Origin of the sequence: Bradyrhizobium sp. SZCCHNS3002 (genome assembly GCF_032377435.1) — a bacterium.
In the GTDB taxonomy this organism is placed as follows: domain Bacteria; phylum Pseudomonadota; class Alphaproteobacteria; order Rhizobiales; family Xanthobacteraceae; genus Bradyrhizobium.
Map to the genome: position 1 here is coordinate 230687 of NZ_JAUHHY010000004.1, position 57004 is coordinate 287690.

At 66.1% G+C, this 57004-nt stretch carries 51 protein-coding genes, 1 tRNA gene and 1 riboswitch (2 of these 53 cut by a window edge); of the genes, 22 read left to right on the forward strand and 30 right to left on the reverse strand.

Annotated features, from left to right (window positions below; genetic code table 11):
• The 3 genes from QW845_RS10760 to QW845_RS10770 form a co-directional block, all read left to right on the forward strand.
• A protein-coding gene (locus tag QW845_RS10760) for a hypothetical protein (RefSeq protein ID WP_315801556.1) crosses the window boundary here: on the forward strand, positions 1-799 show its 3' portion. The gene continues 35 nt to the left of window position 1, outside the view; the window shows 799 of its 834 coding nt (coding positions 36-834); the start codon falls outside the window, past its left edge; it ends in the stop codon at positions 797-799.
• Positions 800-952: 153 nt separating this feature from the next.
• Positions 953-1879, forward strand: a complete 927-nt coding sequence (locus QW845_RS10765; protein ID WP_315801557.1) for a sulfite exporter TauE/SafE family protein — start codon at positions 953-955, stop codon at positions 1877-1879.
• Entirely contained in the window at positions 1876-2655 is a 780-nt protein-coding gene (locus QW845_RS10770) for a TIGR02186 family protein (protein WP_315801558.1), read from the forward strand. The genes QW845_RS10765 and QW845_RS10770 overlap by 4 nt, the downstream gene beginning before the upstream one ends.
• Before the next feature lie 13 nt (positions 2656-2668).
• Here QW845_RS10770 and QW845_RS10775 read toward each other — a convergent pair whose 3' ends face one another.
• Both QW845_RS10775 and QW845_RS10780 read right to left on the reverse strand, forming a co-directional pair.
• The gene (locus QW845_RS10775) at positions 2669-3430 is read right to left on the reverse strand and encodes an MBL fold metallo-hydrolase (RefSeq protein ID WP_315801559.1); all 762 of its coding nucleotides are present in this window, start codon (positions 3428-3430) and stop codon (positions 2669-2671) included.
• Positions 3427-4347 (reverse strand): DMT family transporter, encoded by a 921-nt coding sequence (locus QW845_RS10780; protein ID WP_315801560.1) that lies wholly within the window; start codon positions 4345-4347, stop codon positions 3427-3429. The genes QW845_RS10775 and QW845_RS10780 overlap by 4 nt, the downstream gene beginning before the upstream one ends.
• 97 nt (positions 4348-4444) lie before the next feature.
• Between QW845_RS10780 and QW845_RS10785 the strand changes: the two genes are divergently transcribed.
• On the forward strand, positions 4445-5311 hold the full coding sequence (locus tag QW845_RS10785) for a LysR family transcriptional regulator (protein WP_315801561.1): 867 nt from the start codon (positions 4445-4447) through the stop codon (positions 5309-5311).
• A gap of 219 nt (positions 5312-5530) precedes the next feature.
• Here QW845_RS10785 and pdeM read toward each other — a convergent pair whose 3' ends face one another.
• From pdeM to QW845_RS10805, 4 genes are all read right to left on the reverse strand, one after another.
• The gene (pdeM, locus tag QW845_RS10790; protein ID WP_315801767.1) at positions 5531-6178 is read right to left on the reverse strand and encodes a ligase-associated DNA damage response endonuclease PdeM; all 648 of its coding nucleotides are present in this window, start codon (positions 6176-6178) and stop codon (positions 5531-5533) included.
• Between the two features lie 180 nt (positions 6179-6358).
• Positions 6359-9121, reverse strand: coding sequence for a ligase-associated DNA damage response DEXH box helicase (locus QW845_RS10795; protein ID WP_315801768.1), 2763 nt, complete (start codon positions 9119-9121; stop codon positions 6359-6361).
• 293 nt (positions 9122-9414) lie between these two features.
• Positions 9415-10644, reverse strand: a complete 1230-nt coding sequence (locus tag QW845_RS10800; RefSeq protein ID WP_315801562.1) for an ABC transporter substrate-binding protein — start codon at positions 10642-10644, stop codon at positions 9415-9417.
• Positions 10645-10752: 108 nt separating this feature from the next.
• Entirely contained in the window at positions 10753-11679 is a 927-nt protein-coding gene (locus QW845_RS10805; protein WP_315801563.1) for a class I SAM-dependent DNA methyltransferase, read from the reverse strand.
• Positions 11680-11800: 121 nt separating this feature from the next.
• Here QW845_RS10805 and QW845_RS10810 point away from each other — a divergent pair, with 121 nt between their 5' ends.
• The 5 genes from QW845_RS10810 to QW845_RS10830 all read left to right on the forward strand — a co-directional run bounded on the left by QW845_RS10810 (position 11801) and on the right by QW845_RS10830 (position 17490).
• Positions 11801-12838: a ligase-associated DNA damage response exonuclease gene (locus QW845_RS10810; protein WP_409997901.1), complete on the forward strand. Its 1038-nt coding sequence runs from the start codon at positions 11801-11803 to the stop codon at positions 12836-12838.
• On the forward strand, positions 12835-14721 hold the full coding sequence (locus QW845_RS10815) for an ATP-dependent DNA ligase (protein ID WP_315801565.1): 1887 nt from the start codon (positions 12835-12837) through the stop codon (positions 14719-14721). Before QW845_RS10810 ends, QW845_RS10815 begins: the two co-directional genes overlap by 4 nt.
• 318 nt (positions 14722-15039) lie before the next feature.
• Positions 15040-15348, forward strand: coding sequence for a DUF6460 domain-containing protein (locus QW845_RS10820; RefSeq protein ID WP_315801566.1), 309 nt, complete (start codon positions 15040-15042; stop codon positions 15346-15348).
• Between the two features lie 13 nt (positions 15349-15361).
• Positions 15362-16096, forward strand: coding sequence for an MBL fold metallo-hydrolase (locus QW845_RS10825; RefSeq protein WP_315801567.1), 735 nt, complete (start codon positions 15362-15364; stop codon positions 16094-16096).
• Between the two features lie 107 nt (positions 16097-16203).
• Positions 16204-17490 (forward strand): MATE family efflux transporter, encoded by a 1287-nt coding sequence (locus QW845_RS10830; protein WP_315801769.1) that lies wholly within the window; start codon positions 16204-16206, stop codon positions 17488-17490.
• A gap of 110 nt (positions 17491-17600) precedes the next feature.
• Here QW845_RS10830 and QW845_RS10835 read toward each other — a convergent pair whose 3' ends face one another.
• Positions 17601-18695 (reverse strand): quinone-dependent dihydroorotate dehydrogenase, encoded by a 1095-nt coding sequence (locus tag QW845_RS10835; protein WP_315801568.1) that lies wholly within the window; start codon positions 18693-18695, stop codon positions 17601-17603.
• Positions 18692-19036, reverse strand: coding sequence for a DUF952 domain-containing protein (locus QW845_RS10840; protein WP_315801569.1), 345 nt, complete (start codon positions 19034-19036; stop codon positions 18692-18694). Before QW845_RS10840 ends, QW845_RS10835 begins: the two co-directional genes overlap by 4 nt.
• A 254-nt stretch (positions 19037-19290) precedes the next feature.
• Here QW845_RS10840 and QW845_RS10845 point away from each other — a divergent pair, with 254 nt between their 5' ends.
• A complete protein-coding gene (locus QW845_RS10845) occupies positions 19291-20052 on the forward strand; it encodes a carbonic anhydrase family protein (protein WP_315801570.1) in 762 nt (253 codons plus the stop codon).
• A gap of 191 nt (positions 20053-20243) precedes the next feature.
• Here the strand turns inward: QW845_RS10845 and QW845_RS10850 are convergent, their stop codons facing one another.
• From QW845_RS10850 to QW845_RS10875, 6 genes are all read right to left on the reverse strand, one after another.
• A complete protein-coding gene (locus tag QW845_RS10850) occupies positions 20244-21890 on the reverse strand; it encodes a lysine--tRNA ligase (protein WP_315801571.1) in 1647 nt (548 codons plus the stop codon).
• A gap of 183 nt (positions 21891-22073) precedes the next feature.
• The gene (locus tag QW845_RS10855; RefSeq protein WP_315801572.1) at positions 22074-22973 is read right to left on the reverse strand and encodes a transporter substrate-binding domain-containing protein; all 900 of its coding nucleotides are present in this window, start codon (positions 22971-22973) and stop codon (positions 22074-22076) included.
• A 98-nt stretch (positions 22974-23071) separates the two neighbouring features.
• The gene (locus tag QW845_RS10860; RefSeq protein WP_315801573.1) at positions 23072-23665 is read right to left on the reverse strand and encodes an SCO family protein; all 594 of its coding nucleotides are present in this window, start codon (positions 23663-23665) and stop codon (positions 23072-23074) included.
• A 21-nt stretch (positions 23666-23686) separates the two neighbouring features.
• On the reverse strand, positions 23687-23839 hold the full coding sequence (locus QW845_RS10865; RefSeq protein ID WP_315801574.1) for a hypothetical protein: 153 nt from the start codon (positions 23837-23839) through the stop codon (positions 23687-23689).
• A 159-nt stretch (positions 23840-23998) separates the two neighbouring features.
• Positions 23999-24523 (reverse strand): hypothetical protein, encoded by a 525-nt coding sequence (locus QW845_RS10870; RefSeq protein WP_315801575.1) that lies wholly within the window; start codon positions 24521-24523, stop codon positions 23999-24001.
• Between the two features lie 703 nt (positions 24524-25226).
• On the reverse strand, positions 25227-25586 hold the full coding sequence (locus QW845_RS10875) for a hypothetical protein (RefSeq protein WP_315801576.1): 360 nt from the start codon (positions 25584-25586) through the stop codon (positions 25227-25229).
• Positions 25587-25751: 165 nt separating this feature from the next.
• On the opposite strand from QW845_RS10875, the gene QW845_RS10880 reads away from it, so the two are divergent.
• Both QW845_RS10880 and QW845_RS10885 read left to right on the forward strand, forming a co-directional pair.
• Entirely contained in the window at positions 25752-26117 is a 366-nt protein-coding gene (locus QW845_RS10880; RefSeq protein ID WP_315801577.1) for a nuclear transport factor 2 family protein, read from the forward strand.
• A 174-nt stretch (positions 26118-26291) separates the two neighbouring features.
• On the forward strand, positions 26292-28160 hold the full coding sequence (locus QW845_RS10885; protein WP_315801578.1) for an AMP-dependent synthetase/ligase: 1869 nt from the start codon (positions 26292-26294) through the stop codon (positions 28158-28160).
• Positions 28161-28271: 111 nt separating this feature from the next.
• Here QW845_RS10885 and QW845_RS10890 read toward each other — a convergent pair whose 3' ends face one another.
• Positions 28272-31652, reverse strand: coding sequence for a hypothetical protein (locus tag QW845_RS10890; RefSeq protein ID WP_315801579.1), 3381 nt, complete (start codon positions 31650-31652; stop codon positions 28272-28274).
• A 616-nt stretch (positions 31653-32268) separates the two neighbouring features.
• Positions 32269-32342, reverse strand: a tRNA-Gly gene (locus QW845_RS10895).
• 215 nt (positions 32343-32557) lie between these two features.
• Between QW845_RS10895 and QW845_RS10900 the strand changes: the two genes are divergently transcribed.
• The 5 genes from QW845_RS10900 (at position 32558) to QW845_RS10920 (ending at position 35469) form a co-directional block, all read left to right on the forward strand.
• Complete coding sequence (locus tag QW845_RS10900; RefSeq protein WP_315801580.1) at positions 32558-32986, forward strand: SPW repeat protein; 429 nt, start codon at positions 32558-32560, stop codon at positions 32984-32986.
• A 170-nt stretch (positions 32987-33156) separates the two neighbouring features.
• Positions 33157-33729, forward strand: a complete 573-nt coding sequence (locus QW845_RS10905) for a methylated-DNA--[protein]-cysteine S-methyltransferase (RefSeq protein ID WP_315801581.1) — start codon at positions 33157-33159, stop codon at positions 33727-33729.
• Positions 33730-33805: 76 nt separating this feature from the next.
• Positions 33806-34645: an AraC family transcriptional regulator gene (locus QW845_RS10910; protein WP_315801582.1), complete on the forward strand. Its 840-nt coding sequence runs from the start codon at positions 33806-33808 to the stop codon at positions 34643-34645.
• Between the two features lie 52 nt (positions 34646-34697).
• Complete coding sequence (locus QW845_RS10915) at positions 34698-35057, forward strand: VOC family protein (RefSeq protein WP_315801583.1); 360 nt, start codon at positions 34698-34700, stop codon at positions 35055-35057.
• 10 nt (positions 35058-35067) lie between these two features.
• Positions 35068-35469: an SRPBCC family protein gene (locus tag QW845_RS10920; RefSeq protein ID WP_315801584.1), complete on the forward strand. Its 402-nt coding sequence runs from the start codon at positions 35068-35070 to the stop codon at positions 35467-35469.
• 4 nt (positions 35470-35473) lie between these two features.
• Here QW845_RS10920 and QW845_RS10925 read toward each other — a convergent pair whose 3' ends face one another.
• Complete coding sequence (locus QW845_RS10925) at positions 35474-36952, reverse strand: MATE family efflux transporter (protein WP_315801585.1); 1479 nt, start codon at positions 36950-36952, stop codon at positions 35474-35476.
• 263 nt (positions 36953-37215) lie between these two features.
• On the opposite strand from QW845_RS10925, the gene dgt reads away from it, so the two are divergent.
• The gene (gene dgt / locus QW845_RS10930) at positions 37216-38664 is read left to right on the forward strand and encodes a dGTP triphosphohydrolase (RefSeq protein WP_315801586.1); all 1449 of its coding nucleotides are present in this window, start codon (positions 37216-37218) and stop codon (positions 38662-38664) included.
• A gap of 25 nt (positions 38665-38689) precedes the next feature.
• Here dgt and QW845_RS10935 read toward each other — a convergent pair whose 3' ends face one another.
• Complete coding sequence (locus QW845_RS10935) at positions 38690-39793, reverse strand: 2'-deoxycytidine 5'-triphosphate deaminase (protein ID WP_315801587.1); 1104 nt, start codon at positions 39791-39793, stop codon at positions 38690-38692.
• 112 nt (positions 39794-39905) lie between these two features.
• Positions 39906-39985, forward strand: a riboswitch (SAM riboswitch).
• 78 nt (positions 39986-40063) lie between these two features.
• Between QW845_RS10935 and QW845_RS10940 the strand changes: the two genes are divergently transcribed.
• Positions 40064-41272 carry an O-succinylhomoserine sulfhydrylase gene (locus tag QW845_RS10940; RefSeq protein WP_315801588.1) on the forward strand — a complete coding sequence of 403 codons (1209 nt, stop codon included), beginning with the start codon at positions 40064-40066 and terminating at the stop codon, positions 41270-41272.
• A 132-nt stretch (positions 41273-41404) separates the two neighbouring features.
• Here the strand turns inward: QW845_RS10940 and QW845_RS10945 are convergent, their stop codons facing one another.
• Genes QW845_RS10945 through QW845_RS10955 form a run of 3 tightly spaced genes read right to left on the reverse strand, consistent with a single transcriptional unit; the run spans position 41405 to position 44677 of the window.
• Entirely contained in the window at positions 41405-42565 is a 1161-nt protein-coding gene (locus QW845_RS10945) for a GDSL-type esterase/lipase family protein (RefSeq protein ID WP_315801589.1), read from the reverse strand.
• A gap of 13 nt (positions 42566-42578) precedes the next feature.
• Positions 42579-43337 carry an SGNH/GDSL hydrolase family protein gene (locus QW845_RS10950; protein WP_315801590.1) on the reverse strand — a complete coding sequence of 253 codons (759 nt, stop codon included), beginning with the start codon at positions 43335-43337 and terminating at the stop codon, positions 42579-42581.
• The gene (locus QW845_RS10955; RefSeq protein WP_315801591.1) at positions 43337-44677 is read right to left on the reverse strand and encodes an OpgC domain-containing protein; all 1341 of its coding nucleotides are present in this window, start codon (positions 44675-44677) and stop codon (positions 43337-43339) included. The genes QW845_RS10950 and QW845_RS10955 overlap by 1 nt, the downstream gene beginning before the upstream one ends.
• 323 nt (positions 44678-45000) lie before the next feature.
• Here QW845_RS10955 and apaG point away from each other — a divergent pair, with 323 nt between their 5' ends.
• A complete protein-coding gene (apaG, locus tag QW845_RS10960; RefSeq protein ID WP_315801592.1) occupies positions 45001-45396 on the forward strand; it encodes a Co2+/Mg2+ efflux protein ApaG in 396 nt (131 codons plus the stop codon).
• A 490-nt stretch (positions 45397-45886) separates the two neighbouring features.
• On the opposite strand, the gene QW845_RS10965 is transcribed toward apaG, so the two are convergent.
• On the reverse strand, positions 45887-46252 hold the full coding sequence (locus tag QW845_RS10965; RefSeq protein WP_315801593.1) for a hypothetical protein: 366 nt from the start codon (positions 46250-46252) through the stop codon (positions 45887-45889).
• A gap of 193 nt (positions 46253-46445) precedes the next feature.
• Positions 46446-47414 (reverse strand): NAD-dependent epimerase/dehydratase family protein, encoded by a 969-nt coding sequence (locus QW845_RS10970; protein ID WP_315801594.1) that lies wholly within the window; start codon positions 47412-47414, stop codon positions 46446-46448.
• Positions 47415-47489: 75 nt separating this feature from the next.
• On the opposite strand from QW845_RS10970, the gene QW845_RS10975 reads away from it, so the two are divergent.
• Positions 47490-48035, forward strand: coding sequence for a helix-turn-helix domain-containing protein (locus tag QW845_RS10975; protein ID WP_315801595.1), 546 nt, complete (start codon positions 47490-47492; stop codon positions 48033-48035).
• A 127-nt stretch (positions 48036-48162) separates the two neighbouring features.
• On the opposite strand, the gene QW845_RS10980 is transcribed toward QW845_RS10975, so the two are convergent.
• From QW845_RS10980 to QW845_RS10990, 3 genes are all read right to left on the reverse strand, one after another.
• The gene (locus QW845_RS10980; protein WP_315801596.1) at positions 48163-49158 is read right to left on the reverse strand and encodes an Hsp33 family molecular chaperone; all 996 of its coding nucleotides are present in this window, start codon (positions 49156-49158) and stop codon (positions 48163-48165) included.
• A gap of 264 nt (positions 49159-49422) precedes the next feature.
• Complete coding sequence (gene argF, locus QW845_RS10985; protein WP_315801770.1) at positions 49423-50349, reverse strand: ornithine carbamoyltransferase; 927 nt, start codon at positions 50347-50349, stop codon at positions 49423-49425.
• A gap of 8 nt (positions 50350-50357) precedes the next feature.
• A complete protein-coding gene (locus QW845_RS10990) occupies positions 50358-51569 on the reverse strand; it encodes an aspartate aminotransferase family protein (protein ID WP_315801597.1) in 1212 nt (403 codons plus the stop codon).
• A gap of 478 nt (positions 51570-52047) precedes the next feature.
• On the opposite strand from QW845_RS10990, the gene QW845_RS10995 reads away from it, so the two are divergent.
• A complete protein-coding gene (locus tag QW845_RS10995; protein WP_315717142.1) occupies positions 52048-52563 on the forward strand; it encodes a GcrA family cell cycle regulator in 516 nt (171 codons plus the stop codon).
• A gap of 122 nt (positions 52564-52685) precedes the next feature.
• Here QW845_RS10995 and QW845_RS11000 read toward each other — a convergent pair whose 3' ends face one another.
• The 4 genes from QW845_RS11000 to QW845_RS11015 form a co-directional block, all read right to left on the reverse strand.
• Entirely contained in the window at positions 52686-53993 is a 1308-nt protein-coding gene (locus QW845_RS11000; protein WP_315801598.1) for an ATP-binding protein, read from the reverse strand.
• A 28-nt stretch (positions 53994-54021) separates the two neighbouring features.
• Positions 54022-55077, reverse strand: a complete 1056-nt coding sequence (locus QW845_RS11005) for a lysylphosphatidylglycerol synthase domain-containing protein (RefSeq protein WP_315751236.1) — start codon at positions 55075-55077, stop codon at positions 54022-54024.
• A gap of 503 nt (positions 55078-55580) precedes the next feature.
• Positions 55581-55886 carry a hypothetical protein gene (locus QW845_RS11010; protein ID WP_315801599.1) on the reverse strand — a complete coding sequence of 102 codons (306 nt, stop codon included), beginning with the start codon at positions 55884-55886 and terminating at the stop codon, positions 55581-55583.
• Between the two features lie 4 nt (positions 55887-55890).
• Positions 55891-57004 carry the 3' portion of an OmpA family protein gene (locus QW845_RS11015; RefSeq protein WP_315801600.1) on the reverse strand. Its footprint extends 281 nt past the window's final position, so only the last 1114 of its 1395 coding nucleotides appear in the window; the start codon falls outside the window, past its right edge; the stop codon is at positions 55891-55893.

Here is a 57004-nt window from a genome sequence, read left to right on the forward strand (position 1 = left end):
CTTCCTGCAGTCGCCGACGGGGCCCCGCGTGCCGCCGCGGACCACGGCGAACGTCGCCGCTGCTCCGCCTCCTCGCCAACGAATGCAGCACGTGACCGACGGCTATCCTGCGGCGTTCCGATGGCGCCGGCTGGCTACCGTCATCTTCTTCGTTGCAATCGTGCTCGGCGGGGGCATTCGCGCCTACCGCGACCTGTCGCAGCCTGACGCCTGGTCGTTCTGGAAGGATCAGTACATTTCGCCAAGTCTGTCGGCGGCGCTGGTCGCCGACCCCGTCCTTGCCGGGCTGGGCGACAGGCGCGCCGTGCTCGCCGTCAGCGGCCCCATCGGACCAGCGGCGGCCGGCTGGCTGCGTGAGCGGATCAGCGAGGCCCGTCTCAAGCCGGGTGACGTGATCCTGCTGTCCTCGCCCGGCGGCAACCTCGACCAGGGGGTACTGATGGGCGAGATCATCCGCGCCCGCGGACTCGCGACCGCCGTCGGCGTGGCCGACAATGGCGGCCGCATCCGTCCGGGCTTCTGCGCCAGCGCCTGCGTGTTCGCCTTTGCCGGCGGGCAGACCCGCTACGGCCTCGATGGTTCGGCGCTCGGCGTGCACCGCTTCACGTCTGAGGCCCGCGGCGCTGACGCGGTCGCCGACACCCAGCGCGTCACCGGTGCCATCCTCGGCTACATGACGCGCATGGGCGTATCGTCGCAGGTCATCGAGGCGATGTCGCAGACCCGCGACATCCGCTGGCTCGATCCGAGCGATGCCGAGGCCATGAGGCTGGTGACCGCGCAGCTCAAGGCCCTTTGACCGAGCCCTCAGAACCCCACGCTCGGCGTCGGCGGATGTGACTTCGGGCGGGAATGACTGATCCCTTCGCTGCGATTTTCGGTTATGCAGGAGCTTGGCGTCCTGCATGGCATGCGCGGGATGCTCGCTCGAAGGATGGCAGAGGCCGCGCGGATGCAGATTTATCTTCCGATCGCCGACATCCCGGTCAACATCTTCCTGTTGCTGGCGATGGGCGCGGCCGTCGGCTTCGTCTCCGGCATGTTCGGCATCGGCGGCGGGTTCCTGATGACGCCGCTCCTGATCTTCGTCGGCATCACCCCAGCAGTTGCGGTCGCCTCGGTCTCCAGCCACATCGCCGCCTCGTCGTTCTCCGGCGCGCTGTCCTATTGGCGGCGGCGCGCCATCGATCCCTCGCTGGCCGCGGTATTGATGATCGGCGGCGCGCTCGGCACGGGGCTCGGCGTCGCCACCTTCACTCTGTTGCGGTCGCTCGGCCAACTCGATCTGATGATCGCGCTGTCCTATGTCGCGCTGCTGACGAGCGTCGGCGGCACGATGTTCTGGGAAGGACTGCGCGCGATGATGCGCGCGCGCCAGGGCGCGGTCGCGACCGTGCGGCGTCCGGGCAGCCATGTCTGGATCCATGGCCTGCCGCTGAAGATGCGCTTCAAGCGCTCGAAGATCTACGTCTCCGTCATTCCGGTGATCGGCATCGGCCTGATCATCGGCTTCCTCGGCGCCGTGATGGGCATCGGCGGCGGCTTCATTCTGGTGCCCCTGCTGATCTACCTGCTGCGTGTGCCGACCTCGACCGTCATCGGCACCTCGATGGTCCTGACGCTCGCGACCATGATGATCGCGACCATGCTGCACGCGATGAGCAATCATCTGGTCGACGCCGTTCTGGCGCTGATCCTGATGGTCGGCGGCGTCACGGGCGCGCAGTTCGGGGCCCGCGCCGGCCAGATGATCCGCGGCGAGCAGCTTAGGCTGCTGCTCGGCCTGCTGATCCTCGCCGTCGGCATCCGGTTCGCGATCGAGCTCGTGATCAAGCCCGACGACCTGTTCACGATCCGCGAGACCGAGATCAGCCAATGACGCCGCTCCGCCTCGCCAGCCTTATCGTCATGCTGCTGCTGGCCGGCGCCGCATCCGCACGCGCCGAGCGCCTGATCGTCTCGGTCTCCAACCATCGCGTGACGGTGACGCCGAACTATTCCGGCGAGGAGCTGGTGCTGTTCGGCTCGGTCGAGAAGGACATCCAGACGCCGCCGGGCCGCACCGCCTATGACCTCGTCGTCACCGTCCGCGGACCGCGGGCCGACATGGTGACGCGACGCAAGGAACGAAAGTTCGGCATCTGGATCAACACCGACTCCCGCCAGTTCCTGAAAGTGCCCGGCTATCTGGCGCTGTTCGCCAACCGCCCCTTCGATGCGATGGCCGCGCCCGAGGTGCTGCGCCGGCAGCAGCTCGGACTCAACAACGTGCTGCTCACGCAGCGCGTCGGTCCCGACTATGCCGATGTCGTCCCGAACGACGCGTTCCGCAGCGCCTTCGTGCGGCTGCAGTCGCAGCACGGCCTGTACCGCGAGGATACGTCCGCGGTGACCTTCCTCACGCCGACGCTGTTCCGCACCGGAATCCCGTTGCCCGCTGCGGTCCCGATCGGCACCTACGAGGTCGAGATCAAGCTGCTCGCCGACGGCGCACTGGTCACCAAGACCGAGACTGCGTTCGAGATCGTCAAGGTCGGCTTCGAGCAGTTCGTCGCGGCCTCCGCCAAGCAGAACGGCTTCGTCTATGGCCTGGTCACCGCCGCGATGGCGCTGATGACGGGATGGATGGCGTCGATCGTGTTCCGAAGGGACTAGTCGCTGTGCGAGGTCAGCGTTCGATCACCGTCCGCACACCTGGCTCCAGCAGCTTCAGCCGCGCCCCGAAGCCGAGTACGTCGAACGTGTTGCGCAGGTCCTGCGCGCTCTGCCGGAAATGTGCCCAGCCATCGGTGTGGACGGGAACGATCAGCGCGTCAGAAAACACCCGGGCCGTCTCGATCGTGTCGTTGGTGTCCATGGTCAGGTGGAACGGCCCGCGCGTCTGCGCCGCGCCAGCAAACGGCAGCACGATTCCCGCACGAAAGCGCCGCGCCACCTCGGCGACGCCGTCGTAGAACACGGTGTCGCCGCTGACATAGATCGGCGCAGACCCTTTCGACTGCAGCACGAATCCGATGACATCGCCCGCGACCGGCTCGATGCCGGCCGGACCGTGGCGCGCCGGGGTCGCCACAACCTTCAACGACCTGCCATTCTTCGTCAGCTCGGTTTCGCTCCAGGGCGCGAGCCCTTCGGCTGACGCACCGAGCCGTATTGCACCGATCTCGGTGGTCAGCACGCGCCGCGCACGGGACAGGAAGGCCCGTCCGCCATGATCGAGATTGTCGGAATGCTGATCATGGCTGAGCAGCACCGCGTCGACGTCGCCGACCGCATCTGCCGTTAGCGCCGGTCGCGAGAGCTTCTCCAGGGTGACGTGCGGCAGCTGATATGTGCCGGGATCGTCGAAGGTCGGATCGGTCAGCAGGCGGAAGCCGTCGATTTCGATCAGGGCGGTCGGGCCGCCGATCAGCGTGATCGCAACGCTCATGCTTGTGCTCCCACCGTGCGGGCCGGAGCCCGCGTGACCAGATAGATCCCGAGCGCGACGGGTATGACGCCGAGCAGATCCTGCAGCGCCACGTGCTCGCCGAGCACCACGAAGGCGAAGATCATCGCCAGCGGCGGCATCACGAAGTGATAGGCGCTGGCGGCGGTCGCACCGCAGACCTTCAGGAGGTGAAACCAGAGCACGTAGGCGAGGATCGAGCCGCCGAGCACCAGGAAGACGAACGCACCGATCAGTTGCGCATTCAGCACGATCTCGCCCACGTGCGACACGCCCAGCGCCACCGGCCAGAGCACCAGCCCGGCGGAGAGATTCTGGATTCCGTTGCCGACCCACAGGCTGCCCTTCGGCGCGAGCTGCTTGAAGAGGATGGTCCCGGTGACGATCGAGGCCAGCGCCGCCAGCGTATAGAGGATGCCTTCGAGGTGGTCGGTGCCGACGGACATGCGGTGCCAGACGATCATGGCGACGCCGATGGTGCCGAGCGCGAGGCCCGCGACCTTGCGCAGGGTCAGCGGCTCGCCGAGCAGCAGCGCGGCGAACACCGCGGTGAACACCGGATTGGCCGAGACGATCAGGCCGCCGAGCCCCGCCGACACCGTCTGCAAGCCGGTATAGCCGAGGCCGAGATAGAGTGCGTTGTTGGCGATGCCGATGATCGCGAACACCGCCGCATCGCGCCAGCTCATGCGCAGCTCGCCCCGGATAGCCGGCACCGCGAGAACGAGCACGCCGGCGAGCGAGAACCGCGCCGCGAGCAGCAGGAGCGGCGGACAATAGGTGACGCCGATCTTGCCGGCGACGAAAGCAAAGCTCCACAGCAGGCAGAACAGGCCGATCTCGAGCGGCAGCAGGTTCGACTTCACGGGGGTCACCGCAACGGAGGATACGGACGACATCGGGGATCTCCTTCGTCCTCGATGTAGGGCTGTTCTTTCCCATCTGGAAATTAAATGATAGACTGAAACTCAGTGGTTTTCCAAATGGAGGCCAGGAATGCTCGATCTGGACCTGTTGCGCAGCTTCGTCTCGGTGGTCGAGGCGGGCGGTTTCACCCGCGCGGGCGAGCGCGTCCACCGTACGCAGTCGACCATCAGTCAGCAGATCCGGCGGCTCGAGGACGACCTTGGCCAGACCTTGCTCAACCGCGACGGCCGCGCGGTCATACCGACCGAGGCCGGCGAGCGGCTGTTGTCCTACGCCCGCCGCCTGCTAGCGCTCGCCGAGGAGGCCCGCGACGTCGTCGCGCGGCCGGGTCCGGCCGGCGCGGTCAAGCTCGGCATCCCCGAAGACTTTGCCGCCTACCGCCTCGCAAAACTGCTCGCGGCGTTCTCGCGCGCCCATCCCGATCTGCGGCTCGACGTGCGTGCCGACCAGAGCCTCAACCTCAAGCGCGACATCGAGCGCGGCGACCTCGATCTGGCGCTGCTCAAGCGCGGCGCCGACGACTCACACGCGGCGATCGCGGCATGGCCGGAGCAGGTCTATTGGGTGACCAGCAAGAGCCATCCGGTCAGCCTCGATGCCCGCTCGCTGCCGCTGATCGGCTTCCCGCTCGGCTGCATCTATCGCACCCGCGCGATCCATGCGCTGGAGAGCGAGGGACGCGCCTGGCACATGGCCTACACATCGTCGAGCCTCGCCGGTATCCAGGCCGCGGTTGCCGCCGGGATGGGGCTGAGCATTCTCTCCGACATGTCGGTGCAGGCGGAGCACCGCGTGCTGACGGCCCGCGAAGGCTTTGCGCCGATCGACCGCACCGAGGTCGCGCTGGTCGCCTCGCCGGACGCCAGCCCGGCGACGCTGCGGCTCGCGGACCGGCTGGCCGAGTTCTGCGAGAAGGTGCAGGCGAAGGCGGCGTAGCTGCGTTCGCTCGCGACTTCTGCAACCGTTACGCCCCGCGGGCGGTGCGTCCCCTCTCCCGCTTGCGGGGGAGGGCTAGGGAGGGGGGCCGCTCCAACGGCGGTGCGCGTGGCGCCCCCTCTCCAACTCTCCCCCGCAAGCGGGGGAGAGAGCGCGGCGGAGTTCGTCGCCGGCATGGTCAGTCCAACTCCGAATTTCGACTCCCGACCATCCACTGAACTAATAGCACCTCGCCGCGGCGATGCTGTGCAGCCGGGTATCTCCCAGCACATGCGCGACGAAAGCACGCTTCGGGAACAGCCTGGCGAAGGCTGCGTCGCGCACGCTCAGGCCGCCGGCATAGGCGCCGAACGCCGGCATCACCGCGCGCTCGCCGTCGGAGACGAAGCAGCGGCGCTCCAAAGTGCGCGCCCGCGTCGCCACCCGCGCCTTGGGATGCAGATGGCCGGCGATCTCGCCGCGCGCGCCGGTCGGCTCGTGGCGGAACGTCACCGCGCCCAACGTGATCTCGTCCGCAACCTCGCCGCCGATACCGCGCGGCGCCGGATCGTGGTTGCCCGTGATCCAGACCCAGTCGCGGCCGACCTGGAGATTTGCGATCGCAGCGCGGTCGTCGCCGGTCAGGCGCGTATGCGCATCGCGATCATGAAAGCTGTCGCCGAGCGCGATCACGGTGCGCGGATTGTAGTGTGCGATCACCGAGGCAAGGCGCTGGAGCGTCGCGATGGTGTCGAACGGCGGCAGCAGCGTGCCGCGCGAGGCGTAGCTCGAGCCCTTCTCCAGATGCAGGTCGGAGACAACGAGCAACTGCTGCGCGTCCCATACCAGCGCGCCGGAGAGATCGACGCGCAGCGACAGGCCGGCGATCTCGAGCGCGGCGGAGCGGCCGCGCTGCGCACCACCGTGCTGATCGGGATGAGCCGAGGCGATGGCGATCGGAAGACTCACGACGGCCGCTCCTCGGGGCTGCCCCCCTCCCCGGCCCTCCTCCACAAGGGGAGAGGGAGTAGACCTGCTGCGCCGCGCATTGCGTGCCCCAACTATCAACTACCCCATCGCTTCCTTCACGAGTTCCTCGGCAGCCTCGGCCAGGAGCTCGTCGGCGGCCTCGCCATAGACGGATTCGCGGCCGATTTCCAGCATCACCGGCACCGCCAGCGGCGAGACGCGATCGAGTTCCCGATGGGTGATTCGTCCCTCGATGCGCTGGAGCATATCACCGAGCCGCTTCAGATCGAGCAGGCCGGTGGCGGCATCGGCGCGCGCCGCGCGCAACAGCATGTGATCGGGCTGATGCCGGCGCAGCACGTCGTAGACCAGATCGGTCGAGAACAGCACCTGGCGGCGGGTCTTCTCCTCGGTGGTCGACCGCCGCGCGATCAGGCCGGAGATGATGGCGCAGGAGCGGAACGTGCGCTTCATCAGCGCGGATTCGGCGAGCCATGCCTCGAGATCGTCGCCGAGCATATCCGGGTCGAACAAAGCGGCGAGGTCGAGCCGCCCCTGCTTGACCATCAGCGACATGTCGCCGAGCCCCCACACCGCAAGCGCATATTCATTGGCGACGAAGCCGAGCGGCCGGGCGCGCGCCCGCTCGAGCCGGCGCGTCAGCAGCATGCCGAGCGTCTGATGCGCGAGCCTGCCTTCGAACGGATAGCAGACGATGTAGTGCTTGTTGGAGCGCGGAAAGCTCTCGACGAGCAATTCGCGCCGGGCCGGGATGCGCGACACGTACTTCTGCAACGACAGCCAGTCGCGCACCTGCTCCGGCAACGCGCTCCAGGCCGTGCGGTCGTCGAGCAGGCCGCGCACGCGCTCGGCGAGATAGGTCGACAGCGGAAACTTGCCGCCCATATAGGACGGCACCTTCGGATCGGAGTCGTTGGCCCTGCTGACATAGACCTGGTCCTCGGCCAGCGCCTCGTAGCGCACGATCTCGCCGCTGAACACGAAAGTGTCGCCGAGCGTGAGGCCTTCGATGAACGCCTCCTCGATCTCGCCGAGCAGCCGGCCGCCGCGCGCGATCGCGCCGGTCGCTCCCGTGCCGCCGCCGCGCGCGCGCACCAGCCGCACCTTCAGCATCGCTTCTTCCACGATGGTGCCGACGTTCAAGCGATAGCTCTGCCGCACCTTGGGATTGGCGACGCGCCAGCGGCCCTTCGCATCCTGCTTGATGCGCGCGAACCGCTCATAGGTCTTCAGCGCGTAGCCGCCGGTGGCGACGAAGTCGACGACGTCGTCGAAATCGGCCCGCGACAGCGACGCATAGGGCGCGGTGGTGATCACCTCCGCATAGAGTTCGTCGCTGAGAAACGGCTCGGCGCAGGCGCAGCCGAGCACGTGCTGAGCCAGCACGTCGAGCGCGCCGATGCGCAGCGGCGGCGTGTCCTGCGCATTGTCGGCGATGGCGTCGATCGCCACCGAGCATTCCAGCACCTCGAAGCGGTTGGCCGGCACCAGCACCGCCCGCGAAGCCTCGTCGAGCCGGTGATTGGCACGGCCGATGCGCTGCATCAGCCGCGAGCAGCCCTTGGGCGCGCCGACATTGATGACGAGGTCGACGTCGCCCCAGTCGACGCCGAGATCGAGCGAGGAGGTGCAGACGACGCCGCGCAGCCGGCCGGCCGACATCGCGTCCTCGACCTTGCGGCGCTGCGCGACGTCGAGCGAGCCGTGATGCAGGGCGATGGCGAGGTTGTCGTCGTTGATGCGCCAGAATTCCTGGAACAGCATCTCGGCCTGGCTGCGGGTGTTGACGAACACCAGCGTGGTCTTGTTTTGCTTGATCAGCTCGTACATCTCGGCCAGCGCATGGCGCGCGCTGTGGCCGGCCCATGGCAGCCGCTCCTGCGTGTCGAGCATCTCGACCACCGGCGGCGCGGCGCCGCCGGCGACCACGACGTCGGCCGCAGCGATGCCGCCCCTCGGCTGCGGCACCAGGAAGCGCGCGAGCTGCTCGGGCTCAGCGACCGTCGCCGACAGGCCGATCATGCGCATGTCCGGCGCAAGCCGCCACAGCCGAGCCAGCGCGAGCGACAACAGATCGCCGCGCTTGGAGGTGACCAGCGCATGCAGCTCGTCGAGCACGACGCGCTTCAGCGAGGAAAACAGGAACGGCGCATCGTCCGACGACAGCAGCAGCGCCATCTGCTCGGGCGTCGTCAGCAGGATGTCCGGCGGATAACGGCGCTGCCGCTGCCGGCGCGACACCGGCGTGTCGCCGGTGCGGGTCTCGACCTTGATCGGCAGGCCCATCTCGGAGATCGGCGCCTCGAGATTGCGCGCGATGTCGACCGCGAGCGCCTTGAGCGGGGAGATGTAGAGCGTGTGCAGGCCGGCGGAGCGAACGACGGATCGCCCCGTTGAAATCACCTTTGCAGCTGCCCGGTTGGTTCCTGCTACCCGCGAAGACGAAGGATCGGGATCCGCGGCAGTGGACTCGCCGGATTCGTGCGAGGCGTACCGGCGGGAAGGCGCGGGACCCATCGATACTTCCGCCGGAGGCCCCCCTCCCGGCCCCTCCCCCACAAGGGGGGAGGGAGAGGAGAGAGCGGATTGTTTGGCGCGAGCAGATCGGTCATTCGACGCAGAGGCCGAGCCCAATTCCACCAAGGTTGGCAGGAACCCGGCGAGCGTCTTGCCGGCACCGGTCGGGGCGATCAGCAGTGCAGACCGGTTGGCCCGCGCCTTGTCGAGCAGCGCGAGCTGATGCGCGCGCGGCGCCCAGCCGCGCGCCGCGAACCATTTTGCGAAATGGTCAGGCAGCGCGGCGCTGTCGTCGGACGGGACTGGTGAGACGCGGGGCGGCACCGGGGGAAGGTAGGCAGTCACGCGCGGTTCGTCGAGGGTCGGGGCGATAACACTCGATTGCCTCGACCACCTCCGCCGTCGGCCCAGCCCATGCTGAAGCGCACCAGCGCCTCAGCAAACTCCTTTGTCGTTCCTGCGAACGCAGGGACCCATAGCCACCGGCTTTTATGGGACGATGACTTGCAGTGACGCCTCACCGATTGACCCCGCGGTATGGGTCCCTGCGCTCGCCGGCACGACACCGGAGAGTGCGGCCACAGCTCCGGTGCCATCATCCGATGGAGGGAAAATCCCTACTCTGTCATCGGCTTCTCGGAGATGCTCCAGTCCTTGCCGTCGAAGATCGAGATGTAGAGCGTCTTCATCGGCGTGTAGTCGTCCGGCGTGTAGGCGTAGTTGACGCCATCGAGGAAGAACGGCGAGTGGAAGCCGGCGAGCGTCGTGGCGTGCTTGAGCACGTTCTCGCGGGTCAGCATGTCGCCGCAGCGGCGCAGGATCTCGCCCATCGACACCGCCTGGCCGTAGCCGGCATAGGCGATGGTGTTGTCGGGATCGATGTTGGGCAGGTACTTGGCGCGCAGCGCCTCGAACCCCTTGACGTCCGGGTCGTCCTTCCATTGCGGCACGCCGGCATCCTTTGAGTAGCGGATGGCAACGATGTCCTTGGCGTTCTCGAGTCCGGCGGCCGAGAGAATCGAGCGGCCGGTCGAGCCGGCCGACAGCAGTTGCAGCGGCTTCCAGCCGAGCTCGGCCACCTTGCGGATCGACTGCGACGTCGCCTTGCCGGTGGTGATGTTGTAGAACACGTCGGCGCCGGACTTCGACAGGTTGATGAGCTGGGAGTCCACCGTCGGCTCGGTGAGATCATAGGTCTGCTCCATGATCACCTGCGCCTTGCCGCCGGCGTCGGCCAGCACCTTCTTGAACGGTCCCAGGAAATCGCGGCCGAAATCGTCGTTCTGATAGAGGATGCCGATCTTGGCTTCCGGCTTCACGCTCAGCACATGCTTGGCGAGGATGCGCGCCTCCGTCGGATACAGCGGCAGGCCGGCCATGGTCCATTTGTAGTTCTTGGGGTCGTTCCACTTCGAGGCGCCGGTGTTGAGCAGGAGCTGCGGCACGCCCTTGGAGTTGAGGTATTTGTGCACGGCGGTCTGCGGCGCGGTGCCGAGCGAGCCGTACAGCGCCAGCACCTCGTCCTGCTCGACCAGCCGCCGGGTCGCCTCGACGCATTTCGGCGCGCTATAGGCATCGTCCATCGTCAGGAACTTGACCTTGCGCCCATTGATGCCGCCCTGCTCGTTCAGCATCTGGAAATAGGCCTCGCCGACACGGCCGAGCACACCATACAGCGAGCCGGGGCCGGAATGCGGAATGGTCTGGCCGATCCTGATCTCGGTATCGCTGGCGCCGGCGTCATACTTCTTCTCGGCGGCCCAGACATAGGGCGACGCGATCGTCGAGGCGCCGATGGTCGCAAGCGCGGTGGCGCAGAAATCGCGCCGCGTCAGATGTTTTTTCATTTTTGTCTCTCCCTGGACTGCCGGCATTTTTTGGCATCGGGAGAGCTGCGGCAAGAGCGAAGTTGCCGCATTGGACGCCGCGTGCAGCGCATTCAATAGCGTGTAGACTCAAGTCCTGGTGGCGACCACGGCCAGGCCGCGCACCGGCAATTGCTCCTCGGTCCGCGGCGACGCCGGCGCGAGATGGGCCAGCTTCAATCCCGCGGCCGCAATCACGCCACGGACATATTCCGCGCCATGGGCATAGCGCAGCCCCTTGCCCATGATGACACCGTCGCCGTCATGGGTCTCGACGGTGAAGGTCAGCAGCCCCCCCGGCATCAGCACACGTTGCGCCTCGCGCAACACCGGGCCGAGGTCGCCGACATAGACCATCGCATCGGCAGCAAGAATGAGATCCGCAGACGCATCGTCCTGGCGCGCCAGCCCTGCCGTCATATCGTCGACCTCGAGCCCGGCATAGAGCCCGGTGGCGCGCGCTTCCGCGATCATGCCGGCCGACAGGTCGATCCCGATGATGCTGTCGACATTCTTGGCGAACGCCGCCGCGCCCAGCCCGGTGCCGCAGCCGAGATCGATCGCGCGCTTGAAGTAGGCCGGCTTGCGCTCAGCCGCGCGCACCGCGAGCACGGCCTTGAACAGGATGTTCGGCGCCCGGTAGTTGAGCCGCTCGATCAGCTCGGACTCGAAGCGCGGCGCGTATTGGTCGAACAGCGACTGCACATAGGCCTTCGGCATATCCGACAGCGGCGCGGCACCGAGCTGCATCAGCCGCACGCCGGCGCCATGGCGGTCATCCGGATCGGCGCCCCGGGCGTTCTGGAACGCGGCGACCGCCTTGTCGGTTTCGCCGAGCGCAATCCTGATCTGGCCGAGCTCGAACCACGCCGAGGCGAAGTTCGGCGCGACCTCGATGGCCTGCTCCATCACCTCCGCGGCCGCGGCCAGATCGCCCTTCAATTGCAGGTCGCGGGCGAACTCGTAGCGGCGGTCGGCGATCAGGTCGCCGGAGGAGAGGAAGAACCGGTGGGGCATGCTGGAACCGTGGTCTGGGCGGGCTGTCATTCCAGGAGATGCATGCGCGGGTCAAGCCCGCGCATCCCGGCCGGGAATGGGACAGACTGAAAATCCGGCTGACGAGACCTATATGAACTTGATGCGCCCGCAAGACATTCTGTTGCCCGTTCCGTCCGGCCTGTGCTGCAAGGCCGGCGGCTTTCACATCGATCCCGTGCGCCCGGTCGAGCGGGCGCTGATTACCCACGGCCATTCCGATCATGCCCGTGCCGGCCACGGCGCCGTGCTGGCGACGCAGGAGACGCTGGACATCATGCGGCTGCGCTATGGCGAGAATTTTGCCGGCAACACGCAGCCGATCCGCTATGGCGAGGAGATCAGGCTCGGCGACGTCACCGTGGGCTTCCACCCGGCGGGCCATGTGCTGGGCTCGGCGCAGATCAAGGTGTCCTGCGGCGGGACCTGCATCGTCGCCTCCGGCGACTACAAGGATGCGCGCGATCCGACCTGTGCGCCGTTCGAGCTCGTGCAATGCGACGTCTTCATCACCGAGGCCACGTTCGGCCTGCCCGTGTTCCGCCATGGCGACGCGGCGCTGGAGGTCAACAAGCTGCTGGCGTCGGTGGCGCTGTTTCCCGAGCGCGCGCATCTGGTCGGCGCGTATTCGCTCGGCAAGGCGCAGCGCGTGATCGCGCTGATCCGCGAGGCCGGCTATGATCGGCCGATCTACCTGCATGGCGCGATGGAGAAGATCACGCGCTACTATCAGGACAAGGGCATCGCGCTGGGCGAGTTGCGGCCTGTGAAGGGCGTCAAGAAGGCCGAGCTTGCCGGCACCATCACGCTTGCGCCACCGAGCGCGACCTCCGACCTGTGGACCCGGCGCTTTCCCGATCCCGTCACCGCCTTCGCCTCGGGCTGGATGCGGGTGCGCGCCAGGGCCCGGCAGCGCGGCATCGAGCTGCCGCTGGTGATCTCGGACCATGCCGACTGGGACGGGCTGACCGCGACGATCGCGGCGACCGGCGCAAGCGAAGTGTGGGTCACCCATGGGCAGGAGGACGCGCTGGTGCATTGGTGCCAGTCGCGCGGGCTTGCCGCGCGGCCGCTCGACCTGGTCGGCTACGGCGACGAGGAGGAGAGCGAAGTGGCGGCGACGGAGGACGCCGAGGCATGAACCGCTTCGCCGAGCTGCTCGACCGCCTCGCCTACGAGCCCGGCCGCAACAACAAGCTGCGGCTGCTGACGGCGTATTTCCGCGAGGTCGGGGATCCCGATCGCGGCTACGCGTTGGGCGCGCTGACCGGCGCGCTGTCGTTCAAGCACGCCAAGCCGGCGCTGATCCGCGATCTCATCGCCGCGCGCACCGATCCGGTGCTGTTCGCGCTATCGTATGACTATGTCGGCGATCTCTCGGAGACGGTCGCGCTGATGTGGCCGAAGGGCGCTCCTAATAAGCAGCTCGTTTCCGGGTACCCCCCTCCCCAGCCCTCCCCCACAAGGGGGGAGGGAGCCGAGTGGGACCCGGAGTTTGCATCTCATTCGATAGCGAACGGCAGCTCGAAAAGTGCTCTTGCCCCTCCGAGCTCCGCTCTCTCCGTTCCCTCCCCCCTTGTGGGGGAGGGTCAGGGAGGGGGGTGCCACACAGGCGGTTTCCCTGAAGCGCACACACCCGGATCGCACGCCGCAGGCCACAACAACCCGCCACCGCCGACGCTGACCGAGGTCGTCACCACCCTGCGCACGCTCGGCAAGACCGAGATGCCGCGGCAGCTCGCGCAATGGCTGGATGAACTCGACGAAACTGGGCGCTGGGCACTGCTGAAGCTCGTCACCGGCGCGTTGCGCATCGGCATCTCCGCGCGCCTCGCCAAGACCGCGGCCGCCGCCCTCGGCGACAAGGACCCGCACGAGGTCGAGCTGATCTGGCCGGGCCTCGCGCCGCCCTATCTCGACCTGTTCGCCTGGCTGGAAGGCCGCGGCGACAAGCCGGTCAATCGCGATCCCGCGCCGTTCCGGCCGGTGATGCTGGCGCATGCCGTCGACGACGACGACTTCGCCAACATGAAGGCAGCCGACTACATCGCGGAATGGAAATGGGACGGCATCCGCGTGCAGGCAGTGAGCGGCCGCGAGGCCGATGGCCGCGTCGTCACGCGGCTGTATTCGCGCAGCGGCGAGGACATCACGGCAAGCTTCCCGGACCTGCTGCCCTCGCTGCATCTGCCCGGCGCGCTCGACGGGGAGCTGCTGGTGGTGCGCGACCGTCGCGTGCAGAGCTTCAACGTGCTGCAGCAGCGGCTGAACCGCAAGACGGTATCGCCGAAGCTGATGAAGGAGTATCCGATCCACCTGCGCGCCTACGACCTGCTCGGCGATGAGGAGCACGATCTGCGCGAGCTGCCGTTCGAACAGCGGCGCGAGCGGCTCGAAGCGTTCATCCGGCGTCTGGATGACCCGCGCGTCGACCTGTCGCCGACGATTGCGTTCGCGACCTGGGACGAGCTGAAGGCTGCGCGTGCCAATCCCGCCTCGGCCGGTGCCGGCGACGATGCCGAGGCGGTCGAAGGCGTGATGCTGAAGCGGCGGGACGCGCTGTATCTGCCCGGCCGTCCCAAGGGGCAATGGTGGAAGTGGAAGCACGATCCGCACATCATCGATGCCGTGCTGATGTATGCGCAGCGCGGCCATGGCAAGCGCTCGTCCTATTACTCCGACTACACGTTCGGCGTCTGGACGGCAGGAGACGGCGGCGATCAGCTCGTCCCCGTCGGCAAGGCCTATTTCGGCTTCACCGACGAGGAGCTCCTGCAGATCGACCGCTTCGTCCGCCGCAACACCACCGAGAAGTTCGGTCCCGTGCGGCATGTCGTGCACGAGCCCGAGCAGGGCCTTGTGCTCGAAGTGGCGTTCGAGGGCCTGCAGCGCTCGCCGCGGCACAAATCCGGCATCGCGATGCGCTTTCCGCGCATCAGCCGGCTGCGCTGGGACAAGCCGCCGCGCGACGCCGACCGGCTGGAGACGCTGGAGCGCCTGCTGAAGAGCGAGGCGCTGGCGTGACAGCGTCTCGCGTGTCTAGACCCCAAAATGGCCTGACAATAGGGGACTCGTCATGCCCGGGCTTGACCCGCCTGCGCGGCCGTAGCCGCTTCGGCACGGCGAAGGCCCGGGCATCCATCCTCACTCGAAAGATGGATGGCCGGGTCAAGCCCGGCCATGACAGCATTGAAATGCGCGGCGATCCGCAAATGTCCGGCAGCGCGGAGGAACATTAAATGCCGGCAACCGGCTTGCGGCGCTGAGCCGGGTTCCCCACCTGCCCTGCCGTGCTTTATAATCGGGCTCGCGAATCCGACGAACCCGCCTGGAGACGATGCCATGTCGAACGACGTCAGGGACTATCCGGCCCGCGCCCGCAGCTCGGATGGCCTGTACCGTTTTCTCGGCGGCTCGCCGCTGTCGGTCGCGTTCCGGCTGGTGCTGCTGTCGATCCTGGTCGGCGTGGTGCTGTCGGCCATCGGCTTCGATCCGCTGAACATCCTGCACAGCATCCGGCTGCTGTTCATCCGGCTGTACGAGCTCGGTTTCGACGCCTTCAACTGGCTCTGGCGCTACTTCCTGCTCGGCGCCGTGATCGTGATCCCGATCTGGTTCCTGTCGCGGCTGTTCGCCCCGCGCGGCCGATAGAGAGCCGCAGCCGATGCAGCTCCGCTTCGTCGGCTGCGGCGACGCGTTCGGATCGGGCGGCAGGTCCAACACCTGCTTCCATCTGACCGGCCAGCGCACCAACCTGCTGATCGACTGCGGCGCCTCGTCGCTGCCGGCGCTGAAGCGGCTCGGCATCGCCTGCAACGCGATCGAACTGATTCTGATCACGCATTTCCATGGCGATCATTTCGCCGGCCTGCCGTTCCTGCTGCTCGATGCGCAGTTCTCACGGCGAACGACGCCGCTGGTGATCGCCGGCCCCGCCGGCATCGCGGCGCGGCTGACGCAGGTGATGGAAGCGCTGTTCGAGCATTCGTCGACGACGCCGCGCAATTTCGAGCTGTCGGTGATCGAGCTGGTGCCCGAGGAGACGATGCGCTTCGGTGACATCAGCGTGACGCCGTTTGCGGTGGTGCACGGCAACTCCGGAGGGCCGTTTCTCGGCTACCGCATCGAGGCGGAAGGCAAGGTCGTCGCCTATACCGCCGACACCGAATGGACCGACAGCCTGATCCCGCTCGGCCGCGACGCCGACCTGCTGATCGCCGAGGCCTATACCTACGACAAGGCGGTGAAGAACCATCTCAGCCTCGCGACGCTGGAGGCGCATCTCGATGCTATCAGGCCGAAGCGGCTGGTGCTCACCCATATGAGCGACGACATGCTGGGCCGGCTGGACCGCATCGACCACGTGGCCGCGCATGACGGCATGAGTATCGACCTCTAGCCGGGAGACGCGAAAGGTCGCTAAGAACGGCAGAGACGCGCGTGTCGCGCGTTTCGCCAATCAAAGAGCCGTTCTTGACCGCTTCAGCCAAAGTCACGACTGCGCAGGTGTTCGACATCGCGGGCCCCGCGATGATCGCCAATCTGACCACGCCGCTGATCGGCATCGTCTCGACCACAGCGATCGGCAGGCTCGGTGAAGCGGCCATGCTCGGCGGCGTCGCCATGGCCTCGGTGATCTTCGACTGCCTCTTCTGGCTGTTCGCGTTCCTCCGCGCCAGCACGCTCGCCTTCACTGCGCAATCGCTCGGCGCCGGCGAGACCGACGAGATCCTGATGGTCCTGGTCCGCGGCCTCGTGCTGGCCGCGCTGATCGGCGTCAGCCTGATCGCGCTGCAACTGCCGCTGGGCGCGATCATCTTCGACATCATGGGCGGCAGCGACGCCGTGCTGAGCGCGGCCCACAGCTATTTCATCGTCCGGATCTGGTCGGCGCCCCTGGCGCTCGCCAACTACGTGCTGCTCGGCTGGCTGGTCGGACTGGCGCGTGCGCGGCTGGCCTTGGGCGTTCAGGTCGCGATCAACCTGATCAACATGGCCGCGACCATCCTGTTCGTCCAGGTGCTGCAGGCCGGCATCGCCGGCGCGGCGATCGCCGCCGTGATCGCGGAAACGGTCGGTGTCGCGATCGGCCTCGTGCTGGCGCGCCGATTGGTCAAGGCCGACGCCCGGATGTCGCGTGCGGCGCTGCTCGACCGCGCCAAGCTGATGCACATGATGGCCGTCAACCGCGACATCATGATCCGCACCGCGGCGATGATCGTGGCCTTCCTGTTCTTCACCTCGCAAGGCGCGCGCGCCGGCGACACGACGCTCGCCGCAAACGCGGTGCTGAACAATTTCCTGCTGGTGGCCGCCTTCTTCCTCGACGGGCTCGCCAATGCCGCCGAGCAGCTCTGCGGCTACGCGTTCGGCGCGCGCAACAAGGACGCCTTCGCCGGCGCCACGAGGCTGGTGCTGACCTGGGGCTTCGGCTTCGCGCTCGCGGTGGCCGCGATCTTCGCGCTGTTCGGGCCGGTGCTGATCGACGTGATGACGGCAAGCGATGCCGTGCGCCGTGCGGCGCGCGACTACCTGCCGTTCGTGGTGGCGTCGCCGCTGCTGTCGGTGTTCGCCTTCGCATTCGACGGCGTCTATATCGGCGCCACCTGGGCGCGCGACATGCGCAACCTCATGGTGGCGGCGCTGGTCGTCTTCCTCGGCACCTGGCTGGCGCTGCGCGGCTTCGGCAATACGGGCCTGTGGATCGCGATGCTGAGCTTCTACGCGGCCCGCGGCGGCTTCCAGGCCGCGCGCTATCCGGCGCTGTTGCGGGCGTCGTTCGGGAAATCATGAGGGTCGTAGGGCGGCGAAGCGCAGCGTTCCCGCCGCCTTCCTTGACGTGCAAATGGTGGGCACGCTGCGCTTTGCCCACCCTACATTCTTTGTCGACGATAGACCGCGCGCTAGACCGGCCAATCCTCGGCGGTGATCGTGGCGGCATCGGCGCCCACGATCTCCGACAGCGAATCGCGTCCCGTGCGCAGCAGGGTCGAGGTCAGGTCGGCCTTGATGCTCTCGACCAGGCCGAGGCCCTTGTAGACCAGCGAGGAATACAGCTGGATCAGGCTGGCGCCGGCGCGGATCTTGGTCAGCGCGGCGCCGCCGGTGTCGATGCCACCGACGCCGATCAGCGGGAACGCGCCTTCGACGCGCACGAAGGTCTCGGCCACCATGCGGGTCGACAGCCGGAACAGCGGCCGCCCGGACAGGCCGCCCTGCTCCCTGGCGCGCAACTGCTCGCGCAGCGAGCTCGGCCGGGCGAGCGTCGTGTTCGACACGATCATGCCGTCGACGCCGCGCGAGCGGGCGACGTGGACGACGTCGTCGAGCTCGGCGAGGCTGAGATCGGGGGCGATCTTGAGCAGAACCGGGGTGTCACCGGATTTCCGCCTGATACGGTCGCGCGCCTCGAGCACCTTGGACAAGAGCTCGTCGAGCTGCGAGGCCTGCTGCAGATTGCGCAGGCCCGGCGTGTTGGGCGAGGAGATGTTGACGGTGAAATAGCTCGCCACTGGCGCGAAGGTCTCGATCAGCCGGACATAGTCGGCGACGCGGTCGGCCGAATCCTTGTTGGCCCCGACATTGACGCCGACGATGCCGCCCTGATGAGCGCGGCCGGCCAGCCGGCGCAGCACGATCTCGGCGCCGTCATTGTTGAAGCCCATGCGGTTGATGACCGCCTCGTCGCGCTCCAGCCGGAACAGCCGCGGGCGCGGATTGCCGCTCTGCGGCCGCGGGGTCACCGAACCGATCTCGACGAAGCCGAAGCCGAGCCGCAGCAGCGCGTCCGGCACCTCGGCGTTCTTGTCGAAGCCGGCGGCCATGCCGACCGGGTTAGGGAAGTTCAGCCCGAAGGCGCGCACCGCGAGCTTGGCATCATCCGGTCGCGGCTTGATCGCCGGCAGCAGCTTCAGGCCCTGGATGGCGAGCCGGTGCGCATCCTCGGCGTCGAGCCATCGGAGCAGCGGCAGCGAGAGCTGGTCGAAAGCGCGGATCACGGCTTCAATTCCGGAAGGTCGTGGCCGCCATCGGCACGGCTGTGCATCTGGTGAACGGCGGTCACGGCGCCGAGATCGAGCTCGCCATACAAATGCGGGAACAGCTCGTCGTTGCGCGAGCGCTCCCAGCGTAAGCCTGCCCCCAGCGCATCCGCCTCGACCTCGACCAGGAACAGCGCGCTCTGCCCCGAGAAGTGCTTCCGCGCCGTCTCCGGCACCTGGGAGGCGGTCGAAAAATGGATGAACCCGTCGCGCAGATCGTCCGCGCTGCCGCGGTACACGCCCAGCCGCTCCGCCTCGCGCCAGGCCGAAGCTGAGCAGATTTTGTAGATTTTGGGCACCTTCGCGCGGTCCTGGCTTGAGCTTGAGTTTGCTGATGTTTTCGGGAGCGGCCGACCGTATCGGCAGGGGGCGGCGAACTCAAGCATCGTTTGCCCGGGACAGTTCAGCGGCTGACCCGCTCAGGTTGTATCCGAGCGACGGCGAATTCGCGAGGGTGCAACCGGTTCCTCAGCAAGAGTTAACCTGATTCGGCTTTCCTGTTGCGCGCGATTCGCAGCCGATCATGCCCACGCTTGAACCTTTGGAGATTGTCATGGACCGCCGCCACGTCTTGAAGGCCCTGGCGGGGCTCGCCCTGTGCCCCGTCTGCGCCACCCCGGGCTTCGCCGCCGAGGGCGCCCCGCACTGGAGCTATGAGGGCGCGACCGGACCGGCCAAATGGGGTGATCTCGACGCGGCCAACAAGGTCTGCGGCGTCGGCACCCAGCAATCGCCCATCGACATCGAGCACTCGACTCGGGCCCAGCTGCCCGACTTCAGGCTGAACTGGGCCAGGACCGCCGACACCATCGTCAACAACGGCCACACCATCCAGCTCAACTTCGCCGATGGCAGCAGCACCATGAAGCTCGAGGGCACCACCTACAAGCTGCTGCAGGTGCATTTCCATCGTCCGAGCGAGCACCAGATCGGCGGCAAGAACTATCCGATGGAGGCGCATTTCGTGCATCGCGCCGCCTCCGGCGGCCTCGCCGTCCTCGGCGTGCTCATGACCACCGGCCGCCCCAACGCCGCCTTCGCGCAGATCGTCGCGACGATGCCGGACAAGGAGGGTCCCGCGGTCAAGGCTGATCCGCGCATCAATCCCCACATGATGCTGCCAGCGCGCCGCTCCTATTATCGCTATGCCGGCTCGCTGACGACGCCGCCCTGCTCGGAGGTGGTCGAATGGCTGCTGCTGAGCGAGCCGGTCTCGGTCGCGGAAGCCGACGTGGCGAAATTCGCCAAACTGTATCCGATGAACGCCCGCCCGGTGCAGAAGCTCGACCGCCGCTTCGTGCTGCAAGGGGTGTAGTTCGCTCGCCGCGCGGCGGTGGAAAGCGCCGCCGCGCATTCCGCCGTCGTCCCGGCGAAAGCGGAACCCATACCGCGGAATCCTGATTGGTTGAGAAGATGGCGGAGACCCTCCGCCACATGTTGGCCGGTGGCTATAGGTCCCGGCTCAAGGCCGGGACGACACCTTTTGTGTCATGACCAGCGTTGGCCTTACGCGCTGCGTGCCAATGCCCCGTCGATCATCGCCACCGCATTGTTCAGGCCGTAGACCGCGACGAAGGAGCCGAAGCGCGGGCCCTTCTCCTGGCCGAGCAGCACCTGGTAGAGCATGTTGAACCAGTCGAGCGACACGCCCGGGCGGCCGTCCTTGCCCTTCTTGGCGTGGTCGAGGAACGGCTCGCGGCGGCCGATCTCGTAGACCACGTTCTGGATGTCCTCGGCCGTCGCCTCCGCCGGCAGGTTCGACAACGCGTCGCGCAGATCCTGCAGCGCCACGCGCTCGCCCTCGGTCGGCTCGCGGAACGTCTTGGTGGGCGCGACGAAGTCGCGATAGTAGTTGATCGCGTAGCCGACCATCGCATCGAGCTTGGGATGGGTTTGCGGCGTCACGCCTGGCCGGTAGCGGCCGATGAAGCCCCATAGGGTCTCGGCATTCTCGGCGTTCGACGACGACACCAAGGTCAGCAGCAGTTGGAAGGTGACGGGCATGTCGGCCTTCGGCGGCTTGCCGGAATGGATGTGCCAGACCGGATTGCCGAGCTGCTGCTTGGCGTCCTGCCTGGAGAAGCCCTCGAGGAACTGCTGGTAATCATCGACGTTGCGCGGGATGACGTCGAAATACAGCCGCTTCGCTGCCTTGGGCTCGCGATACATGAACAGCGACAGCGATTCCGGCGAGGCATAGCGCAGCCACTCATCGATGGTCAGGCCGTTGCCCTTCGACTTCGAGATCTTCTGGCCCTTCTCGTCGAGGAACAGCTCGTAGTTGAAGCCCTCCGGCGGCGTGCCGCCGAGCGCCGCGCAGATCTTGCCCGACAGCTTCACCGAATCGATCAGGTCCTTGCCGGCCATTTCATAGTCGACGCCGAGCGCGTGCCAGCGCATCGCCCAGTCCGGCTTCCATTGCAGCTTGCAATGGCCGCCGGTGACCGGAACGGTCATCCGCTCCTTGGTCTCGGGATCGTCATAGGAGATCGTACCAGCCTTGGCGTCGTGCTCGACGATCGGCACGTACAGCACCAGCCCGGTGCGCGGGCAAATGGGGAGGAACGGCGAGTAGCTCGCCGCGCGCTCCTCGCGCAGGGACGGCAGCATGATCGCCATCACCTTCTCCAGCCGCTCCAGCATGCGCAACAGCGCCGCATCGAACTTGCCGGAGGTGTAGTACTCGGTCGAGGAGGCGAATTCGTAGTCGAAGCCGAACCGGTCGAGGAAGGCGCGCAGCCGGGCATTGTTGTGCGCGGCGAACGAGGGATACTCGTTGGAGAACGGATCGGGGATGCGCGACAGCGGCTTGCCGAGATGCGTGGCCAGCATCTCCTTGTTCGGCACGTTGTCCGGCACCTTGCGCAGGCCGTCCATGTCGTCGGAGAACGCGATCAGGCGGGTCTTGATCTTGTCCTCGGTCAGCACGCGGAAGGCGTGGCGCACCATGGTGGTGCGCGCGACCTCGCCGAAGGTGCCGATGTGCGGCAGGCCGGACGGGCCGTAGCCGGTCTCGAACAGCACCTCGTCCTTCGGCGTCTTCTTCAGCCGGTTGACGATCGCCTTCGCCTGCTCGAACGGCCAGGCGTTGGAGTTTTCGGCAAGCGCGCGCAGGTCGCTCGGGCTGGTCGGGACGAGATCGATCGTGGACATCTGAAGTACCGGTTTCGAAGGAGCAAAAAACTAACACAGGGCGTCATCGCGAGCGAAGCGAAGCGATCCAGCCGTCACAAGGCTTCTGGATTGCTTCGTCGCTCCGCTCCTCGCAATGACGGTGGATGCGCAGCGACGGCGGGCCGGGCGCATGACGCCTTCGCCCACCCGGCAGGTGAAACTCTAGAACGGGCTGATCGAGAAGTAGCGCAGCCACAGATCGGTGTAGCGGCCTTTTTCCCAGACCCGGAACAGCGCCCAGTTCAGCGCCTGGCGCAGGAGGTCGTTGCCCTTGCGCACGGCGATGCCGACGCCCTCGCCGAAATAGCGGCTTTCGACGAAAGGTCCACCGGAAAAGGCGCAGCAATCGCCGGAATCGGTGCCATTGACCCAGAACGCCAGCGAGATGCCGTCACCGAAGATCAGGTCGACCTCGGAGCGGCGCAGCGCCTGCCGCAGCGCTTCGTCGTTCGGATAGGTCTTGATCTCGGCGTCGGTGAACATCGCCTTGAGGTAGGCCTCGTGCGCGGTGCCGGCGACGGCACCGATTTTCTTGCCCTCGAGAAATTCGGGGCGGATCTCGGTCATGACGGCGTCGCGGCGGGACACGAAACGCGCGGGCGCGCGGTAATACGGATCGGAGAAGTCGGCCCGCGCCCGCATCTGCGGCGTCACCGCGATCGAGGCGATGATCGCATCGCCCCGGTTGGACGACAGCGCGTCGAGCAGGGTTTCGAACCGGCGCATCTGGACGGTGCAGGTGACCTTGATCTCGTCGCAGATCGCCCTGGCAAGATCGACGTTGAAGCCGGCCGGATTGCCGTCCGGGCCGGTGAAGTTGAACGGCGGATAGTCGGTCTCGGTCAGGAACCGAATCACGGTGAGGCGCGACAAATCAGGCCGCTCCGGCCGGCGTCGCGGATCCCAGAAACCAGGGACGGCCTGCGGCGCCGCCTCGACGACCGGCCGCACCGGCGCTTGGGCGCGCACCTCGGTGCCGGCTGCTGCGAGGGCGAAGCACAGCAACGCGCCGGCGACGGCGAGACGGGTGGATTGCACAGGCTTTGACAAGACGGTCGGCATCAGCGGTCCCGATGGTCACCGCCTTATAAAGCATCCCAGCGCAAATTCGAGGCTGGATTCGGCCGGGAGGCAGCCGCCCGGCTGGAGCGTTAACGCGCTCAGAGGTATTTCTTGAGATCCGCCGCAGCTTCCTCGGGCGTCCGCTTCAGGTTGAACGGCGCGACGAACCGGCCGTTGCGATCCATCAGATACACCAAAGCGGTGTGGTCCATGGTGTAGTCGCCGTCCTTCAGCGGAACCTTCTTGGCATAGACGCGGTATTCGGTGAGAACCTTCGCCAGCACCTCGGGATCGCCCGTCAGGCCCTTGAGATGCGGGTCGAAGCTAGAGAGGTAATCCTTCATCGCGGCCGGATTGTCGCGCTCCGGGTCGACCGAGACGAAATAGGCGTTGACGCTGTCGGCATCCTTGCCCATCGCGCGCAGCACCTCGGAGATCTCGAACAGCGAGGTCGGGCAGACGTCAGGGCAATGGGTGAAGCCGAAGAAGATCAGGGTCGGCCGCCCCTCCAGGCTCTTCTCGGTGACGACCGCACCGCTCTGGTCGGTCAACTGGAACGGGCCGCCGATCGCCGCCGGCGCCGCGATGTTGCGTCCGCCGCCCATGACGAGGAACATCAGCGACAGCCCGATCACCAGGCTGGCGGCGAAGGCTCCGACGATCACCAGCGGACGGGTGATATTGGACGGCATTGCGCGCTCCTTCACTGTCTCTCAGAAGCAGGCCTGCAAGCCGGCCGCGAGGGTCTCGAAGAACACCGCGGTCCCGTACTGCGCCCACATCGTCACGGCCCCGAGGACGAGCCCGATCGCCGCGAGCCCCGCCGCGATGGCCGGCACGGCGGCGGGACGCCGGGCTTGCGACACGGACGGTATCTCTTGCGGCGCTGAAAGAGGCTGCATGATGGCGTACTCATCGGCCGGAGCCGACCACGCGGCCCGCCCCTCAGACTCCAGATAAGCCCCGCAACCGGTCCAGGCAAGCGCCGCAGTCGGGCGGCCGATCAGCCCAAATGCCAGCCGTTATCAATGGGAGGCGGAGGCCTTGGCCGCGGCCGGAGAGATGGCCGGCGCATTGGGCGCGACATGCGAGGACGAGGGCGAGGATGCCTGGGCATCCATGTAGCAGGGCTTGTACATCGCCTGCAGCTCCTTGCCCTTCAGGAAGATCATCCGGGGCGTCAGGCCGCCGCGCTGGGTGATCCAGCGGCGGATCGGCGACGGGTACATCGAGTACAGCATCTGGGTCGCCTCGGGATTGGTGACGGCCCGGCCGTTGGCGCCGAAATCCCAGGCGGCGTGGAAACCGAGATTGGCATGCGAGGTGACGCAGATCTTCTCGTGCGGGATGGCGCCGAGCACGATGGTGCAGGCCGATGCGCAGAGCCCGTCGATGATCACGTACTCCCCGGAAGACCGCAGGCCCTGGTACTTGTCGACATAGGTTCCGATCCGGCCGCCGCGGTCATCGGCGATCCGGACCACGGCCTGGCTGGCGCCGACCCCCGACAGCAACAGAACGACCGCAAGCAATCCCGTCCAGAATTTCATGTCGAGCCCCAGTGCAACCCGGCGAAACCGATCTGACCGACTTTGGCACGCTTCGTGTGATGCGCTTCTTGTGATGCTTGGACTGCGGTGGACCTTGCAATCACGACCCCATCCGCAGAACCGGAACGCGAAGGCCAAATCCAAATCGCACATGCAGCGTGTTTCGAGATCGTGTTTTTGTCCAGGAGAGCGCAGCGACCAAAGCCAAATTCACCGCGAGTGTTGCAAGCCCGCTGCACCAATGAGTCGCTACCACCGAAAATGGCCGAACGCTGGTTCCGGACATGGCGGTCGCGCCACGAGCAAGGCGGAGGCCCGGCATGATTCGCCCATCGGCGCGGCAGCGGCGTCACGGCGGCACGAACGGCACTCCGGAGAAACCCGGGGGCCGCGCTTTCGCACGACACACCCCAATCAGGGCGGGAGGCGAGTCCCGCGGATCGCCGGCCCAGCGGCGCTGGTGCGGTCCCGATGGCGGGTGAGGGCTCGCGCGGGCATGGCGTCATGCGACGACGTCAAGAGAGGCCGTCGATGCAATCACAAGTTTGTGCCGTCCGCTCCTGGCCCTGCGCCGCAATGACTGCGGTGGGGTCAGGCGGCACCGCGCCGTCTGATCGGGAGAGGGAAGCGAGGTCGCGCCGACATCGCGCCAGCAGCCGGGAGACGATCGGCCTCCCGACGCTCACGGCCCCGGCGGATCGAACTAATTATCGGGCAGCCGAATCCGCGCACCGAAGGTGACGAGCGGCGCATCGGCGGCGCCGAGCTCGATCTGCCGCTCCGGCACCTCCTGATAGCTGCCGTCTTCAATCTTTTTTAATTCATATTGCCAGACCGTTAACGTCTCGCCACGCGCCAGCGCATCGCGGATGCGGCTGGCGCCGCGTCCCGGCAGCTTGACGAGGTCGTCGCGCATCATGCCGATCATCGTCGGGCTCTCACCGCGATGCAGCTCGAAGAAGACCATGCGATTGGGCTTGTCCTGCGGCTTGAGCACGGTATCCGCCGTGAACAGCACCAGGCAGATCGCGACGGCAATCCACTTCCAAGTGTCGGACATCATGAGACGCATTCCCCGCACCGCCGCCGCGCGAGACGTAGGCCTCGCGCAAACAGGCGGCAACTTACAGTTCTGTCATTCCGGATGAGATGACGTTCGACGTAATCGATTCGCTGCGCGCCGGGCGCGATGATGGGCTCCTCATCGTTCACAACATGGAGAGCACCGATGACCAACCCGACCGAGATCGCCGAGAGCTACATCGCGCTGTGGAACGAACGCGACGCCGCGCAGCGCGGCACCGTGCTCGCGCGCAACTGGACCAAGGATGCGCTCTACGTCGACCCGATGATGCGCGGCGAAGGACGCGACGCGGTGGATGGCCTGGTCGCGGGCGTGCAGCAGCGCTTTCCCGACTTCCGCTTTCGCCTGGTCGGCGCTGCGGACGGCCACGGTCCTCATCTGCGATTTTCCTGGGAGCTCGGCCCCGAGAATGCGGAAGCCCCGATCCAGGGCACGGATTTCGTCGAGCTGGCCGACGGCCGCATCCAGCGCGTCACCGGATTTCTCGACAAGGTCCCGCAGGGCGCCTGATGGACGCTCCGACCGGTCCGGCGTCCGTTGCGGTGCCGGCCTGCCGCGATGGCCGGGCTCCCATGCGCGGATGCGCGACCTGCCTTGCGATGATTGCGCTACGTCAACGTCGGACGCGATCCGCCGCTGCAGAGCTTCTGCTCGCAACGGAGTCCAGGATCGCCGGAGACGGGCGTGCAGCAATCAAATCCCATCGATGATCACGCCATGGCGGCCGGCACGCTGGCCGCCATCACCACCCTGCCCGAGCTTTGGCGCTGGCGCGTCGCACAGAGCCCGGACAAGCCGGCCTACCGCCATTTCGACGCGCGAGGCGGCCGATGGGCGAGCTTCAGCTGGCGCGAGATCGATCTCGTCGTCGCCCGCTGGCGGCGGGCGCTTGCGGCCGAGGGCTTCGACCGGGGCGAGCGTATCGCCATCCTGATGCCGAACGGGATCGCGCATCTCGCGATGGACCAGGCGGCGCTGTCGCTCGGCCTGGTGCCGGTGCCGATGCACGCCGTCGATAACGCCGACAGCATCGCCTACATCCTCGCCGATTCCGGCGCCCGGCTGCTGCTGGTCGATTCGGACGCCCGCTGGGAGGAGATCGCGGCGGCCGGCGAGGCCCTTCCCGAACTGCGGCGCATCGTCTGCGCCGACCGACAACCGGCTGGCCCGACCGGCGATCCGCGCCTCGTCGATCTGGACGCGTGGTTGAACGCAGCCGGCAACGCCGCGCCTTCCGGCGCCCAGGCCGCCATCGCGCCGCACGACCTCGCCGCCATCGTCTACACCTCCGGCACGACGGGCCGGCCCAAGGGCGTGATGCTGTCGCACGACAACGTCGTCTCCAACCTCAAGGCGATTCATCAACGGCTCGCGGCCGACACCGACGACGTGTTCCTGTCGTTCCTGCCGCTGTCGCACACGTTCGAGCGCACCGCGGGCTATTATTACCCGATCGCCATCGGCGCCTGCATCGCCTATGCGCGGTCGGTGAAGCAATTGTCCGAAGATCTGGTGGAGGTCCGTCCGACGATCCTGATCTCGGTGCCGCGCATCTATGAACGCATCTACTCGCTGGTCATGCATCATCGCGGGACCGCAAACCCGCTCGAACGGGCGCTGCTCGACCTGACGATCGCGATCGGCGGCCGCCGCTTCGATGCGCAGCATGGGCGCGAAACGAGCCTGTCAGCGTTCGACCGTTTCGCGTGGCCGCTGCTGCGGCGCCTGGTCGCCGCCAAGGTGCTGGCCCGGTTCGGCGGACGGCTGCGGGTCGCCGTCAGCGGCGGCGCGCCGATCGCCGAGCCAGTGGTGCGGCTGTTCCTGGCGCTCGGGCTCGAGGTGCTGCAGGGCTACGGCATGACCGAGACCTCGCCCGTCGTCAGCGTCAACACGCCCGACGACAACGACCCGCGCACCGTCGGTCGCGCCCTGCCCGGCATCGAGGTGCGCATCGGCGACAATGACGAACTGATGGTGCGCGGCCCGAACGTGATGCTCGGCTACTGGCGCCGGCCGGAGGAAACCGCGCGGATCAAGGAAGCGGACGGCTGGCTGCACACCGGCGACCAGGCCCGCATCGATGCGGGACGCATCACCATCACCGGTCGGATCAAGGACATCCTCGTCACCTCGACCGGCGAGAAGATCGCGCCTGCCGATCTCGAGACCGCGATCCTGACCGATCCGCTGTTCGAGCAGGCAATCGTGATCGGCGAGAACCGGCCGTTCCTGGCCGCGATCGTCGTGCTCAATGCCAAGGGCTGGGCCGAGCAGCAGGCGCGGCTCGCGGCGCACGGCCAGCGCGGCACCGAGGCCGAGGCGGCATCGCTGCTGCGGCACATCGCCCGCGCCGTGAAGGCCTATCCCTCCTACGCGACGCCGAAAGCCGTGCATTGGACCTTGGAGCCGTGGACCATACAGGAAGGCCTGATCACGCCGACCTTGAAGAACAAGCGCCCGGCGATCGAGCGTGCTTTCGCGACGGAGATCGAGGCGATCTATGCGAAGCGGGTGGCGCCACAGACTGCCGTTTCAGGCTCAGCCCGCGGCTGACCCGCTCGCATCCCTGGTCTCGCGCCGAGGGCATGCTGGCGAGGGCACGCCGGCGAGGTCCGTGCGCCGGCCTCGGCGAACCTTACCTGGCCGAAACCGCCAGCGATCCGATTAACCGGAAGGCGCTGCGACGGCGATGCGGAACGGGTTGCTCGGATCGATGGTCAGGGCTCCCTTCGGATCTGATTTGATCGCCCACGACACCGCCCCCTCCGCACTGGTCGAAGCAATGATCTCGGCGGTGTAGTACGGCTGGACCGTCGCTTGGGGGAAGTAGCTGGCCGAACTGGTCCAGACGCCTACGAAGAGCTCGACGCTCGTGTTCGCCGGCGGCGCGTAGAACGCGGTGGGCGTGCCGACCGAGCTGGTTGCGGCGTAGTATTGTCTCGCACGCGCCACGGTCGTGCCCGCCGGCACTCCTGTCCCGGTGACCGCTTGGCCCGCAACGACGCACGAGGGGTCAGCGAGGGTGACGGCGGCCTCGTCTTGGATCAGCGTCGCGGTCGTCGTGCTGACGAAGGTCACCGCGACCGCCGTGCCGGAAGACGTCGGAGGCCAATTGATGGTGACGGCCGATGCATTGACGTCGGTTACCACGGTGCCGGTCGCGATTCCCTGTCCGGATACGGACTGACCGATCTGGACGAGCGACGGGTCTGCGACGTTGAAGATCGCCGTTATTCCTTCGAACAGATCGCCTGTGGTCGTGCTGGTGAAGGTCAGCAACGCGTCGCCATTTTGGGTCGCGTTGGCGCTCAAAGTGATCCCGGTCGACTGAACCACGGCGCGCACGAGAGGATTGCCGGGGCCCAACACGCCCGGACTTTCCTGGCTCGGGAGCAGGACGAAGAAATTGCGTGCCGGATCGGCCACCGACGATGCACAGGCGAGTTGCATGGCGCCAGTGCCGTTGGGCCCCCCCACCCACGATACGGCGAGAGGGCTCTTCGAATCGCGCAGCGGAGCCGAGCCGGCGCCGCCCGCGCTGGTGAAGTCCTGCGCGTAGAGGATGCCGAAATATTTCGAGAAGTCGGTCGCGAAATCGCTCGCAGTCCACGTTCCGTCGGAGAAATCGAGCCACAGGGCATCGTCGCTCTGCAGGTCGAAATCCGACGTGTCCTTGCCGGACTTGAAAGGGATGAGCGGGTACCAGCCGATCGTCTGCACGAAGGCCGCCACGTTGGTGAAGTCAGAACCGGGAGGGGGACCCGACCACCCGACGCCGGACTGCATCGTGGCAAACGTCAGCGCGACGCCCGTCCCGCTCGCGGCGGCGGCCTGGGTCAGCTTGACCATGGTGTCGTTGACGCTGACCACGCTCGTCCCATTCTGTATCCCTTGACCGGAGACGGACTGGCCCGGGAGGGCAATCGAGGGATTGGCGACGTTGGTGATGATCGTCGAACCTTGGGTCAGATCGCCGGTCGTCGTCGCGTCGAACAATGTGGTGAAGGTCAGCGGCGCTCCCGAACTGCTCGCGCTGGCGTTGGCGCTCATGATCACATCGGGCGGCGCGACGCCTGTCACCGTCGTCCCCTCCGGGACGCCTGCCCCCGAGACCTGCTGGCCGACGAAGATTCCCTGCGCCGCAGCGATGTTGGAGATCGTCGGCGATCCGGTCGCGAGGTCGCCTGTCGTCGTGACCGTGGCGGTCGGCACGAATTGCAGCGGGACCCCCGTGCCGCTCGTCGTGGCGGCGAGGCTCATCGTCACAATACTTCCGTTGACGCCCGTCACCGTCGCTCCCGCCGGCACTCCCGCCCCGGAGACGACTTGGCTGGCGAAAATCCCCGATGGATCGGAAACGGTGACGGCCGTCGAATTTGCGGTGAGGCTGCCTGTCGTCTCGACCGGAGGGTTTGGTCCCGCACCGGCAGCCATGAAGGCGACGTAGTTGGCGAGATTTATCGTGACGTTCCCCACCGGCATGTTCATTTCGCTGCTGATCCACGGGATCTCCGCGCCCGGCGCCTGTGGTCCGGACTTGGCGACAGACGGGAAATCAGTGCGGTCGAACACCGCGACCGGGGTGGCATTGGAGATGTCGCGGCCGCCGTTCGGCGCGTCGATGTACTGCGCCACACGCGTCGGCGTCCACGCGATGGTGTACGTATGAAACTCGCTGTAAGGCGCGAAGTTTCCAGACGTGTCGAACAGATACGCCTCGTTGTTGAGCACCGCCGAGGTGAAGGAGTTCGGATCGCTCGTGCCGGGTATGGGGCTCACCCGGAGTATTCCGGTGTGCGTGACGTCGGGCCATCCGGTGAAATCGACGGTATTCGAGGCTTGGCCGGCAGGGCTCCGCCAGTAGTTGAGCGCCACGGCATTGGTCATGTCGAGGTCGGATGGAGCCGCGAGCGACGTCAGCGGATATTTCCAGGTCGTCGCGTCAGGCCAGATCAAATTGGGCCCGGTCTGGTCGACGAGCAACTCCCACCAGGTCGACCCGCGCGCCGGCGCGTGCAGGGGTTGGAAGACGGAGACATTGAATGCGGTCTCCTCGTTGCCACCGGGACCGCTGAGGCCGGCGATCACGCTTCCGAGCGTGCCCTCCGGCGTGAGATCACTTGTATCGATGATCAGCACGTCTTTGACTGGCTGGCTACCGGCGAGGCCAACCGACCAAACGTTCACGGGGGTGAACTGAAAGGTCTGGCCTGATACGGGCGCGCTGGCGGCCTGGCTCAGCGTGACGATCGACGTCGATTGGTCGACCTCGGTGATGAAGGTCCCTTCGGGAAGCAGACCGGGGTTACCCACGGCGGAGACCGCCTCGCCGCCCGAAAGCTGTCCGATCAGGCCAGCCGTGGTGATATCGATCTGATTGAGCTGGCCGCTGTTGATGTTTCCCGAACCGCCCGACGCCGCGACGGTGACCGTGACCGGCCCTGCGCCGAACAAGCCGGTGCCGCTGTTGAGTTTGTTGAGCGCTGTCTGCAGGTCGCCGGAACTGATATTGTAAGCAAGATCACCGGTCTTGGCGCCAGTCGTGCCGTCCTCCAGGACGAACGTTCCGCCGCTGGGCGGAGCGCCCGGCGCGCCCATCCACGTATTGTAGTAGGCCCACATCTGCTGCGCGATGGCCTCATCGGTCCGCGTGAAGCCGAGTGTCCAAGAGGTCGCGGCCGGATCGAGTGTCTGCGAACGCGGATCTCCCAGAGCGACGGTTGCGCCGAAGGTTTGCAGGTCATTCGGTTTTGGCAGCCCGCCCGCGAAGGTGGCGTAGGCCGCCTGGGTCGCCTGGGTGAAGGGGACGAACTCGAAATCGACCTCGTTCCAATTCCAGTTCTGCGCTACGTCGGGCGATTGCGCCGCCGAGGGCGCGTTGGAGTAGAGCCAGAATGCCGAGCAGACGGGACCTGGTGCCGCCTGCATCCTGCAAATGAACAGACCGTAACCGAAGCTGCGGTTGGACTGCATCTGCGCGGAAAGATAGTCGCCGTATCGGGAATAGTTATCGACTCCCGTCGATGAGACAGGCTGCTCTGCCACTGGACGTTCCCCCTTGCCGAAACGAATGTCGGGGCCGATCCGGCCCCTTAACAATCCATGATTGGGCTTGATCTATGATTGTAATGAAAATATATACTCGCGAAACTTGCGCCCTCAGGAATTTCCAGTCAATTGAAATACACCTTAAAGGTGTATTCGATGGCAGTTTTTCGAGGATGAGAGGCGTGATCATGTCCCAGCTGCATCTTGGCAACCGGACGATCTTCAGAACCGCTCCTCCGGCCGGCCGCCGTGTCGTCAGCCGCGCAGGTTGAGGAAGCCAGGGCCGCAACGACGCTCCGGCGCGCGCACGGTCCCTGCCCGTCAGTCGATCGCGACAGCCAAAAGGTCTGCACCTGCCGCGACGCCCATCTTCACGATCTCCCGCGAACGTGGGGTTGGTGTCAGGTTCGAAACCGCGCGGTCCTGATCGATTTGCAGCGAAAGTGCGGAGCGGCAGGGGAGGTCCGCCCTCCACCGGGCGCGCGCAACGCATACCGTCCTGACGCCGCAGCTGCACCTCATCGCGCAGCATAGACCGCGTACTCGTCTTATCCGGCGCTATCGGAAGCGGTGGACAATTCACCTTCGCATTGTCGGCATCCAATGCGGAGCTTGGAGCGGGCGAAGGGAATCGAACCCTCGTATGCAGCTTGGGAAGCTGCCGTTCTACCATTGAACTACGCCCGCGCTCGCCAATGCTTAGCCGACACGATGCGTTTCGCCAAGCGGCTTGTTGCCGCGCGATCCGCGGGCCCAGACGGCGAACGCGAAAGGTCTGCGATGGCCGGATCGCCCGATCGTGATCGGTCGCAACCGCAAGTCTCGGGAACAGATTGGGCGATCTCGCCTTGCCATTGGAGCCGGCGCTCGCGTCGCCGCGCCGTGTGCTGGGAGTTCACATCATGCAGAGCCATGGCCACAAGTCTCCGACCGCCCCCTCGAAAACCCTCGCCTTCATGTCGGGCCCGTCGGCGCTCGACCTCTACACGCTCGGTTGCGGCCTGTTCCTGGCCTTCGCGCCCGCGCTGTTCGGCTTCGCGCGCAGCGCCGGCCGGATCGATGCTGAGCTGGCGGGAGCTGCCGTCGTCGCGCTCTCGTTCGGCGGCCTCGTGGCGTTCGCCGATTGGGAGGAGTGGCTGAAGGTTGCGCTTGGCGTATGGCTGATTGCAGCGCCGTGGCTGCTCGGGTTCGCGCATACATCGGCGATGCATGTCAGCATCACGGTCGGGATCGCCGTGACCTTCCTAAGCCTCCTCGAGCTGTGGCTCGCGCATGATCCTGATTTTGCTGGCGATCGCACCGGAATGGTGAGCCGCTCGTCTGAGCTCTGATCGATCGCGTCTCGCCTGCGACAACAGAGATCGCAACGCAACGCTTGACAACCATCACCCAAATCAGGGCAAACCCGCCCCCGTCACGCCGCGCTGTTAACACTTTGTAAACAAAGTTGATGCGGGCGATCGTGACGATGATATGATGTGCGTGGGGTTGGGGTGGCGTCATGGGGCGTGGGTATACGATCTTTGATACGGCCCTCGGCCGTTGCGGCATTGCATGGAGCGATGCCGGAATCACCGGCGTACAATTGCCGGAAGCGCGGGAAATCGAGACGCGGCGGCGCCTGTTTCGCCAGTTTCCCGACGCACGGGAGCAGCGCCCGTGTTCGAATACTGAACTCGCCATCGAAGGCATCGCGGCCATGCTGCGCGGGCAGGAGGTCGACTTCTCCGACGTTGCGCTCGACCTCGACGGCGTCACGCCCTTCAACCAGCGCGTCTACGATTGCATTCGCGCGATTCCGCGCGGCGAGACGCGCACCGCCGACGCGATCGCAGACGAACTGCACGTGCCCAAGGCGCTGAACTCGATCGCGCAGGCACTGACCAAGAATACGTTCGTCCTGATCGTCCCTTGCCATCGCGTCCGCGACATCGGCAACGGCCTCGACAAGCCGTCGCCCAACAGCGGCATCGTCTCCAAGCGTCGGCTGCTGTCGCTCGAAGGCGCACGGCCTCATGCGGGCCTGACGCTGTTCGACGCGTTTCTCGCCGTCGACCGGCCGCGCGCGTCGTAAGCGGACGCCTCGCGTCGCGCGATATTATCTCGCGCATCGCCCTCCACTTTCCTCCGCAATGCGCTAGATTTGCAGGATGACCGCCACCATCCTGTTCGAAAGCCGTGACGTCACCGTGTCCGAGTTCCGCTGTGCAGCGATGCCGGGCGAGCGTCCCTATGTCGAGCAGTATGCCGGCTACTCGCTGTCCTATGTGCGCAAGGGCAGCTTCGGCTGTCGGCACCGCGGCCGCGTCTTCGAGCTGGTCACCGGCGCGCTGCTGGTCGGGCATCCCGGCGATGAGTTCATGTGTACGCACGACCACGTCTGCGGCGACGAATGCCTGTCGTTCTTCTTCGACGATGCGCTGATCGACGAGATCGGCGGCGACAGGCAGGCCTGGCGGGCCGGCGCGATGCCGCCGCTGCCGGAGCTCATGGTCCTCGCTGAGCTCGCAGAGGCCGTCGCCGCGCGCGAGCAGACCCTGGGCCTCGACGAGATTGGCCATATCATCGCCAGCCGCTTCGTCGCGACCGCCACGGGCCAGCAGGCGCGCGCCGCGACACCAGGCCCTCGCGACCGACGGCGCGCGGTCGAGAGCGCGTTGTGGATCGACGACAATGCGCATGATGACATCGACCTGGCGGCTGCGGCAGGCGAGGCCGGCGTCAGCCCGTTTCATTTCCTCCGGATGTTCGCCGCTACGATCGGCGTGACGCCGCATCAATATCTGATCCGCTCCCGCCTGCGGCACGCCGCGCGGCGCCTCAGCGAGGAGGATACGCCGGTCACCGCCATCGCCTACGATTCGGGCTTTGCCGATCTGTCGAATTTCACCCGCACCTTCTCGCGCGCTGCCGGCGTGTCGCCGGCGAAGTTTCGCAAGGCCTCGCGCGGCGAGCGCAAGATTCTCCAAGACCGTCTGAGCCGCCATTGATTGGATGATCCCGGCGCGTGCGGCAGCCGCATGCGAAGCATGGAGATCATCGATGTACGATCATATCGGCCTCAGGGTCGGCAATCTCGACGCCAGCGTCCGCTTCTACACCGCCGCGCTGGCGCCGCTCGGCCACATCCTCTGCTCCAAGGACGAGGCGTCGGCGGGCATCGGCCCGAAGGGGCAGCCGGCGCTGTGGCTGTATCTCGACAAGGGCGCCAGCAAAGGCACCGCGCATATCGCGTTCCGCGCCCAGGACCACGCGGCGGTCGCCAGATTCCACAGCGAGGGTTTGAAGGCAGGAGGCGGCGACAATGGCGGCGCCGGGCCGCGCACGGACTACAGCCCGACCTATTACGCCGGCTTCCTGATCGATCCCGACGGCAACAACGTCGAAGCCGTATGTCCGTGAGGTCAGCGTCATGGCATCCATCCAGAAGGACATTCCGATCGCGGCCCCGGCCGGTGCAGTGTGGGACGCAGTGCGCGATTTCGGCGCCGTTCATACCAGGGTGGCGCGCGGCTTCGTGACCGGCACCAGGCTCGACGGAGACGTCCGCATTGTCAGCTTCGCCAACGGCAGCGTGGTGCGCGAGCAGCTGGTCGACTGCAACGATCAGCGCCGGCGCCTCGTCTACGCCATCAGGAACGAACGCATCAGCCAGCACAGTGCGTCGTTTCAGATCATCGCGGAAGGCGAGGAGCGCTGCCGGGTGATCTGGACCACCGACGTGCTGCCGCACGAGATCGCGCCCTATATCGAGCAGCAGATGGAGCTCGGCGCGCGCGCAATGCATGACACGTTGGGCAGGCTGCGCGGATAGCGGCTCAGCCGACACGCGCCGGGGGCGGCGCGTGCGCGTCAGGACCGCGTCCGGCCGCCAGCACGGCCGGGCGCAGCTCCAGCGCCGCGGCCGGCTTCGGCCCCCACCGCGTGAGCATGACGCTCGCGAGCGTCAGCACGCCGAGCAGCACCATCGAGGACGCCGCCAGCATGAAGAAGTCGCCCTCGGTCGCGGCATGGCTCAACAGATAAGAGCCACCTGCGGCGATGAACACGAGCCGCACCGTTTGCGCCAGCACCGGACCGATCACCCTGGCTGCGCCCTGCGAAGAGAAGTACATCGAGATCGCCAGGCCGATGAAGGCATACATCGGCGCGGCGACCTGCAGATAGTGCCGGCCGGCGCCGCGCGCGCTCTCGTCCTGGGTGAAGATGTCGACCCACAATTGTGGGACGATCGCGATCAGCGTCGACAGCGCGCCAACCGACGCGAACGACACCAGCCCCGCCGTCCAGGCGATGCGGCGGGCGCGCGCGATTCGCTGCGCGCCGATCGCCATGCCGACCATCGGCACCGAGGCCATGCCGACGGAGAAGGCGACCGTGGTCATCATGAATTCGAGCCGCGCGCCGATGCCGTAGCCGGCGAGCACCGCGGTGCCGAACGACGCCAGCATATGCGTGAAGATCGCGATCGACAGCACGGATTGCAGCGGCGAGAAGCAGGCGACGGCGCCGACCTTGAGAATGTCGGCGAACATCGCGCCGCTGATCCTGAGGCCGCGCAGCTTCGGCCGGACGCGCGCGCGCCCCGAAAATAGGTACCAGCCCATCACCGAGATGCTGACGCAGAACGCCAGCAGCGCGCCGGCGGCGACGCCGCGCATACCGAGCCCGAGGACCAGGCTGAGCGTGCCGCCCAGCACGATCTGCAGCATCGCCGAGCTCAGGATCATGAACGACGGCAGCTTCATGTTGCCGGTGCCGCGCAGGATGCCGGCCATCGAGTTCATCAGCCAGGGCAGGATCGCGCCGCCGAAGAAGATCTGCAGATAGGCCGTGGCATGGCTCAGCACCGCGCCGCGGCCGCCGAGCAACTCCAGCAAGGCCGGGCCGAACACCAGCATGCCGATCATGAAGGTCGCGCCGAACAGCAGCGCGATCAGCAGCGCATGCGAGGCGAGCGTCGAGGCGCGATCGGTGTCGCCGGCGCCCAGCGCCCGTGCGATCGCCGAGGCCACACCGCCGCCCATCGCGCCGCCGGACATCGTCATGGTCAGGATCACCAGCGGAAACACCAGCGCCATCGCCGCCAGCGCCTCGATGCCGAGCCGGCCGATATAGGAGGTCTCGGCGATGACGACGCAGGTGCCGGCCGTGTTGGCGATGATGTTCGGCCAGGCCAGCGACAGCAGGGTGCGCAGGATGGGGCCGTCGACGAGCTTATTCCGCATCGGCTTCTCGGGGGGCGGCAATGCACGCCCCTCGCCGACCGGAGTGTCGGCCAGGCCGATCTCGGACATCTCAGCTCCCCGCTCGGCCGCGCAGGTCGCGGCCGTCTTATCGTTCGATGGCTTGATAGCTGCCGTTGTCGTAGCACATCGCCCCAGCGCACCCAGTGCGGTGAGCGCATTGGGGGTACGCTTCCGGCGAGTAGCTGCATTAAGATACCTAGTTGATCACCAATAGATCGATCCTAGAGCGGCTCGCTCTCCTTTTGGATCAAGGCCATTGATGATGCAACCAAAGCGCGATACGACTTACTCCTATAAACAGGGAGGGCGACATGGAATGGGCCGCGCTGCTTAACGAAGAACGCTTCTTTTGGCCAACTAACTTGGACGTCGACAAGCGGCCAGAAACAGAAAATAGGTCTTGGGTCTTTCAACAGGACGCGGCACGCCTTTGCTCATCATCAGCATTCCGGCGATTGCAGGCTAAAACTCAAGTGCTGCCGTTTCCAAAAACAGACTATCCGAGGACACGTCTCACACATACGCTCGAAGTAAGCAATATTGGCCGACGCTTAGCTTTAAACGTTGGCCGCCGATTGGCAGAGTCCAACGCTTGGCAAACCACAGGACTAGACGCGATCGATTTCGCCGCAAATCTCGTAGAGATTACAGCCGCCGCGTGTCTGGCGCACGATATCGGGAATCCTCCTTTCGGACATGCAGGTGAAGATGCGATCAAGGGCTGGTTCGACGCACGATTTGCTCAGACCCAGCGCTATCCCAATCTGAGCCAAGTTACTGAAGATATACGACGAGATGTTCAACGCTTTGATGGTAACGCGCAAGGTTTTCGAGTTCTCACCTACCTTCAAGGCTGGGGGCGCGAAGGTGGATTGCAGATGTCTCTCGCAGTCCTCGGAGCCTTCTCAAAATATCCGCGGACGTCGAGATTTGCTGTATCAGACAAGTACGGCGTCATGTCGGAGGAAGCCGAGCAGGCAAAGTACATATTCTCCAAGCTCGGCATGAGGGAACTCGAAACCGACGGGAAAGACTTTGAATTCGCCAGACACCCGCTGGCCTACATCGTCGAAGCGGCAGACGACATCGCGTACGTCTCGGCCGACTTGGAAGATGCAGTACGCTCAAGCGTTCTCGAATTCGAGGCCGCCGAGAAAATGCTCCTGTCAATCGCCAGCCGAAGCTCCTACAAGCCGAACCAAACCGAGAGAATGAAGCGGTATAAAGACCTAAAGAGAACTTCAAAGATGGCTCGGCTTCGATATCTCAGGACCCACGCGACTACTGAACTGGTGCGTGAGGCAGAAGTGGTGTTTCTCGATAAACTGACCGCGATTATGGAGGGCACATATAGGGGAGAATTGCTTAAGGATTCAAAGCTCGGCGACGCAATCGCGGACATCAAATCAATCAGCCACAAAGAAGTCCACAATTCTCGCGGCAAGATCGAGAATGAAATTGCTGGCAAGAACGTCATATATGGACTGTTGGACATTTTTGCCGAAGCGTTTGAAACGCTCTTGCATCGTGGGGGACTAAACAAAGTATCAGATTTAGAGCGCAAACTGCTCTTGATTTTCCCATGGGATAACTACTTCCAGGCAGACCACCCGGATGAACTGACAGATCAAGTTGATAGGCTGAATCCTTCTCAGCTATTATATATGCTTGTAGACTTCGTCTCCGGCATGACAGACCGTTATGCATCCAGCATGTTTAGACAACTAACCGGCAACCAGCAACCGTTTGCCAACTGGTAACAGACCAGAAAGATGGAAGTGCTTGTCACCTGAAATGCTTTGATAGTTTTAGTCCCTGCAGCTGATAGTTAGATCCGATCCGCCGCCCATACATCGCGTTCGGCCGCGCCAGCATCTTCTCGTAGACTAGGCGGCCGACGATCTGGCCGTGCTCGAGGATGAACGGCACCTCGCGCGAGCGCACCTCGAGCACCGCGCGCGAGCCCTGCCCGCCGGCGCCGGCATAGCCGAAGCCGGGATCGAAGAAGCCGGCATAGTGGACGCGGAATTCGCCGACCAGCGGATCGAACGGCACCATCTCCGCGGCGTAGTCCGGCGGCACCTGCACGGCTTCCTTCGAGGCCAGGATGTAGAACTCGCCGGGATCGAGGATGAGGCTGCCGTCGGGCCGTGCCTTGATCGGCTCCCAGAACTCCTCGACCGGATAGCCGGCACGGCGGTCGACGTCGACGACGCCGGTATGGCGCTTGGCGCGGTAGCCGACATAGCCGTTCGCATTGCTGCCTGAGAGGTCGACGGACAGAGCGACACCGCCGGCGAGATCCGCATCATCGCGATCCACCAGCCGCTCGGCCTGGTGCAGCGCGATCAATTCGTCCTCCGACAGGACCGCGTCGCGATAGCGGAAGCGAACTTGGGACAGGCGCGAGCCTTCGCGCAACAGGACCGGAAACGTCTTCGGGCTGATCTCTGCGTAGAGCGGACCGTGATAGCCGGCGCCGATCATGTCGAAGCGTCGCGTGCCGTCGGCGATCACGCGGGTGAACACGTCGAGCCGCCCGGTCGAGCTCTTCGGATTGGCGGCCGCGACGATGTCCTTCGGCAGCGCCAGGCTCTCCAGCAGCGGCACGATGTAGACGCAGTTGGTCTCCAGAACCGCGCCGTCGGCGAGCGCGAACTCGTGCAGCTTCAATTCGTCGATGCGCTCGGCGACGGTCGATCCCGGCCCCGGCAGAAAGCTCGCGCGCACCCTGTAGGCGACGTCGCCGAGCCGCAGGTCCAAGCTCGCCGGCTGGATCTGGCTCTCGACGAAATCATATTCGGGAATGATCAAGCCGGCCTCCGCCATCGCCACGATCATGCGATCGGGGAGGATGCCGTGGGCGTCGGCGGGAAGCGAAAACGGCAAGGCCTGATCCTTTGCAGGCGCCGGAACGGCGGCTTGTGGAGCCAATATAGGGTCTTTTGACCGGTTATCCGATGGCCGGCTTGACGGAAAGGCCGGTTGCGACTATGAGCACCACTTATCCCGTGGTGATTTGAGCCGGCCGGCTTGCAGCCACGTTAAATAAGTCGCTAAACAGGCCGGGGACGAATGTGATCCCGGCCTTGAGGAGTTTTCCCAGGCCGGTTTTTTTGTGTCCATCGCGCCGAGCGCGGTGGTCACGATGGAGGTCACATGTCGAAGTCCCCCGCGAAGGCGCCGGTGTCGTTCGCCCAGTATCGTCCCGAAACCCGGCTGGTGCATTCCGGCACCTTGCGCTCCGAATTCGGCGAGACCGCCGAAGCGCTCTATCTGACGCAAGGTTTCGTCTACGCCACGGCCGAGGAGTGCGAGGCGCGCTTCAAGGGCGAGGATCCCGGCTTCATCTATTCGCGCTTCTCCAATCCGACCACGGCGATGTTCGAGCGCCGCATGATCGAGCTCGAGGGCGCCGAGGCCTGCCGCTCGGCCGCAACCGGCATGGCTGCGGTCACCACGGCGATCCTGGCCCCCCTGCGGGCCGGCGATCACGTCGTCGCGGCCAAAGCGCTGTTCGGCTCGTGCCGCTACGTGGTCGAGGATCTCCTGCCGCGCTACGGTATCGAGTCGACGCTGGTCGATGGGCTCGATCTCGACCAGTGGCAGAAGGCGGTCAGGCCGAATACCAAGAGCTTCTTCCTCGAGAGCCCGACCAATCCGACGCTCGACGTGATGGACATTCCCGCGATCGCCGAGATCGCGCACGCCCATGGCGCGCGGCTGATCGTCGACAACGTGTTCGCCACGCCGATCTGGCAGAGCCCGCTCGCGCTCGGCGCGGACGTCGTCGTCTACTCCGCGACCAAGCACATCGACGGCCAGGGCCGCTGCCTCGGCGGCGTGATCCTGTCGTCGGAAGCGTTCATCGCCGAGCACATCCACAACTTCATGCGCCAGACCGGCCCGTCGATCTCGCCGTTCAACGCCTGGGTCCTGCTCAAGGGCCTGGAGACGCTCGCGGTGCGCGTGCGCGCGCAGACTGAGACCGCCGGCAAGGTCGCCGATTTTCTCGCCGCGCATCCGAAGATCTCGCGGCTGATCTATCCCGGACGCGAGGACCATCCGCAGGCGGCGACGGTCAAGAAGCAGATGCGCGCCGGCTCGACCCTGGTCGGCTTCGAGGTGAAGGGCGGCAAGGCGGCGGCGTTCCGTATGCTCAACGGATTGAGGCTCGCGCGCATCTCCAACAATCTCGGCGACGCCAAGACGCTGGTCACGCATCCCGCAACGACCACGCATCAGCGGCTGACGCCGGACGCGCGCGCCGAGCTCGGCATCAGCGAGGGCTTCATCCGCTTCTCCGCCGGGCTCGAGCATGCCGACGATCTGATCGAGGATCTCGACGCCGCCCTCAGCGCGGCGTAGCGAATGGTGAAGTGGCGTCGCGAGTAGACCGATCTCATCCCTGCGCGCTACTTGTCATTCCTCATCCGCACATCACCTCCGGATCCCGGGGTTCGCTCGCGCGGCGAGCGCCCCGGGATAACGCCCGCGGCGTCACATCGGCCGATAGGTCGGCACCTCGGCCGGCGCGTTGATGCCGAGCTTGACCTGGCCAACCGAGCGGATGATGTCGTCGCCGAGCAGTTGTGCGAAGCAGGCATAACCCCAATCGCTCATATGCAAGCCGTCCGAGATCACGAACTCGTTCATCGGGATCGCCTGCCGCTCGTGCCAGTCGCGCATCACCTCGAAGCGCGGGAAGATGCCGGCGTGATGCAGCTCGGCGATGCGGCCGAGCAGCTTGTTCATGCGACCCGCGCTCTCCTGCCGCTCGTTCACGCGCGGCGAATATTGCAGATCGACCAGCACGACATCGGAGGCTGCGGCCTGGATCTTGGCGACGCCGTCCTCGACCAGCCTGGCGGTCTCGGCCGGATCGAGATCGCGCAGCACGGCATTGGTGCCGACCTGCCAGATCACGAGATCCGGGTGACGGTCGATCACCGACGTCTCGATCCGCTTCATCATCTCCGGCGCATCCTCGCCGCCGACGCCGGCATTGATGACGCTGATGTCGACCATCGGATATTGCCGGCGCAGCTGCGCGGCGAGCCGATTCGGATAGGTGTAGTCCGGCGCGCTCGCGCCATAGCCCTGCGTCGACGACGAGCCGAAGGCGACGATCACGATCGGCAGGCCGGAGGCGAGCTTGTTGGCGACGTGCGGCAGCGAAATGAAATTCTTCTTCGCGACGCCCTTCGGCGCCAGGCACGGCACGCGGTTGAAGATGTCGGTGGCCGATTTGGCGACCTGCTTGACCTTGTCGATCGCCCGCTCGGTGATGCTGCGCGATTGCGGCGGCGTGGCCGCGACGCCCTGCCCGGCTGCGGCCGGCGGCTGTGCATCGGTCATGGCCGGCGCGGTCGTCGCCGCAGGCGGCGCGGTCGTGGCCGCCGGGCGCACCGCGGCGATCGGCCCGCGCACCTGATCGTTCGCCTGCGCCAATGTGACGTGTCCGATGCTAGGTCGCAGCTCGCTGATCAGCGGAGTCTTCGGACCGGAGCTCTCCACATCGGACAGCGCGGCGGGTGCAGCCGGCGCTGCGCTCTGCGCCCGTACCGTCTGCGGGCTCAGCGCGAGGGCGATGGCAATGACCGCAACGGCCGAAAGCTTCTCCCATGTCCCGGATACGCGGTGACACTCATTCGACGTCATGAACGACATAATCCTAGTTCTGCTGCGCCGGCCCGATATGCGCCGCGTCGATGATGAACTTCGACAGCGCCCGGCCGATGCAGTCATGAACCTGCCTGGCCAGCTCGACCCCGTGCGTCGGATTGAACAGGTCGAAATCGCCCTGCTCGTTCCACTGCCGCATGATGGCAAACCGATCGAACAGCGGAATGTCGCGGTGCTGCGCCACCACACGCATGTTGTCGACATAGGGCGGCACGGAGATCAATGTTTCCGTCCGCGGACTGTATTGCAGATTCATCAAGACGACGTCAGCTCCTGCTTTCTGCAGCGTCGCCACACCGTCGTCGACCGCCTGCCGGAACTCATCAGGATCGATCGACCGCATGGCGTCGACCGTGCCGGTCTGCCAGATGACCAAATTAGGCCTTTTTCCTTCCACCAGTTTAACGAGATTGCCCGCGACTTCCTCGGCCGTCTTCTTGGGCTGCAGCTCGATGCTGAGATTGACGGCGACCGCCGGCAGCTTGTCCTTCAGCGCAGCCTGCAGACGGGCGGGGTACGCATTGGCGTCGGAGGTGTTGACGATCGAGGACGAGCGGCTTCCGACGACGAGAATATCGAGTGTGCGGCCGTTCTTGACGGCGTCTGCAACCTTCGGGAGCGGGCTCTCGGTGGTCAGCAGGTAGGCCGGCACCTCGCAGTTCTGCGGCGCGTCTTCCGCGCGCGCGGAGGCCGCCAGCGAAACAGCCAGCGCCGCGATACCAAACCTTAACCACGAGACGGACTTCATCAGCCCCCTCCCGCCAGATCGGCGTTGCTGCGCGCACCTTTTCGCGCGGCGCCCTTATCGGCCTCACGCTTGTACCACGAAATCAACGACGCCACCCCCCACATGATGAGGATGCCGCAAAGGCTGATCACCGCGTGCATCATGGCGCCGCCGGACACTTCGGCAAGGACGAAGTGGCCCGCAAACGCCAGAAATACGCCAAGACAGAAGATCTCGAGCGAGTGTTGCCCACAAACAATCAGCGGGCGCAGCCACGGCGACTTCAACAGCGGCCAATCCTTGCGCAGATAGTGCACGGTGAGTGCTGCGAGTGCGAGGAAATGCGCGAAGCGCAACACGTCAAGGTCGGTCTTGTCGATCGGATACATCCACTGCTCGATTCGGCGCGGCATCAGATGGCCGAGCTGCGGGATGTACCAGGTCAAGGTCACGCAGAACGCCGCGACCAGATAGGCGACGCAGAGCCCGAGCGTGATCGGCGAGTTGATGATGCGCGACATGCGATGAGCACCGCCGAGCGCGCACCACGCACCGAACACGAACAGGAGCTGCCAGGCGAACGGGTTGAACGCCCAGAAGCCGTTCGGATAGGCCGTCAGATAGAGATCGAGCTCCCAGGTGAGTGCGTAGAGAACGACCGAGAGCCCGAGCGTGACATCCGGACGCCAGCGCATCAGCCACAGGATCAGCGGCAGGAACAGCATCAGCACGATGTAGAGCGGCAGCACGTCCATGTTGACGGGGCGGAAGCGCAGGATCAGCGCCTGCACGATGGTCACGTCCGGCTGCTTGAGAAAATCCATGATCCCCATCTCTTCGGTGTAGAGCGGGTTCTCGAAGCTGGTCGCGACGTAGGAGATCTCGGCGAGGAAGATCGTGAACAGGAAGACATGGGCGACGTAGATCTGCCAGACGCGGCGCAGGATGCGCGCGGTGGCGACGATGAAGCCAGCATCCTGCATCGCCCGGCCATAGACGAATGCCGCCGTGTAGCCGGAGATGAAGATGAAGATCTCGGTGGCGTCGGAGAAGCCGTAGTTGCGGATCGTGAACCAGGTCAGCAGGTTCGGCGGCAGGTGGTCGATGAAGATCAGCCATAGCGCCAGCCCGCGAAACAGGTCGAGCCGCAGCTCGCGCTCGCCGACCGCCGGGAAGGTGATCGCCGGAGCAGCGGTGGTGGCGGGTGCAGCAGTGGCGGCCGGCGCGGCCGCGACGGCTGATGCTGATGCGACCACAGGTGCAGCCGCGCTCGCCGCGGCGGCGGTCTCCGCAGCCGGCGCGGGTGCGGCGCTGGCTGCGGGGGCGGACGGTCCGGCAAGGCGATCGGCAATCGACGTCATCAGGCACCGCGTCAAGGCTGCCAGCCTTCGAGGCCCGGCAGGGGAAATGTAGGGCCGCGCAGTTTTTGCGCAAGCGATGAAGGACTTATCAGCTGGGCCGTGCCCAGTTTTTCGACCTTGGCGGCCAGCTGGTGGGCGATCGCACGACGCAGGACAGGTCGATCGCCGCCAGGGTCTGCCGGCCGCGCCCGATCCGAGTCCAAGGAACGGACCGCGCGTACGGCCGACAGAGTCCGCGATTCTGGTGCCATAATGCGGAACTGTGTTGAAAGCACGATGGCGTCGCGATTGGTTCCGGCGCGGGTTTCCGCTACAATGCCACCATGTATCGCGCCGTGACTCGCCACATCGAAGTGACCGTCGAACCGAACTTCCTGCCTGAGAAGTCGTCGGTGGCCGATGGCCGCTGGTTCTGGTCCTATACCGTCGTCATCACCAACAGCGGGGAGGAGACGGTGCGGCTGCGCAGCCGCCACTGGATCATCACCGACGGGATCGGCCGGCAGCAGGAGGTGCGCGGCGAGGGCGTGGTCGGCGAGCAGCCGGTGCTCGCGCCAGGAGAGCGCTTCGAATACACCTCCGGCGTGCCGCTCACCACCGCGTCCGGCTTCATGGCCGGCTCCTACCAGATGGAGAGCGAGAGCGGCGAGCACTTCGACATCGCCGTGCCGGCGTTTTCGCTCGACAGCCCGGACGGCGGCAAGCGGGTGTTGAATTAGCCGAGCGTGCACTTGGTTCGGCTGATGACCGATCGTGCACCCGCATTTTTGTACTTGGCTTTCAACGTTCATCGCGTATCGGCCCGGCACACCCGCTGACTTCTGCTCAGCTGTCGTCCCGGGCAAGCGTCCGACAACGCGCCAGCGTTGGCGGATGCGCCGACCCGGGACCCATAACCACAGTGTGCAGTTTGGCGACGGCTGGAGCGACGATGCCGTTTCACCACAAGACCCTGTGGTTATGGTTCCCCGCGCGACGTGCGCAATTGCGCACTAGGCGGGGACGAAACCATTTCTGTCGAAGCGAGATTGCGTCACACCGCCCCTCTCTGACTGACGTCACAGCACTTCGCGTTCTCGCGACGCATCCCGCGCCCGAGCTTTGTCGATTCGTTCGCCCTCTCCAAGCAGAGGGCGCAGGGAAGGCCGGGCCTCGGCTGAGGCCCGTGGCCCGCCTGCGAAAAGAATGCAGGCGGCAGGTACCACAGGTTCAGCCGGAACGACCCGGCCCTCCCTGCGCGATCGGTTTTAACGGCTGCTTCGCGTTCTCCCTGGTGCGCCGTGCTTTCTGGCCACCATCCCCACGCGAAGCGAAAGCTCCGGCGTGAGTTGATATCAGCGTCGGGATATCAGGACCGCGCGACTTGACCGTGCGTGCATCGCCGTTCGTCCGCGCGGACTGATCCACGCTGCGGCAATACACGCCCATCGCATCCCACTGCCAACGGTTCGTGACGGTCGCGAAACGCCCCTCATGCGGCAGCAGAGACGCGCGGAAATGTGCCAGTGATTTGCCCGACGACACAAGTTGTTTGTTGCTGCGACAAAGGAGCGCGACGGGCAGTGCGGTCGGCACGATCCAGGATGAACTAATAGCGACGAAGCACCGGACCATAGGGCGGGCAAAAGGCACTTGGAGGCCCGACGATAGAGGCACAAGTGCACGGCGCCGTGCCCACCGCCCGCGACCACCGCTCGCGATCGTGGGAACGCGATCACGCTCGGAGGCCCCGTCGGGGCCACCGTGCCGCCAGCGCGACGCCCTTCGATCATCCCCGCATGCGCGCGATGCCTTCGGCCCAGGTCACGACCGGGGTGTAGCCGAGGTCGCTTCGCGCCTTGCTGATGTCGAGCGTGAAATCCTGGCCGATCATGCGCAGTGTCTGGCGCGTGATCGGCGGCTTGGAGCGCAGATGAAACATGCGCCAGACGGTCTCCATGACGGCCGCCATGCGCCAGGCGATGCCGAACGGTGCGGATCGTTGGATGGGGGGAACGTCCCGGGTGCCGAGCAGATCGGTGATCACCTGCTTGAGCGTGCCGGCCTGCCCGTCGGTGACATGGTAGGCCTGCCCGCCCCGGCCTTTTTCGGCCGCCAATAGCAGGCATGCGACGACATTGTCGACGTGGCTCGTGGACATGAGCTGTCCACCGCCGTCGGGCAGCGCGAAATGACCTGCCCTCGCGGTTTCGACCATGGCATCGAGCATCGGCATCCCCTCGCCCCAGATCATCGGCGGCCGGACCACGATCGTGCGAAACGCAGCCGTGTTGGCCTGCCGCACCATCTGGTCGGCGTCCGCCTTGGTCGCGATGTAGGGCGCCCAGGACGGCCTTTGCAGCGTCGCATCCTCGCTGACGTCCCTCATCGGCTTCGGACGTCCCATCACCACCGCGGCGGCTCCGGCGGCGACAAATGTCGATGCGCCAGCCGCCTTGGCGGCGGCCAGCATCTTGCGCGTGCCGTCAACATTGGCCTCGCGAAACAGCGTATGAGGGTCCCACTCGCTCAAGTGCCCGGCCACGTGAAAGACCGTGTCGCACCCTTGCATACCCTCGGTCAGCGCCATCTCGTCCTGAAGGTCGCCCCGACGGGTCACGACACCCGGGCCCTCGACGGCCGCCGCCGCCTCGTCGCTGCGAACCAGCGCGACCACTCGCACATTCATCTCCCGCAACCGCGCGATGAGGCGCTTGCCGACGAAGCCGGAGCCGCCTGTGACAAAGACGTTTTTCATGCTACCTCTATAGCGTTGCTATAGCACTCATATAGCACCGCTATAGACCAATGCAAGATCCGTCAGGGACAGTCGATGTCGACCGAAGATCAGATTCTATCCGCCGCCGCTGAAATCCTGGAACGGCAGGGCCCCGAAGCCGTGACGACGCGGGCGGTGTGCCAAGCGGCGGGCGTGACCGCGCCAACGCTCTATCACCACTTCGGTGACAAGAGCGGATTGCTGCGTGCCCTGGTCTTGCGGGGGGTCGAGACGTTCATGACACAGAAGCGGACCAACCGTCAGACCGCCGACGCCCTCGCCGATCTGAAGCGCGGCTGGAACGGCTGGATCGCTTTCGCACTCGAACGACCAAAATTGTTCCGCATGATGATCGATCAAACCCGGTCGGACCCAGGCGCGTCCAGAGAGGCTTTCGGACTCATGCGGGCGGTGGTCGAGCGGCTTGAAGCCCAAGGGCGTTTGACGACCGACGTGGACACCGCGTCACGAACGATCTGGGCGGCTTCGAACGGCGTTCTGACCCTGTTCTTGCAGGACGTGCCGGCCGCCGAGATCAAGCGGTCGAGCGACATATTGCTGGAGGCGCTTGTCGCGAGGTTTGTGCGAACTGATCAGTAATGCGACTCCATCCCATCGCGTCACGATCCGGCGCCCTGTTGCGCATCACGCCTTGCGGGATCGCTCGCTGGGGCATCGCCGGCCGTCCAATCACTCCTGCCGGGCCGTCGCATCGTGAATCGACGGCCTAGTTCTCCGTCACGCCCGCCTCGTGCGGGGTGAACTGATAGACCGAGGAGCAGAACTCGCAGGTGACGACGACCTTGTCGTCCTTGACCATGTCGGCGCGGTCCTGGGGCGAGAAGCTCTTCAGCATGTTGGCGACCGCGTCGCGCGAGCACGAGCAGCGCGCCTGCAGCGGCACGGTGTCGAACACGCGCACGCCGCGCTCGTGGAACAGACGATACAGCAGCCGCTCGCCGGACAGCGCCGGGTCGATCAGCTCGATATCCTCGACTGTCGCGACCAGCGATTGACCCTCGATCCAGGCCTCGTCTTCCTCGACCGCATGCAGCTCGGTACCCTCCGGCGCATCGCCGGGATGCAGATCGGCCTGGCGCAGGCGCTCGGGCGCCTGCGGCAGGAATTGCGTCAGCAGGCCGCCGGCGCGCCAGCGGTGCTTGCCGCCGCTCCACTCCTCGCCGACGGCGAGGCGCACCCGCGTGGGGATCTGCTCGGAGCGGAGGAAGTATTCGTGCGCGGCCTCCTCCAGGCTGCCGCCGGAGAGCGCGACGAGGCCCTGGTAGCGGCTCATGTCGGCGCCCTGGTCGATGGTCATCGCCAGATGGCCCTTGCCGAGCAGGCCGCCGGAGTCCTTCGCTTCCGAGAGCCGCGCCTCGTCATAGCGTGCGTAAGCGCGCAACCGGTCGGGCGCCTGGAAGTCGACAACCAGAAACGAGACCGGACCATCGGTCTGGGTCTGCAGGATGAAGCGACCGTCGAACTTCAGCGAGGAGCCGAGCAGGGTCGTCAGCACGATGGCTTCGCCGAGCAGCTTGCCCACGGGCGCGGGATAAGCGTGCTTGGTGAGGATGTCGTCGAGCGCCGGGCCCATGCGGGTCAGCCGCCCGCGCAGATCGAGCGCCGCGACTTCGAACGGCAGCACGGCGTCGTCGACCGGCACCGCCGAGGGCGCGCGGCTGGTGTCGAGGTTGATGTTGGTAGCGGGGGGATTGGCTGTCATGGGGCGTATTTGGGGTTTTTTGGCACGAATGGAAGGGCACCCCCCGGCTGTCGTCCCGGCTTGAGCCGGGACCCATACCGCGGATGCTATCGAGGGACGTCGGTAGTAGTCACTCGTCTTGCAGCCCACACCAGGCCTTGACGAACGAACCACGATCCCGACAACTAAGCAGAGCAACGGCCACCGCTGCAAACCAGTTCGATCACGCGGTATGGGTCCCGGCTCAAGGCCGGGACGACAATTGTGGTGTAGCGCCGTCGAACCCTACGCCCGCTCGCCGAAGCACCACGCCAGGATGCCCTTCTGGGCGTGCAGGCGGTTTTCGGCTTCGTCGAAGACGACGGACTGCGGGCCGTCGATCACCTCGTCGGTAACCTCCTCGCCGCGGTGGGCGGGCAGGCAGTGCATGAACAGCGCCTCGGGCTTGGCCAAGGACATCAACTTCGAATTGACCTGATACGGCTTGAGCAGGTTGTGGCGATGCTCGCCGTCCTTGTCGCCCATCGACACCCAGGTGTCGGTGACGACGCAGTCGGCATTCGCCACGGCCACTTCCGGGTCGTGGCCGAGATGGATGTCGGCGCGGGTGGCGCGGATGAAATCCTTCATCGGCTTGCCCGGCGACAGCTGCGGGGGGGTGGCGACGTTGAGCCGGAACTTGAAGCGCTCGGCGGCATGCGCCCAGGACGCCAGCACGTTGTTGTCGTCGCCAGTCCAGGCCACGGTGCGGCCCTCGATCGAACCGCGATGCTCCTCGAAGGTCATCACGTCGGCCATCACCTGGCAGGGATGCGAGCGCCGGGTCAGGCCGTTGATCACCGGCACGGTGGCGTGCGCGGCGAGCTCGAGCAGCGCCTCGTGGCTGAGGATGCGGATCATGATGGCGTCGACATAGCGCGACAGCACGCGCGCGGTGTCGGCGATGGTCTCGCCGCGGCCGAGCTGCATCTCGGTGCCGGTCAGCATGATCGCCTCGCCGCCGAGCTGGCGCATGCCGACGTCGAACGACACGCGGGTGCGCGTCGACGGCTTGTCGAAGATCATCGCCAGCACCTTGCCCTCGAGCGGCTTCTTCGCCGGCTCGCGCGCCTTCAAGGTCTTCTTCATCGCGCTCGACAGCGCCAGCACGTTGCGCAGCTCCTCGACCGGCATCTCGGTGAGATCGAGGAAATGACGCGGCGTATTGCCCATGGTCTTGCTCATGATGCGGCCGCCTGCCTGGCAGGTTTGCCCGACAGCGCCGCACAGGCGCGATCGAGCATCTCGACCGATTGTTCGATTTCGGATTCGTTGACGATCAGCGGCGGCAGAAAGCGCACGACGTTGTCGCCGGCGCCCACCGTGAGCAGCTTCTGATCGCGCAGCGCCGCGACCAGATCGCCCGACGGCACCACCGCCTTGACGCCGATCAGAAGGCCCTCGCCGCGGATCTCGGAGATGATGTCGGGATGACGATCGAGAACGGCACCGAGCTTCTGCTTCAACAGCAGCGACATCCTGCGGACGTGATCGAAGAAGCCGGGCGCCAGCATCACGTCGAGCACGGCGTTGCCCGCGGCCACCGCCAGCGGATTGCCGCCGAAGGTCGAGCCGTGCGAGCCCGGCGTCATGCCCGACGCGGCCTCGGCCGTCGCGAGCACGGCGCCGATGGGAAACCCGCCGCCGAGCGCCTTGGCCAGCGACATCACGTCCGGCGTGACGCCGAGCCAGCGATGCGCGAACAGATCGCCGGTGCGGCCCATGCCGGTCTGGACCTCGTCGATGACGAGCAACAAACCGCTGTCGTCGCAGAGCTGGCGCAGCGCCTTGTAGAACGGCAGCGGTGCGGTGCGCACCCCGCCCTCGCCCTGCACCGGCTCGACCAGTATGCCGGCGGTGTGCGGACCGATTGCCTTCTTCACGGCTTCGATGTCGCCGAACGGAACCTGATCGAAGCCGTCCATCGGCGGACCGAAGCCGTCGAGATATTTGGCCGACCCTGTCGCGGCGAGCGTCGCCAGCGTGCGGCCGTGGAACGCGCCTTCGAAGGTGATGATACGGTAGCGTTCGGGATGGCCCTTGGCGGCGTGATATTTGCGCGTGATCTTGATCGCGCCTTCCATCGCCTCGGCGCCGGAATTGGCGAAGAACACGTAGTCGGCAAAGCTCTGCTCGCACAGCCGCGCGGCGAGGCGCTCGCCATCCGGGCTCTTGAACAGGTTCGACATGTGCCAGAGCTTGGCCGCCTGTTCCTGCAGCGCCTTGACCAGATGCGGGTGCGCATGGCCGAGCGAATTGACCGCGACGCCCGAGGTGAAATCGAGATAGCGATCGCCATTGGTCGCGATCAGCCACGCGCCTTCGCCGCGCTCGAACGAAAGATCGACCCGGGCGAATACGGGGAGGAGATGCGTAGCGGCAACACTGGTCATGGCGGATCACATGAGCTGACGGGCCGGCCGAGACACGCGCCACGCGGCGCCATCGCGCATCAGGGACCCCACCCTGGAAAACAAAATGTGCCGCCTTTTCAAGGCGGCACGTACATCTATTGTATGCGGGCAGCGGTGGGAGTCAACTACGCGTCAGCCGATGCATGGCGGGGCCGGCCCGTGAGATTGCGGACGCACGACACGGCTCGAGACGTGCCACAGGGAACCACGGAATGTGTGGACTGCGGCCACCGACTCTTGCGCGAGAGTCACGCCATATTGTAGCGTTTTCGACGTCGAGTACGACATCTCGTGCGGCAGTTCTGATCCCTCTCGAAGTTCTCTGAGTTTGCGTAACGTCCGGGTGCCTCGTGCGCGCCCGGCGAGGGATAAGGGATTCTGCCGCCAGGGATTTTCTTGAGACAGCATCGCAGCGCCGTCCCGGAATTGGCCGGCGCAACGCGAAGGGAAAGGTTCGATGACCGTATTGACCTGGTCCGACGATCGCGTCGAGCAACTGAAAAAACTCTGGGAAGCCGGACTATCGGCCAGCCAGATCGCCGCGGAACTCGGAAACGTGACGCGCAACGCCGTGATCGGCAAGGTGCACCGGCTGGGCCTGTCCGGCCGCGCCAAGAGCCCGGCCACCGCGGCACCGCGCCAGCGCAAGGCGGCCCGCCCGGCCCAGCCGATGATGCGGGTGGCGCGCCCGGTTGCGCGCGGCAACACGGCGCTCGCACAGGTTTTCGAGGTCGAGGCGGAGCCCGATCCGGTTGCATTCGACAACGTCGTGCCGATGAACCAGCGGCTGTCGCTGCTGGAGCTCAACGAGGCGACCTGCCACTGGCCGGTCGGCGATCCCTCGAGCGCGGATTTCTTCTTCTGCGGCGGCAAGGCGCTTTCCGGCCTGCCCTATTGCGCACAGCATTCGCGTGTCGCCTATCAGCCCGCGGCCGACCGCCGCCGCCAGCCGGCGAAGTCGACCACGCGCTGAGCGGTTGGCCGCGACAGGCGATGAGGATGGCTCCGCATCGCCCCGGGGACTCCGGCGGCCTCAACTCACAACGACCATGGACGTGAGCCCGGCCCGCGCCGGGCCGCAGATGCGACGGGCGATCAGGCGCCCCGCGCGGGCTTCGACTGCGGAAAGCAGGCCGTGAAGGCGGCGCCATTGCGCGGCACGCTCTCGATCAGCAGCCGGCCGCGATGGCGGTTGAGGATGTGCTTCACCAGGGAGAGGCCGAGCCCGGTGCCGCCCTGCGCGCGGCTGTCGCCGACATCGACGCGATAGAAGCGCTCGGTCAGGCGCGGCAGATGCTCGGGCGCGATGCCCGGGCCGAAATCGCGCACCTTGACCCGGATCTCCGGCGCGTTCTCGGCGGAGACGGCCTGCTCCAGCGAGACGATCACGCGCCCGCCCGAGGCGCCGTATTTCAGCGCGTTCTCGATCAGGTTCTCGAACACGCGCAGCAATTCCTCGCGGTCGCCGGCGATCGTCACCGGCGCCTCCGGCAGGCTGGTCTCGATCACCACCTGGCGCTCCCTGGCCAGCGACTCCAGCCCGTCGGTGACCTGGCGGATGATGGGGACGACGTCGACCATGGCGTGGGGCTGGACATGCGCCGACAGCTCCACCCGCGACAGCGACAGGAGATCGTCGATCAGCCGCGCCATGCGCGTCGCCTGGATGTGCATGATGCCGAGGAAGCGCTCGCGCGCCTTCGGATCGTCCTTCGCCGGCCCCTGCAGCGTGTCGATGAAGCCCGAGAGCGCCGCCAGCGGCGTGCGCAGCTCGTGGCTCGCATTGGCGACGAAGTCGGCGCGCATTTCCTCGACCCGGCGCAGCGGGGTTAGATCGTGGAACGTCATCAGCATGCATTTGTCGGTGCCGCCGAACGCCGTCGGCACCGGCACCGGCGTGACGATCAGCTCCATCCAGCGATCGACCGGAACGTGATCGTGATAGGTGGCGCGACGGATCTCGGTGGTGGCGATCGCCTCGCGCAGCGCGGTGATGATCTCCGGCGTGCGCAGCGCGAACTGGGCGAGCTCGCCCTTGCGCAGGGCCGGCGCGAGCTGCGCGGCGGCGCCATTGAGGTGGATGACGCGGCCGGCGCGGTCGAGCAGCACGGCGGGATCGGGGATGCCCTCGACCACCGCGCTCACGGCCGGCGCCTCGACCGGGTTGGCGTGGCGCTCCTCCTCGCGCTTGGCGACCGCGCCATGCAGCCGCCACGGCACCAGGGCGGCGGCGGCAATGCACAGGAATACCGCCAGGGCCCGCAGCGGCAGCAGCTCGTCCAGCAGCACGAGCCCGACAAGCGCGAGCGCCGCAGCGAGCAGGATGATCGCGGAATGGCGCAGCCGGTCCGGCCAGGGGGTGAAGATCGAGAGCGAGGTGTCGGAGGGAGCGTCGAGGGCCATCTGGTCCGATTGTTCCCTTGAACTGGCGTCAGGCACCGGAATCGCTGCGTTTCCTCACAAAAGCGGCTTCGGGCGGGGGGCCCGGATCGAGGCTGAGCGCGGCCTGCCGCAGCCGCTTCGACCGCGTGCTGATGATAACCTCGCGAAACGTCAGCAAGATTACAGAAATGAGGAACGGCGCCAAATAATACAGCATCCGGAACAGCAGCATTCCGGCCAGCAGCTCCTCGCGGTCCATCTGCCACAGCCCGACCAGCATCGCGGCGTCGAACACGCCGAGCCCGCCGGGGGAATGGCTGGCGAAGCCGAGCAGGGTCGCCGAGACGAAGATCACGGCCACCACGACGAAGCCGAGATTGGGCTCGTCCGGCACCAGTACGTACATCGCCAGCGCGCAGAAACCGAGGTCGATGATGCCGATCGCGATCTGCAACAGGGTCAGCGGGCCGCTCGGCAGCACCACGGTCCACGGCCCGCGGCCGACCACGCGCGGCTTGGTCCATACCCAGGCGACATACCCCAACAGGCCGACCAGGATCGCGATCGCCACCATGCGGTTGACCCAGGGCGGCAGCTGGTCGATCGAGGCCGCGGCCTCCGGATGATAGCTGATGCCGAGCCCGAGCACGGCGGCATTGCCGAGCCAGAACGTCAGGCCGGCGAGGAAGCAGATCTTGGCGACGTCGATGGCGTTCAGCCCATGGGCCGAATAGACGCGGTAGCGCACGGCGCCGCCGGTGAAGACGCTGGCGCCGACATTGTGGCCGATCGAATAGCTGGTGAAGGCAGCCAGCGCGTTGACGCGGTAGGGCACGTGGTCGTGGCCAATGGCGCGCACCGCGAACAGATCGTAGAAGGTCAGCGTGAAATAGCCGGCGGCGACGAACAGCGCGGCGAGCGCGATCTGATGCGGCTCCGTGCTCTTGATCGCCTCGAGCACCTCGTAGGTGTCGATGCCGCGCAGCATGTGGTAGAGGACGTAGCAGGCGACCGCGATCACCGCGATGCTGATCAGCACGCCGAGCTTGTGCAGGACTTGCTTCTCGCGCAGGAACGTGGCCGCTCTGCGTATGGCTTCAAGCATCTACACCTCTCACCGTGATCCGATCACGACGGCCGGGGATGCCGCGCCCCGGAGGCCGCAGCATCATGTGCGCATACAACGCCCTCGTAGCGCGTTTCGACGCATTGGGGAACACGGAGCGTGCGAACAAAAGCGTACACATGGATATACTTAGCAGGCTTTACGGAAATGCGATGCACCGTTTTGCCGCACATGAGGCAAGACATCAGGCAAAGACGTCAGGCAAGGCATCATGCAGGACGGCGGGTCAGCGCACGCTCCCGCCAGCCTGCAAACCCCAGGTTAAACTTTGGTGAGGAACGCGGATCTCCGGGCTTTCCGGGGCGCCCCATGGCTCGGCGGGTCGGCATGGCTCAACGATAAGCGCGAGCTGCGCGTTTGACAGGTTCGCGCCTCGTCAAACCTTCGTGTCTCGCAGTTGCGATGACCTGGGCACGCGGACGGTGGGCGCGCCCGCCGCAGTCTCGGCAGGTGGCGTCGGGGGCAGTCCGGTGCGGGCGGTTTCAGGCCGCCGATTTCGTCCGCATGCTGCGGATCACCACCAGCGCCCGCAGCCAGGTGCCGATGGCGCAGCCGACGAGGTAGGGCACGAACATGATCAGCAACAGCTCGAGCCAGTAGCCGGCCCGGCCGGGGATCAGGGAGACCACGGCCGCCGCGACCAGGCCGGCGGCCAGCGCCGCCAGCAGCCAGGTCAGCCAGCCCGACACGCGCGGGGCGCGATGCACCACGGCGACCCAGCCCATCGCCAGCCCGATGGCGAATGCGCCGGCCAGCCAGCCCCAGTGAAAGGCAACGAGATAGGCCATGACGTTACCTCACCACGAATTCGATGCGCCGGTTCTGCGCCCGGCCGTCGGCGGTGTCGTTGGCGGCGATCGGCTGGGTGCTGCCATAGCCGATCGCGCTGAAACGATCGGCCGGCAGCCCGGCCTTGACCAGATAATCGACGACCGCCTGGGCGCGCTTCTGCGACAGCACCTGATTGGCCGCAGAGTCGCCTTCAGCATCGGTGTGCCCGATGATCTCGACATTGGCGGAGGGACAGCGGAACGCGATCTCGACGAGGCGGTCGAGCAGACCGGTGGAATCGCGGTCGAGGTCGCTGCGGCCGGTCTCGAAGCGGATCTTGGCCTTGCCGAGCAGGTCGGAGAACAGCTGCTGGCACACCGTGGGATCGACCGGGGCGGCTGCCGGCTTAACCGTGATCTCGGCCTTCACCTGCCAGCCCTGCGGCACGTCCTTGGCGAGCCCGGTCCGGATCTGGGCCGCGGCGGCGTCGTAGAGCGCATCACCGGAAATCTTGATGTCACGGTCAGACACCACCAGCGTGCCGGTCGACAGCCGCGACAAGGCGCCCAGCGCCGGCACCACCGCATTCACGAAATTGGCCGGCGCGCCGAGGCTGTTCTTGAGATTGTCCACGACCTTCTCGCTGAAGAATTTGCGCGATGAGGAGCCGATGACGACGGCGTGGATGTTCTCGTCTGGAACGTTGCCGGCGAGCGTCACGGTCACCGCGACCGGGTCCTTGTAGGCCTGGAAGACATAGGGCGGCGCCTTGACCTCGTTGCTGGCGACCTTGAAGCCGTCGGGCAGCTTTCCGAGCGCGGCCGCGATCGCCTCGCGGCCGCCGAGTTCGCGCGCCATGCCGGACAATGTGACGTCGCCGTCGGAGATCGTGAACTTGCCGTCCTTCAGCTTGGCGATCTGGCCGATCAGCAGCAGCGCCGCATCCTCGAAGCGCGCCGGCGCGCCGCGCGCCAGGCCCATCTGGTCAGCGACCTCCACGCCCGGCAGCGCCGCCCGGGTCGCGTCCATCAGCTTGCCCTTCAAGGCGGGCAACGGCGCGCTGCCACCCAGCGTCACCCGGACGACGTCACGCTCGGCCGACCAGACGAACGGCTTGGCCTCGGGGACCAGCCGG

Bases quoted from the DNA above. Each gene is read 5' to 3' on its own strand.
- QW845_RS10765 (WP_315801557.1), top strand. From the start codon at position 953: ATGCAGATTTATCTTCCGATCGCCGACATCCCGGTCAACATCTTCCTG.
- QW845_RS10770 (WP_315801558.1), top strand. From the start codon at position 1,876: ATGACGCCGCTCCGCCTCGCCAGCCTTATCGTCATGCTGCTGCTGGCC.
- QW845_RS10775 (WP_315801559.1), bottom strand. From the start codon at position 3,430: ATGAGCGTTGCGATCACGCTGATCGGCGGCCCGACCGCCCTGATCGAA.
- QW845_RS10780 (WP_315801560.1), bottom strand. From the start codon at position 4,347: ATGTCGTCCGTATCCTCCGTTGCGGTGACCCCCGTGAAGTCGAACCTG.
- QW845_RS10785 (WP_315801561.1), top strand. From the start codon at position 4,445: ATGCTCGATCTGGACCTGTTGCGCAGCTTCGTCTCGGTGGTCGAGGCG.
- QW845_RS10800 (WP_315801562.1), bottom strand. From the start codon at position 10,644: ATGAAAAAACATCTGACGCGGCGCGATTTCTGCGCCACCGCGCTTGCG.
- QW845_RS10805 (WP_315801563.1), bottom strand. From the start codon at position 11,679: ATGCCCCACCGGTTCTTCCTCTCCTCCGGCGACCTGATCGCCGACCGC.
- QW845_RS10810 (WP_409997901.1), top strand. From the start codon at position 11,801: ATGCGCCCGCAAGACATTCTGTTGCCCGTTCCGTCCGGCCTGTGCTGC.
- QW845_RS10815 (WP_315801565.1), top strand. From the start codon at position 12,835: ATGAACCGCTTCGCCGAGCTGCTCGACCGCCTCGCCTACGAGCCCGGC.
- QW845_RS10820 (WP_315801566.1), top strand. From the start codon at position 15,040: ATGTCGAACGACGTCAGGGACTATCCGGCCCGCGCCCGCAGCTCGGAT.
- QW845_RS10825 (WP_315801567.1), top strand. From the start codon at position 15,362: ATGCAGCTCCGCTTCGTCGGCTGCGGCGACGCGTTCGGATCGGGCGGC.
- QW845_RS10845 (WP_315801570.1), top strand. From the start codon at position 19,291: ATGGACCGCCGCCACGTCTTGAAGGCCCTGGCGGGGCTCGCCCTGTGC.
- QW845_RS10850 (WP_315801571.1), bottom strand. From the start codon at position 21,890: ATGTCCACGATCGATCTCGTCCCGACCAGCCCGAGCGACCTGCGCGCG.
- QW845_RS10855 (WP_315801572.1), bottom strand. From the start codon at position 22,973: ATGCCGACCGTCTTGTCAAAGCCTGTGCAATCCACCCGTCTCGCCGTC.
- QW845_RS10860 (WP_315801573.1), bottom strand. From the start codon at position 23,665: ATGCCGTCCAATATCACCCGTCCGCTGGTGATCGTCGGAGCCTTCGCC.
- QW845_RS10870 (WP_315801575.1), bottom strand. From the start codon at position 24,523: ATGAAATTCTGGACGGGATTGCTTGCGGTCGTTCTGTTGCTGTCGGGG.
- QW845_RS10875 (WP_315801576.1), bottom strand. From the start codon at position 25,586: ATGATGTCCGACACTTGGAAGTGGATTGCCGTCGCGATCTGCCTGGTG.
- QW845_RS10880 (WP_315801577.1), top strand. From the start codon at position 25,752: ATGACCAACCCGACCGAGATCGCCGAGAGCTACATCGCGCTGTGGAAC.
- QW845_RS10900 (WP_315801580.1), top strand. From the start codon at position 32,558: ATGCAGAGCCATGGCCACAAGTCTCCGACCGCCCCCTCGAAAACCCTC.
- QW845_RS10905 (WP_315801581.1), top strand. From the start codon at position 33,157: ATGGGGCGTGGGTATACGATCTTTGATACGGCCCTCGGCCGTTGCGGC.
- QW845_RS10910 (WP_315801582.1), top strand. From the start codon at position 33,806: ATGACCGCCACCATCCTGTTCGAAAGCCGTGACGTCACCGTGTCCGAG.
- QW845_RS10915 (WP_315801583.1), top strand. From the start codon at position 34,698: ATGTACGATCATATCGGCCTCAGGGTCGGCAATCTCGACGCCAGCGTC.
- QW845_RS10920 (WP_315801584.1), top strand. From the start codon at position 35,068: ATGGCATCCATCCAGAAGGACATTCCGATCGCGGCCCCGGCCGGTGCA.
- QW845_RS10925 (WP_315801585.1), bottom strand. From the start codon at position 36,952: ATGTCCGAGATCGGCCTGGCCGACACTCCGGTCGGCGAGGGGCGTGCA.
- dgt (WP_315801586.1), top strand. From the start codon at position 37,216: ATGGAATGGGCCGCGCTGCTTAACGAAGAACGCTTCTTTTGGCCAACT.
- QW845_RS10940 (WP_315801588.1), top strand. From the start codon at position 40,064: ATGTCGAAGTCCCCCGCGAAGGCGCCGGTGTCGTTCGCCCAGTATCGT.
- QW845_RS10945 (WP_315801589.1), bottom strand. From the start codon at position 42,565: ATGACGTCGAATGAGTGTCACCGCGTATCCGGGACATGGGAGAAGCTT.
- QW845_RS10950 (WP_315801590.1), bottom strand. From the start codon at position 43,337: ATGAAGTCCGTCTCGTGGTTAAGGTTTGGTATCGCGGCGCTGGCTGTT.
- QW845_RS10955 (WP_315801591.1), bottom strand. From the start codon at position 44,677: ATGACGTCGATTGCCGATCGCCTTGCCGGACCGTCCGCCCCCGCAGCC.
- apaG (WP_315801592.1), top strand. From the start codon at position 45,001: ATGTATCGCGCCGTGACTCGCCACATCGAAGTGACCGTCGAACCGAAC.
- QW845_RS10970 (WP_315801594.1), bottom strand. From the start codon at position 47,414: ATGAAAAACGTCTTTGTCACAGGCGGCTCCGGCTTCGTCGGCAAGCGC.
- QW845_RS10975 (WP_315801595.1), top strand. From the start codon at position 47,490: ATGTCGACCGAAGATCAGATTCTATCCGCCGCCGCTGAAATCCTGGAA.
- QW845_RS10980 (WP_315801596.1), bottom strand. From the start codon at position 49,158: ATGACAGCCAATCCCCCCGCTACCAACATCAACCTCGACACCAGCCGC.
- argF (WP_315801770.1), bottom strand. From the start codon at position 50,349: ATGGGCAATACGCCGCGTCATTTCCTCGATCTCACCGAGATGCCGGTC.
- QW845_RS10990 (WP_315801597.1), bottom strand. From the start codon at position 51,569: ATGACCAGTGTTGCCGCTACGCATCTCCTCCCCGTATTCGCCCGGGTC.
- QW845_RS10995 (WP_315717142.1), top strand. From the start codon at position 52,048: ATGACCGTATTGACCTGGTCCGACGATCGCGTCGAGCAACTGAAAAAA.
- QW845_RS11000 (WP_315801598.1), bottom strand. From the start codon at position 53,993: ATGGCCCTCGACGCTCCCTCCGACACCTCGCTCTCGATCTTCACCCCC.
- QW845_RS11005 (WP_315751236.1), bottom strand. From the start codon at position 55,077: ATGCTTGAAGCCATACGCAGAGCGGCCACGTTCCTGCGCGAGAAGCAA.
- QW845_RS11010 (WP_315801599.1), bottom strand. From the start codon at position 55,886: ATGGCCTATCTCGTTGCCTTTCACTGGGGCTGGCTGGCCGGCGCATTC.